The 56,251-nt window shown below is 72.3% G+C and carries 54 protein-coding genes and 1 pseudogene (1 of these 55 cut by a window edge); 19 read left to right on the plus strand and 36 right to left on the minus strand.

What is annotated here, in order from left to right:
* Positions 1-253: 253 nt before the first annotated feature.
* The 3 genes from ACIBF8_RS08900 to ACIBF8_RS08910 form a co-directional block, all read right to left on the minus strand.
* A complete protein-coding gene (locus ACIBF8_RS08900; RefSeq protein WP_396781783.1) occupies positions 254-883 on the minus strand; it encodes a hypothetical protein in 630 nt (209 codons plus the stop codon).
* A gap of 13 nt (positions 884-896) precedes the next feature.
* Positions 897-2,681: a DUF4012 domain-containing protein gene (locus ACIBF8_RS08905; protein WP_396781784.1), complete on the minus strand. Its 1,785-nt coding sequence runs from the start codon at positions 2,679-2,681 to the stop codon at positions 897-899.
* A gap of 97 nt (positions 2,682-2,778) precedes the next feature.
* Positions 2,779-4,026 (minus strand): glycosyltransferase family 4 protein, encoded by a 1,248-nt coding sequence (locus tag ACIBF8_RS08910; RefSeq protein ID WP_396781785.1) that lies wholly within the window; start codon positions 4,024-4,026, stop codon positions 2,779-2,781.
* A gap of 168 nt (positions 4,027-4,194) precedes the next feature.
* Between ACIBF8_RS08910 and ACIBF8_RS08915 the strand changes: the two genes are divergently transcribed.
* Entirely contained in the window at positions 4,195-4,749 is a 555-nt protein-coding gene (locus tag ACIBF8_RS08915; protein WP_396781786.1) for a low molecular weight phosphatase family protein, read from the plus strand.
* On the opposite strand, the gene ACIBF8_RS08920 is transcribed toward ACIBF8_RS08915, so the two are convergent.
* On the minus strand, positions 4,730-6,193 hold the full coding sequence (locus ACIBF8_RS08920) for a polysaccharide biosynthesis tyrosine autokinase (RefSeq protein WP_396781787.1): 1,464 nt from the start codon (positions 6,191-6,193) through the stop codon (positions 4,730-4,732). The two genes, ACIBF8_RS08915 and ACIBF8_RS08920, sit on opposite strands and share 20 nt — an antisense overlap.
* A 337-nt stretch (positions 6,194-6,530) precedes the next feature.
* On the opposite strand from ACIBF8_RS08920, the gene nhaA reads away from it, so the two are divergent.
* The gene (gene nhaA, locus ACIBF8_RS08925) at positions 6,531-7,925 is read left to right on the plus strand and encodes a Na+/H+ antiporter NhaA (RefSeq protein WP_396781788.1); all 1,395 of its coding nucleotides are present in this window, start codon (positions 6,531-6,533) and stop codon (positions 7,923-7,925) included.
* Between the two features lie 53 nt (positions 7,926-7,978).
* Here nhaA and ACIBF8_RS08930 read toward each other — a convergent pair whose 3' ends face one another.
* The 10 genes from ACIBF8_RS08930 to ACIBF8_RS08975 form a co-directional block, all read right to left on the minus strand.
* The gene (locus ACIBF8_RS08930; RefSeq protein ID WP_396781789.1) at positions 7,979-8,176 is read right to left on the minus strand and encodes a hypothetical protein; all 198 of its coding nucleotides are present in this window, start codon (positions 8,174-8,176) and stop codon (positions 7,979-7,981) included.
* 4 nt (positions 8,177-8,180) lie between these two features.
* Complete coding sequence (locus ACIBF8_RS08935) at positions 8,181-8,504, minus strand: hypothetical protein (RefSeq protein WP_396781790.1); 324 nt, start codon at positions 8,502-8,504, stop codon at positions 8,181-8,183.
* Complete coding sequence (locus ACIBF8_RS08940; RefSeq protein WP_396781791.1) at positions 8,501-8,863, minus strand: DUF1622 domain-containing protein; 363 nt, start codon at positions 8,861-8,863, stop codon at positions 8,501-8,503. The genes ACIBF8_RS08935 and ACIBF8_RS08940 overlap by 4 nt, the downstream gene beginning before the upstream one ends.
* Positions 8,864-8,902: 39 nt before the next feature.
* Positions 8,903-9,490 (minus strand): TMEM165/GDT1 family protein, encoded by a 588-nt coding sequence (locus ACIBF8_RS08945; RefSeq protein WP_396781792.1) that lies wholly within the window; start codon positions 9,488-9,490, stop codon positions 8,903-8,905.
* 218 nt (positions 9,491-9,708) lie between these two features.
* Positions 9,709-10,674, minus strand: a complete 966-nt coding sequence (gene egtD, locus ACIBF8_RS08950) for an L-histidine N(alpha)-methyltransferase (protein ID WP_396781793.1) — start codon at positions 10,672-10,674, stop codon at positions 9,709-9,711.
* Positions 10,675-10,694: 20 nt separating this feature from the next.
* Positions 10,695-11,465, minus strand: a complete 771-nt coding sequence (egtC, locus tag ACIBF8_RS08955) for an ergothioneine biosynthesis protein EgtC (RefSeq protein ID WP_396781794.1) — start codon at positions 11,463-11,465, stop codon at positions 10,695-10,697.
* 43 nt (positions 11,466-11,508) lie between these two features.
* On the minus strand, positions 11,509-12,846 hold the full coding sequence (gene egtB / locus ACIBF8_RS08960; RefSeq protein WP_396782456.1) for an ergothioneine biosynthesis protein EgtB: 1,338 nt from the start codon (positions 12,844-12,846) through the stop codon (positions 11,509-11,511).
* Between the two features lie 80 nt (positions 12,847-12,926).
* Positions 12,927-14,165 carry an ergothioneine biosynthesis glutamate--cysteine ligase EgtA gene (gene egtA, locus ACIBF8_RS08965; protein ID WP_396782457.1) on the minus strand — a complete coding sequence of 413 codons (1,239 nt, stop codon included), beginning with the start codon at positions 14,163-14,165 and terminating at the stop codon, positions 12,927-12,929.
* Between the two features lie 157 nt (positions 14,166-14,322).
* Positions 14,323-15,129 (minus strand): hypothetical protein, encoded by an 807-nt coding sequence (locus tag ACIBF8_RS08970; RefSeq protein WP_396781795.1) that lies wholly within the window; start codon positions 15,127-15,129, stop codon positions 14,323-14,325.
* 16 nt (positions 15,130-15,145) lie between these two features.
* Positions 15,146-15,778, minus strand: coding sequence for an RNA polymerase sigma factor (locus ACIBF8_RS08975; protein ID WP_396781796.1), 633 nt, complete (start codon positions 15,776-15,778; stop codon positions 15,146-15,148).
* Between the two features lie 528 nt (positions 15,779-16,306).
* Between ACIBF8_RS08975 and ACIBF8_RS08980 the strand changes: the two genes are divergently transcribed.
* Together ACIBF8_RS08980 and ACIBF8_RS08985 are read left to right on the plus strand one after the other, a co-directional pair.
* A complete protein-coding gene (locus ACIBF8_RS08980) occupies positions 16,307-17,668 on the plus strand; it encodes a serine/threonine-protein kinase (RefSeq protein ID WP_396781797.1) in 1,362 nt (453 codons plus the stop codon).
* A 126-nt stretch (positions 17,669-17,794) separates the two neighbouring features.
* Positions 17,795-19,057 (plus strand): nucleotide sugar dehydrogenase, encoded by a 1,263-nt coding sequence (locus ACIBF8_RS08985; protein WP_396781798.1) that lies wholly within the window; start codon positions 17,795-17,797, stop codon positions 19,055-19,057.
* Between the two features lie 91 nt (positions 19,058-19,148).
* On the opposite strand, the gene ACIBF8_RS08990 is transcribed toward ACIBF8_RS08985, so the two are convergent.
* From ACIBF8_RS08990 to ACIBF8_RS09005, 4 genes are all read right to left on the minus strand, one after another.
* Complete coding sequence (locus ACIBF8_RS08990; protein ID WP_396781800.1) at positions 19,149-21,623, minus strand: ABC transporter permease; 2,475 nt, start codon at positions 21,621-21,623, stop codon at positions 19,149-19,151.
* Positions 21,624-21,770: 147 nt separating this feature from the next.
* Entirely contained in the window at positions 21,771-22,436 is a 666-nt protein-coding gene (locus ACIBF8_RS08995) for a response regulator (protein ID WP_396781802.1), read from the minus strand.
* The gene (locus ACIBF8_RS09000) at positions 22,433-23,653 is read right to left on the minus strand and encodes a sensor histidine kinase (protein ID WP_396781803.1); all 1,221 of its coding nucleotides are present in this window, start codon (positions 23,651-23,653) and stop codon (positions 22,433-22,435) included. The genes ACIBF8_RS08995 and ACIBF8_RS09000 overlap by 4 nt, the downstream gene beginning before the upstream one ends.
* A 47-nt stretch (positions 23,654-23,700) precedes the next feature.
* Complete coding sequence (locus tag ACIBF8_RS09005; protein ID WP_396781806.1) at positions 23,701-24,408, minus strand: DUF305 domain-containing protein; 708 nt, start codon at positions 24,406-24,408, stop codon at positions 23,701-23,703.
* A 138-nt stretch (positions 24,409-24,546) separates the two neighbouring features.
* On the opposite strand from ACIBF8_RS09005, the gene ACIBF8_RS09010 reads away from it, so the two are divergent.
* Positions 24,547-25,992, plus strand: a complete 1,446-nt coding sequence (locus ACIBF8_RS09010; protein ID WP_396781807.1) for an LVIVD repeat-containing protein — start codon at positions 24,547-24,549, stop codon at positions 25,990-25,992.
* Between the two features lie 195 nt (positions 25,993-26,187).
* Here ACIBF8_RS09010 and ACIBF8_RS09015 read toward each other — a convergent pair whose 3' ends face one another.
* The 8 genes and pseudogenes from ACIBF8_RS09015 to ACIBF8_RS09050 form a co-directional block, all read right to left on the minus strand.
* Positions 26,188-26,661, minus strand: a complete 474-nt coding sequence (locus ACIBF8_RS09015; RefSeq protein WP_396781808.1) for a DUF1203 domain-containing protein — start codon at positions 26,659-26,661, stop codon at positions 26,188-26,190.
* A 62-nt stretch (positions 26,662-26,723) separates the two neighbouring features.
* Positions 26,724-28,312: pseudogene (locus tag ACIBF8_RS09020) on the minus strand (asparagine synthetase B family protein).
* Positions 28,313-28,314: 2 nt separating this feature from the next.
* Positions 28,315-29,283, minus strand: coding sequence for a DUF5715 family protein (locus ACIBF8_RS09025; RefSeq protein ID WP_396781809.1), 969 nt, complete (start codon positions 29,281-29,283; stop codon positions 28,315-28,317).
* A 229-nt stretch (positions 29,284-29,512) separates the two neighbouring features.
* Complete coding sequence (locus ACIBF8_RS09030) at positions 29,513-30,310, minus strand: isocitrate lyase/phosphoenolpyruvate mutase family protein (RefSeq protein ID WP_396781810.1); 798 nt, start codon at positions 30,308-30,310, stop codon at positions 29,513-29,515.
* Positions 30,307-31,341: a cytochrome P450 gene (locus ACIBF8_RS09035; RefSeq protein WP_396781812.1), complete on the minus strand. Its 1,035-nt coding sequence runs from the start codon at positions 31,339-31,341 to the stop codon at positions 30,307-30,309. The genes ACIBF8_RS09030 and ACIBF8_RS09035 overlap by 4 nt, the downstream gene beginning before the upstream one ends.
* Before the next feature lie 72 nt (positions 31,342-31,413).
* On the minus strand, positions 31,414-32,157 hold the full coding sequence (locus tag ACIBF8_RS09040; protein WP_396781814.1) for an ArsR/SmtB family transcription factor: 744 nt from the start codon (positions 32,155-32,157) through the stop codon (positions 31,414-31,416).
* A 51-nt stretch (positions 32,158-32,208) separates the two neighbouring features.
* Positions 32,209-32,511, minus strand: coding sequence for a hypothetical protein (locus ACIBF8_RS09045; RefSeq protein WP_396781816.1), 303 nt, complete (start codon positions 32,509-32,511; stop codon positions 32,209-32,211).
* Between the two features lie 21 nt (positions 32,512-32,532).
* Positions 32,533-33,267 (minus strand): SDR family oxidoreductase, encoded by a 735-nt coding sequence (locus tag ACIBF8_RS09050; RefSeq protein WP_396781817.1) that lies wholly within the window; start codon positions 33,265-33,267, stop codon positions 32,533-32,535.
* On the opposite strand from ACIBF8_RS09050, the gene ACIBF8_RS09055 reads away from it, so the two are divergent.
* On the plus strand, positions 33,253-33,915 hold the full coding sequence (locus tag ACIBF8_RS09055) for a transcriptional regulator (RefSeq protein WP_396781819.1): 663 nt from the start codon (positions 33,253-33,255) through the stop codon (positions 33,913-33,915). The two genes, ACIBF8_RS09050 and ACIBF8_RS09055, sit on opposite strands and share 15 nt — an antisense overlap.
* Before the next feature lie 17 nt (positions 33,916-33,932).
* Here the strand turns inward: ACIBF8_RS09055 and ACIBF8_RS09060 are convergent, their stop codons facing one another.
* Positions 33,933-34,079, minus strand: coding sequence for a hypothetical protein (locus tag ACIBF8_RS09060; protein WP_396781820.1), 147 nt, complete (start codon positions 34,077-34,079; stop codon positions 33,933-33,935).
* 168 nt (positions 34,080-34,247) lie between these two features.
* Between ACIBF8_RS09060 and ACIBF8_RS09065 the strand changes: the two genes are divergently transcribed.
* Positions 34,248-34,634: a hypothetical protein gene (locus tag ACIBF8_RS09065; protein ID WP_396781821.1), complete on the plus strand. Its 387-nt coding sequence runs from the start codon at positions 34,248-34,250 to the stop codon at positions 34,632-34,634.
* A 136-nt stretch (positions 34,635-34,770) separates the two neighbouring features.
* Positions 34,771-36,504, plus strand: a complete 1,734-nt coding sequence (locus ACIBF8_RS09070) for a DEAD/DEAH box helicase (protein ID WP_396781822.1) — start codon at positions 34,771-34,773, stop codon at positions 36,502-36,504.
* A 95-nt stretch (positions 36,505-36,599) separates the two neighbouring features.
* Here ACIBF8_RS09070 and ACIBF8_RS09075 read toward each other — a convergent pair whose 3' ends face one another.
* The 5 genes from ACIBF8_RS09075 to ACIBF8_RS09095 all read right to left on the minus strand — a co-directional run bounded on the left by ACIBF8_RS09075 (position 36,600) and on the right by ACIBF8_RS09095 (position 42,635).
* Positions 36,600-37,694, minus strand: a complete 1,095-nt coding sequence (locus ACIBF8_RS09075) for a right-handed parallel beta-helix repeat-containing protein (protein ID WP_396781823.1) — start codon at positions 37,692-37,694, stop codon at positions 36,600-36,602.
* Between the two features lie 258 nt (positions 37,695-37,952).
* The gene (locus ACIBF8_RS09080; RefSeq protein ID WP_396781824.1) at positions 37,953-38,357 is read right to left on the minus strand and encodes a DoxX family protein; all 405 of its coding nucleotides are present in this window, start codon (positions 38,355-38,357) and stop codon (positions 37,953-37,955) included.
* A gap of 132 nt (positions 38,358-38,489) precedes the next feature.
* On the minus strand, positions 38,490-40,820 hold the full coding sequence (gene lon, locus ACIBF8_RS09085) for an endopeptidase La (RefSeq protein WP_396781825.1): 2,331 nt from the start codon (positions 40,818-40,820) through the stop codon (positions 38,490-38,492).
* Between the two features lie 133 nt (positions 40,821-40,953).
* The gene (locus ACIBF8_RS09090) at positions 40,954-41,823 is read right to left on the minus strand and encodes a manganese catalase family protein (RefSeq protein ID WP_350864169.1); all 870 of its coding nucleotides are present in this window, start codon (positions 41,821-41,823) and stop codon (positions 40,954-40,956) included.
* Between the two features lie 83 nt (positions 41,824-41,906).
* Positions 41,907-42,635: a sensor histidine kinase gene (locus ACIBF8_RS09095; RefSeq protein WP_396781826.1), complete on the minus strand. Its 729-nt coding sequence runs from the start codon at positions 42,633-42,635 to the stop codon at positions 41,907-41,909.
* Between the two features lie 98 nt (positions 42,636-42,733).
* Between ACIBF8_RS09095 and ACIBF8_RS09100 the strand changes: the two genes are divergently transcribed.
* Together ACIBF8_RS09100 and ACIBF8_RS09105 are read left to right on the plus strand one after the other, a co-directional pair.
* Positions 42,734-43,342 carry a response regulator gene (locus tag ACIBF8_RS09100; RefSeq protein WP_396781828.1) on the plus strand — a complete coding sequence of 203 codons (609 nt, stop codon included), beginning with the start codon at positions 42,734-42,736 and terminating at the stop codon, positions 43,340-43,342.
* A gap of 145 nt (positions 43,343-43,487) precedes the next feature.
* Positions 43,488-43,835, plus strand: coding sequence for an Lsr2 family protein (locus ACIBF8_RS09105; RefSeq protein WP_396781830.1), 348 nt, complete (start codon positions 43,488-43,490; stop codon positions 43,833-43,835).
* Positions 43,836-43,965: 130 nt separating this feature from the next.
* On the opposite strand, the gene ACIBF8_RS09110 is transcribed toward ACIBF8_RS09105, so the two are convergent.
* Together ACIBF8_RS09110 and ACIBF8_RS09115 are read right to left on the minus strand one after the other, a co-directional pair.
* Positions 43,966-45,219, minus strand: coding sequence for a hypothetical protein (locus ACIBF8_RS09110; RefSeq protein WP_396781832.1), 1,254 nt, complete (start codon positions 45,217-45,219; stop codon positions 43,966-43,968).
* A 295-nt stretch (positions 45,220-45,514) separates the two neighbouring features.
* The gene (locus ACIBF8_RS09115) at positions 45,515-46,396 is read right to left on the minus strand and encodes a DUF2726 domain-containing protein (RefSeq protein WP_396781833.1); all 882 of its coding nucleotides are present in this window, start codon (positions 46,394-46,396) and stop codon (positions 45,515-45,517) included.
* 164 nt (positions 46,397-46,560) lie between these two features.
* Here ACIBF8_RS09115 and ACIBF8_RS09120 point away from each other — a divergent pair, with 164 nt between their 5' ends.
* The 6 genes from ACIBF8_RS09120 (at position 46,561) to ACIBF8_RS09145 (ending at position 49,756) form a co-directional block, all read left to right on the plus strand.
* Positions 46,561-46,752 carry a hypothetical protein gene (locus ACIBF8_RS09120; protein ID WP_146754562.1) on the plus strand — a complete coding sequence of 64 codons (192 nt, stop codon included), beginning with the start codon at positions 46,561-46,563 and terminating at the stop codon, positions 46,750-46,752.
* Complete coding sequence (locus ACIBF8_RS09125) at positions 46,749-47,129, plus strand: Asp23/Gls24 family envelope stress response protein (RefSeq protein ID WP_396781835.1); 381 nt, start codon at positions 46,749-46,751, stop codon at positions 47,127-47,129. Before ACIBF8_RS09120 ends, ACIBF8_RS09125 begins: the two co-directional genes overlap by 4 nt.
* A 1-nt stretch (position 47,130) precedes the next feature.
* Positions 47,131-47,652, plus strand: a complete 522-nt coding sequence (locus tag ACIBF8_RS09130) for a DUF6286 domain-containing protein (RefSeq protein WP_396781837.1) — start codon at positions 47,131-47,133, stop codon at positions 47,650-47,652.
* Positions 47,649-48,209 (plus strand): hypothetical protein, encoded by a 561-nt coding sequence (locus ACIBF8_RS09135; RefSeq protein ID WP_396781839.1) that lies wholly within the window; start codon positions 47,649-47,651, stop codon positions 48,207-48,209. The genes ACIBF8_RS09130 and ACIBF8_RS09135 overlap by 4 nt, the downstream gene beginning before the upstream one ends.
* A 379-nt stretch (positions 48,210-48,588) precedes the next feature.
* Positions 48,589-49,146 carry a hypothetical protein gene (locus ACIBF8_RS09140; protein ID WP_396781841.1) on the plus strand — a complete coding sequence of 186 codons (558 nt, stop codon included), beginning with the start codon at positions 48,589-48,591 and terminating at the stop codon, positions 49,144-49,146.
* 217 nt (positions 49,147-49,363) lie between these two features.
* Complete coding sequence (locus ACIBF8_RS09145; RefSeq protein WP_396781843.1) at positions 49,364-49,756, plus strand: FKBP-type peptidyl-prolyl cis-trans isomerase; 393 nt, start codon at positions 49,364-49,366, stop codon at positions 49,754-49,756.
* A gap of 84 nt (positions 49,757-49,840) precedes the next feature.
* On the opposite strand, the gene ACIBF8_RS09150 is transcribed toward ACIBF8_RS09145, so the two are convergent.
* Positions 49,841-50,227: an STAS domain-containing protein gene (locus ACIBF8_RS09150; RefSeq protein WP_396781844.1), complete on the minus strand. Its 387-nt coding sequence runs from the start codon at positions 50,225-50,227 to the stop codon at positions 49,841-49,843.
* A 262-nt stretch (positions 50,228-50,489) separates the two neighbouring features.
* On the opposite strand from ACIBF8_RS09150, the gene ACIBF8_RS09155 reads away from it, so the two are divergent.
* Complete coding sequence (locus tag ACIBF8_RS09155; protein ID WP_396781845.1) at positions 50,490-51,506, plus strand: SMP-30/gluconolactonase/LRE family protein; 1,017 nt, start codon at positions 50,490-50,492, stop codon at positions 51,504-51,506.
* Positions 51,507-51,603: 97 nt separating this feature from the next.
* Here the strand turns inward: ACIBF8_RS09155 and ACIBF8_RS09160 are convergent, their stop codons facing one another.
* On the minus strand, positions 51,604-52,872 hold the full coding sequence (locus ACIBF8_RS09160) for an Ig-like domain-containing protein (protein ID WP_396781847.1): 1,269 nt from the start codon (positions 52,870-52,872) through the stop codon (positions 51,604-51,606).
* A 683-nt stretch (positions 52,873-53,555) separates the two neighbouring features.
* On the opposite strand from ACIBF8_RS09160, the gene ACIBF8_RS09165 reads away from it, so the two are divergent.
* The gene (locus tag ACIBF8_RS09165) at positions 53,556-54,512 is read left to right on the plus strand and encodes a sugar phosphate isomerase/epimerase family protein (protein ID WP_396781849.1); all 957 of its coding nucleotides are present in this window, start codon (positions 53,556-53,558) and stop codon (positions 54,510-54,512) included.
* A gap of 23 nt (positions 54,513-54,535) precedes the next feature.
* Positions 54,536-56,251: the 5' portion of a PQQ-dependent sugar dehydrogenase gene (locus tag ACIBF8_RS09170; RefSeq protein WP_396781850.1), read on the plus strand. Its footprint extends 384 nt past the window's final position; 1,716 of the gene's 2,100 nt are visible here — the first part of the coding sequence; it begins with the start codon at positions 54,536-54,538; its stop codon lies off the right edge, out of view.

The raw sequence follows: 56,251 nt of genomic DNA on the forward strand, positions 1-56,251 counted from the left end.
TCTGCGCCCGCTCCGCGGACGACAACCTCTGCCCCGGCATGACCCCTCATCCTGACGAGAATCCACCCCGTTGCAACAACCACTTGAGCCCAAGGACCTTGGGATACCCCGACATCACCGAACCCGAGTCGATCACGAACGGGCCCGCCCGCGTTGGCCGGCACAAAACGGTCTTTCGACGCGGCTGGCGCCCGTCGGAACGTTCCGACGGGCGCCAGCTTCAGTGCGATCCGGGCGCGGCCCGGCTATCCGGTCAGTGCGCCGCACCGCCGAGGCGCTGGCGGCGACGCCAGGCCAGGGTCAGCAGCAGCATGACCGCTCCGGCGCCGACCAGGCCGCCGCCGAGCTTCATGGGTGTGCCGAGGCTGTCACCCGTGACGGGCAGCGGCTGCTTCTTGTGCAGCACCCGCAGTTCGGTGCTGGCGGTACGGCCAGACTCCCGGCCCGTGGCGGTGAAGGTCAGCAGACCCGTCACCGACGGCTTGTACTGCCGGGTGAAGCGGCCCTGACCGTCGGTGAACGCCGTGAAGCTCAGGGGCGCACTCGCCTGGTGCGCCACCGGGACCATGGCCACCGTGCTGCCGTCGCTGCGGCGAGCCGGAGCCTGACCGCCGGCCGGAGCGGCCAGCGGGGTGACCGTCACCGTGATGTCGACGGTCTCGTTCGGTCCGAAGTTGGTGCCGGTCAGCACAACCGTCTCGCCGAGGAAGATCGTCGGCCGGTTGACGGTCAGCGACGCGACGGTCGGCGGGTACGGCGGCGGTTGCGGCGGGTCGGTGGTTGCGCTGGGCGTCGGCTGCGGCTGTGCCGCCCCCGCTGCCGTCGGCACGGCCACCACGGCCAGGCCGACCGTGAGCGCCATGATGATGCGGGATAGCCGCATGATTGGTTCCCTCCTACTGATCACAGCTTGGTGCGGAATGAACTTGGGTGGTCCATGGGCTGGCGGTGGGGGTCAGCCACAACTCGGCCTGCCCGACGCCGGTCTTGGCCGTCAGCACGGTGACGTCCAGTGCCTTCTCGGCGCCGGGGCTGACGTCGACACTTGCCGTCGCCACTTGGCGGCGGCGTTCGGTGCCGCTGCCGAGCGCCGTCTCGGCCCCGTCCAGTCGAGCCTCAAGCACCGCTCCACCGGCCGGGCTGAAGATCGACACCAACGTCCGGGCGGTGTACGGGTCGCCAGCCAGACCGAGACCGAGCACGGATTCGCTAAGTCCGGACTTCGGTGCCGTTGAGCGCAGGGTCACCCGCAGCCGAAGCTCACGGCGGCCGTCCGGCCGGCATTCGCCGACCGTCAGGTTCGCCGTCGGCCGCAGGTAGTAGCCGAGCTTCGCGCCGCTGCCGTCGTTGAGGAACACGCCGACAGTTGGCACGGTGTCCTGTTCCGGAAGCGTCCCGGCCATCCGACTTCCGCCGAATGTCCGCTGTTCCTCAGGTCGGGCACTCCAGAACAATATCCGGCGTTCGGTGATAGCACGGTCAAATGCGGACAACAACACCCGTGGGTTGACATTCTTCTTGAAAAGGGTGTCGAACACCGAGGCGGCCGACGCCGCGAAGAAGTCGTCCTGCTGCTTGAGGTCGAGCCGCTGGTAGCTGTCGTTGAGCAGGGTCTGCACAACCTTCTCGCTGGCCAGCGGGACACCGCCGGGGACCAGCACCGGGCCGGTCGCCTTGAGCAGGTACGACAGCACCACCGGGTCGACGGCCAGCACGCCGTCGACCGTGGTGCCGGTCTTGCGCCGGAACATCTCGCGGTACAGCGCGGCGGCGGTCGGGAAGTGCGGGGACAGGTTGACGTCGGCGGGATAGATGCCGGGCAGGTCCGTCCAGAGCGCCCGGGTCTCGGCGGGCACCTTCACCGCCGGGGTGAACCGGCCGAGCGAGGCGCTCGCGCCCTGCTTGCCCATGTCCACCTTGCCGTTCTCCGCCTCGATCACCGCGTACGCGCCGAACATCCCGCCGGTGGCCCGCAGCTCGGCGAGGTTCTGCGAGACGAGCAGGTAGCGTCGCGGGCCGTTCGCGCCGAGCAGCGGCGGCAACAGGCGGGCGCCCAGGTCGGCCGCCGTGGTGAGGCTGGCCAGCCGATCGATCTCGGCGCGCAGGTCGGTCAGCGCCTGCCGGATCTGGCTGACCAGGCGGTCGGCCGGCACCGCCGCCAGGTTCTGACGGGTCCGCTGCACCGACTCGTGCACCCCGGTCAGCTGCGTGGAGACGGCGGTGAGTCGGGCGAGATCCACCCGACCGCCGGTCGGCACCAGGCTGGTCAGATCCGTCCGGAGCAGGGTCGGGAACGCCTGCCGGGCCAGCTCGTCGATGGCGACGGCGATCTGCGCGACGGCGTCCAGATCGTCGCCGGCGATCGGTGTGTGCCGACCGATCCCCCAACTCGGGTCGCTGGTCGCCGCCCGGGCCGCGCCAGCCTGCTCCTGAAGGGCCGCGAGCGTCCGCAGCGCCCGGTCGGTGTCGCCACCGACCACCTGGGCGCTCAGCTCCCGGGCCAGGCCAGCGGCGTTGAGCAGGTGAGTGCGCGCCTGCCAGCCGCGGAAGCCGATCCACCCGCCGGTCGCCAGCAGCAGCGAGCTGACCACCAGGGCGCCGAGGAGGGCCCGTCGCAGTCGGGCACGCCGACGACGCCGGGACCGGCTTCGCCGCCGGATTGGTCGTTCGCTCTCCGTCACACCACACTCCCGTTCGCGGAACCGGACAGAAGGTCGATTCCCTGACGTTCTTAGCACGCTGTAGGGAATTTCGTACCGTTATTGCGTTTGTCGTCCTTTAAGCGAGGTTCCTTCGCGGTTCCGCGAGGGGTTGCGGGACACGTCCCGCCGCCTCGTGCAACAGCCGCTCGATCTGGTCCACGCCGGCGGGCAACGACATCTCCCGCAGGTACGCGGTCCGGCCCCGACGACCCATCTCCGTGCGGCTCGGCGGCGGAATGGTGGCGGCCAACCAGAACCGGTCGGCCAGCGCCGCCCAGTCCTCCGGTGGGCAGGACAACCCGGCGCGGACCCGTTCGACCAGCTCCGCCGTGTCCCCGCCGGCCGACGCGATCACCGGTGCGGCACAGGAGAGCGCGGCTTGGAGCTTGCCGGGCACCGTGCCGCGCAGCTCCGGAAGGTCGCGCAACATGACCAGTTGGTAGTCGGCGGCGGCGTACAACTCGGGCATGTCGACCGGCGAGCGTCGCTCCACGAAGCGGACATTGTTTGCGCCCAGCTCGGCGGCGAGCCCGCGCACCCGCCGCTCAGCCTCGCCCGAACCGACCAGGACCAGATCCATCGTCCGGTCCAGCGCCGCAGCCGCCCGGACCGCGGTCTCCAGCCCCTGCCGCGCGCCGATGGTCCCGGCATGCATCACCACGCACCGACCGTCTCGACGGATCAACCGGCGGGCCGCCGCGCCGGGCGTCGCCGGGTGGAAGATCCGCTCGTCGGTCCAGTTCAGCACGAGCCGGACCCGGGCCGGGTCGGCGCCGGCGGCGACCACCAGGTCCCGCATCGACGGCGCGGCGACCGCGATTCGCGCCGCGGTCCGGTAGATCCGGGTCATCGTGGCGCGCATCCGCACCGCCCAACGCCCCTCGACCGCCTCGTCTGCGCCGTCGCGGGCCCAGACGTCCTGCACGTGCAGCACCGCCGGCACCCGCCCAAGGAGCTTGAGCACCCCGGCGGCCGCGAACGTCGTGGCCGGCAGTTGAAAGACGTAGAGCGCGTCCACGTCGCCGAGGAACCGGCGTGCGACCAGTCCCGCGCTGCCGGCGAAGGAGAGGTAACTGGCCATCCGGGCGCCGGTGGACCCGGCGCCCCCCGGGTACCGGGGCACCCGTCGGACGCTCAGCCGTTGGCTGTGCGTCTCGTGGTGCCACCGCTGCCGCCAGCCGGGATAGACGTGCCCGCCGGGATAGTCCGGAAAGCCGGTCAGCACCCGTACCTCGTGCCCCCGCGCCGCCAACTCCTCGGCGAGGCTCCCGGGGATGAACGCCGGCTCCGGTGGAAAGTGGTACGACAGGATGCCGATCTTCACCGGTGCTCCCCCGTCCGGCAGGGATCGCCGGCGGACGGCGCGGCACCACGACCGGCGCGTGCCCGGCCCGCGTACGATGCCGACAACCCCTCCCTGCGCGGCCACCGGCGTCGACGCACCGCCCTCGCGGTGTGCACGCCCGTGTCCGCACCGATGAGAGGGGCACCGATGGCTGATCGCGTGTTGTTCGTCTGCCACGCCAACCTGTGCCGGTCGCCGATGGCCGAGTACCTGGCCCGCCGACTGCTGGCCGACCGATCCGTCGAGGTGGCCAGCGCCGGCACCGACGCGATCGACGGGCTGACCATGCACCCGTACGCCATGGAGGTCGCGACCGAGGGCGGCGCGGACCCGGCGGCGTTCCGGACCCGGGGGTTGCGCCCCGAGTACCTGGTCGACGCGACGCTGGTACTGACCGCGACCCGACGCCAACGCTCGGTCTGCACCGCGTTGGCGCCGGGAGCGCTGCACCGAACGTTCACGCTGCGCCAGTTCGGCCGGCTGGCCGCGGCGGCCGAGCCGCCCGCCGAATCGGCCGACGACCCGTTGCGCGCGGCGATCGCCGCCGCCGCCCAGGCCCGGGGACGGCTGCAACCCGCCGGCCCGGACGAGGACGACCTTCGGGACCCGATTGGCGGCACCGCGGCCGACTTCCGACGCTGCGCCGAGGAGATCGAACGATCGCTGCGACCCCTCGCCGCGCTCATCGGGGCAGCCGGGTGAGTTCCTGGGTGTGGTCGGGGACGCCGTTGACCCCATCCGCGGTGGCGCTGTGCCGACCGGAGGCAGCCCGGTCGGCCGGCATCGACGCCGCAGCCGTCGAGGCGACGACCCGGTAGGCCTCGTACTGGTACGCCTCGGCCTTGGCCACCTTGGCCATGTTCAGCACACAGCCGAGCAGCCGGACCGAGACCGCGTGCAGTGACCGGGCGGCCGCAGCAACCTGGCTGCGCGAGGTACGGCCCTGCTGGGTCACCAGCAACGCGCCGTCGGCCTGCACGGCCACGACCACACCGTCGGTCACCGCGAGCAGCGGCGCGGTGTCGATGATCACGATGTCCGCCGACTCGCGCAGCGCCAGCAGCAGGTCCGACATGGCCTTGGAGCCGAGCAGCTCACTCGGGTTCGGCGGGGCCGAGCCGCTGGGCAGCACCAGCAGCGACTTGTCTCCCCAGCGCTGCACGACGTCGCCCACCTTCACGTCGCCGACCAACACGTCGGTGAGGCCGACGCCGGCGTCCAGGCCCAGGTAGTCGTCCACCTTCGGGCGGCGCAGGTCGGCGTCGACCAGCAGCACCCGCCAGCCCGCCTCGGCCAGCGCGATGGCCAGGTTGCAGGAGAGCGTGGTCTTGCCCTCGCCCTGCAGCGCGCTGGTCACCGCGATGACCCGGGCCGGCTCGTGGACGTCCACGAAGCGCAGGTTGGTACGCAGCTTGCGGACCGCCTCGGCGCGCGCCGAGGTCGCGGCGTCACCCACGATGAGCGGGGCGCTGCGGGCGTTGGCCTCGAACGGGATCTCGCCGAGCAGCGGGCTGCCGGTGGCGCGTTGCAGGCCGGCGGCGTCCCGCAGCCGGACATCCGCGATGCCCCGCAGGATCGCCAGACCGATGCCGAGGATCAGGCCCACCAGGCCGCCGAGGGTGAGGTTGCGGATCGGCTGCGGCGAGACGGGGTTGGCGCTGACCCGGGGGCCACTGACCACTTCGATCTTGATGGGCGCCTTGCCCTCCGGCGTCGTCTCGACCTTCTGCACGAGCTCGACGAACTTGTTGGCGAGGGCCTCCGTCACCCGCATCGCGCGGGCCTGGTCGGTGTCCGTGACCGAGGCTCGCAGCAGAACGGTGCCGGTCTCGGTGGAGGTGCTCACCCGGCGCTGCACCTCGTCCGCGGTGAGGCCGACCGAGGTCTCGGCCACCACGCTCTGCGCCAGCCGGTCGCTGCTGAGCAGGTCCGCGTACGACTTGACGCGCTGCTGGAGGAAGAGCCCGCCCTGGTAGGCGTCGCTGACGCCGGTGTTGGGGGTGGTGACGAAGAAGGTCACCGAGGCGACGTACCGAGGTTGGGCCCGGACGGTCAGAAACGCCGAGACGCCGAGGGCCACCATGACCGTGACCAGCGCGACCCACCAGTGCCGACGCACGTGGCGCAATTGGCGGAGCAGGTCCATCAGGAGCGCCCCCGTGCCGGTCCGGTTGCGGCAAAGAACTTCACGAAAACCCCCAAGGTCGTCTCTAAACTCGTGAAACCATTAAAGCGGCTTATACGGCTTATGTCCGGAGTTATGCATTTTCCGGTGCCGAGAAGTGCACCCGCATGACCAACCCGACAAACGTCCATTCGGCAGCGGCGATGACGGGGAAAAGTCGAAGGCTGATCGGATGGCGACCGATCGGCCCAGCGATCCTTCCTGTCCGCGACGCCGGATAGGTTCGACAACGGTGTGCCGGGAAGTCTGGTCGGCGAGTGGTTTCCTGCCGTCCCGATTCCCGAGGTGAACCCCGCAGATGACCTCCCGCACCCCACCATCCGGGCCGCGTCCGACGATCCGTCTGTTCTCCCGGTCGTCCTGGCCGGAGGCCCGACACCTGGCCGAGGTGCTGCGTACCGAGACCGTCGGCGGCGCGCTGCTGCTGGCCGGTGCCGTGATCGCGCTGCTCTGGGCCAACTCCCCGTGGTCCGACTCGTACACCCGGCTCGGCGAGGTCGTGCCGTGGCCCGGCGGCGCACGCTGGCACCTCGACCTGGACGTGGCCACCTGGGCGGCGGACGGCCTGCTGGCGATCTTCTTCTTCGTGGTGGGGCTGGAACTCAAGCGGGAGTTCGTCGCCGGCGATCTCCGCGACCCGCGCCGGGCCGCGCTGCCCGTGGCGGCCGCACTCGGCGGGATGCTGCTGCCGGCGCTGATCTACCTGGCGGTCGTCCTGAGCGCGGGCGGGGAGGGCCTGCGCGGTTGGGCCATTCCGACCGCCACCGACATCGCTTTCGCGCTCGCCGTGCTCGCGGTGGTCAGCTCGCATCTACCCCAGGGCCTGCGCGCATTCCTGCTCACCCTCGCCGTGGTCGACGACCTATTCGCGATCACCATCATCGCGATCTTCTACACCGCCGACTTCCAGCCCGTTCCACTGCTCGCCGCGTTGGCGCCGATCGGGCTCTTCGCGGTGCTGGTGCAGCGCGGGCGTACCTGGTGGTGGGCGCTGATCCCCCTCGCGATCGCGGCCTGGGCACTGATGCACGCCTCGGGTGTGCACGCCACGGTGGCCGGTGTCCTCCTCGGCTTCACCGTCCCGGTCCTGGCCCGCCGGACGGCCGGTGCCGACCGACCGGTCACGGACGACCCGGAGCCGGGCAGCACGGGAGCGAACGACGCTAGGGCGGGCGAAGGTGGGTTGGCGGCGCGCCTGGAGCACCGCTGGCGCCCGGTGTCGGCCGGCTTCGCGGTGCCGATCTTCGCCCTGTTCGCCGCCGGGGTCACCCTGCGCGGCAGCGATCTGGGGGCGCTGCTGAGCGATCCCATAGTGATCGCCATCGTCGCCAGCCTGGTGTTCGGCAAGAGCATCGGCATCTTCGGCTCGACCTACCTGCTGGCCCGGTTCACCCGCGCCGAACTCGACGAGGACATCACCTGGGCAGACCTGCTCGGCATCGCCCTGCTGGCGGGCGTCGGGTTCACCGTCTCGCTGCTCATCGGCGACCTGGCCTTCGGGGCCGGCAGCACGGCCGACGACCGGGTCAAGGCGGCCGTACTGCTCGGCTCGGTGATCTCCGCCGCGCTGGCCGCCACGGTGCTCGTCCGCCGCAACGCGGTGTACCGGAGGGTGGCCGAGCGGGAGCGGTTGGACGCCGACGGCGACGGCGTACCCGACGTCTACCAGCGCCCCGACGGCAGCGCCACCTGACGGCCCGCCGAACCCACCGAGATGCCGCCCCGCCGCCCCGGCCGCTGCGAACGTCAGTCGCGACGCTCGGCCGGCGGCAGGTCCTCGGTCTCCTCGACCAGCGCCTCGGCCGCCGGCCCGGTGAGGTCGTCGCCCGGCACCGCCACCTCCTCGACGCGATCCTGCTCGTCAATCTTCCCGCCGGGCGGCGGCTCCGGGGCGGTGCCATCGCCGGCGAAGCCGTACTCGTTCGGTTCGTCGTGCCGGGCCATGTGGTCATCCTCCCGCTTTTCCCGTTTCACCTGTTGAGGCCAACGGTAGGTGGTGATCGTCCTCGGCGCAGGGCGCCGGGGATTGTCGCCCGGACCATGGCGGTGGCTGACTCAACGCCGCCCCGAGCAACTGACGCAGGGCGATGATCGCCACCGCGCCGGCCAGGCCGTTCCACCCCGGATCGCCGGCGAGCCGGAGCAGGCCGACCGCGGTGAGCAGGTCCAGCAGCACCCGGACGCCAGGGCGCAGCGCCCCGGTGCCGAGCACCGTGACCACACCGGCGACCAGCGCGAGCGCGGTGACCGTCGTGACCAGGTTGCCGATCACGTCCGACGCTCACCCTCGGCCACCTGACGCTGCTCCTGCCGGATCTCGCGGCCCAGGAAGTAGTTCAACGCCGTCCTGATCGTGGCGATCGCGGCCAGCTGGCCGATCTGCTCGAACGACGGCGACACCGCGGTGCGCAGCACGTCGGCCGCCAGCTGGAATTCGAGGCCGAGGGTCAGAAACCGACCCAGCGAGAGCCGGATCGGGGTGAAATGAGCGGCGGTGCGGTGTCGCAGCCCTTCGACCACGAACCGCACCGCCGCCCAGACCGCGCCCACGAAAATCACCAGCGCGCCGGCCACTTCCACCACGGCAACCAACACCTGGTCGCCGTGTCGCAGCAACTCGGCCGGCTCCACCCCGGGCCGTTACCCGCCCTCGGGGCAGCTAGTCGGCGCTCAGGTCAGCTCGTTCACCGCCTCCAGGATCAGCCAGAGACCGGAGATGGCGAACAGGATCGCGGCGCCGTACTTGATGGTCTTCTCCGGCAGCCGGCGGCCGAGCGTCCGGCCGACCAGAATGGCCAGCGCGTCCGCCGCCACCATACCGATCGTGGAACCGAGCCAGGTGCCGAACCAGCCGTACTTGGTGGCGAGCGTGATCGTGGCGAGCATCGTCTTGTCGCCCAACTCGGCGAGGAAGAACGCCACCGACACCGCCACGATCGCGGTCTTGCTGGTCTTCTCCGCCTTGCGCTTCTCCTCCTCGGTGAGGCTGTCGCCGCGCAGCGTCCACGCCGCGAAACCGAGGAACGCCACGCCGGCCACCAGCGAGATCCATTCGGTCGGCAACACCGCACCGAGACCCACACCGATCGCGACCGACGCCAGGTGCACCACCGCCGTGGCGACCGTGATGCCGATCAACACCGGGATCGGCTTGAACCGTGTGGCGAAGGTCAACGCCATCAACTGGGACTTGTCCCCCAGCTCGGCGACGAAGATGACGCCGAAGCTGACGACCAGCGCGGCGAAAAATCCCTCCATGACGTCCTTCCCGTTCAACGCCGGGAGGAGGTACAGGGGCGCCCTCGACCCGGCTGCAACAGCCTGAGTCGAAGGTCTCGCCCGCCCCGAGAGAACCGGGGCCGCGTGGCCGGATGCGGAACGCACCAGTATGTCGACCACGACATTGGGGGCTACTCCCCTTCGCGTGATCAGCCTATCGGATCACCGTCCGGCCCGGCCGCACCGGGTGAACAGGCTCACCGCGCCCGCGCCAGCGTCACACCGAAGAGCCCGTCCGGGTCGGTCCAGAACTCCGTGGTGCCGAAGCCCGCGCTGGCCAACTCCGCGGCGATCCCCTCCGGGTGGAACTTCGCCGAAACCTCGGTACGCAGCTCCTCGCCCGCCGCGAAGTCGACGGTCAGGCCCAACACCCGAACCCGCATCGGCCGGGTCGCCCGCAACCGCATCTCGATCCACTCGTGCTCGGGATCCCAGACGGCGACGTGCTCGAACGCGGCCGGATCGAAGTCGGCGCCCAACTCCCGATTGATCACGCGCAGCACATTGCGGTTGAACTCGGCGGTCACCCCGGCGGCGTCGTCGTACGCGGGCACGATCACCGACGGGTCCTTCACCAGATCCGTGCCGAGCAACAACCAGTCGCCGACCTCCAGCGCGGCGCGCATCGCCGTCAGGAACTCGGCCCGCTCGGCGGGCAGCAGGTTGCCGATCGTGCCACCGAGAAACACCACCAGCCGCCGGCCGCCAGTGGGGAGCCGGTCCAGTTGCCGGGTGAAATCCCCGACGATCCCCCGGACCCGCAGACCCGGATAGTCGGCGGCGATCTCGGCGGTCGACCCGCGCAGCGCGCTGACCGACACATCGAGCGGGACGAACGAGCCCAGCCCACCGCGGCGGGTGAAGGCGTCCAACAGCAGCCGGGTCTTCTCCGACGAACCGGAACCCAACTCGATGAGCGTCTTGGCCCCGGTCAGCGCCGCGATGTCCGACGCGTGGGCAGCCAACACGGCCCGCTCGGCCCGGGTCGGGTAATACTCCGGCAGACGGGTGATCTCCTCGAACAACTCGCTGCCCCGGGCGTCGTAGAACCACTTCGGCGGCAGCCATTTCTGCCCCGCGCTCAGCCCGACCCGAACGTCGTCGCGCAGGCCGCGCTCCAGGTCACCCTCTTCGAGGTAGATCTCCAGGGGTTCCGCGGTCATCGGTTCGCCTCTCTGTTCGATCAAACGTTGGCTGCCGGCGTGGCGCACCGGGCCGGCAGTGGACGTACCCGCACCTCGCCCGCGGTGGCGACGACGAGGTGCCCCTCCGGCACCGAACGCCACCCGGGATCGTCGTCATGCGGCTCGGAGGCGAGCAACACCGAACCCGGCGCCTCGCGGACCGACAGGGCGTGCCCCGCCACGCTGGCCACCACCTGCTGCCCGTCGGTGAGCAGCAGGTTGAGCCGCGACCCGGGCGCGGCGGCGGCGACGTCGGTCACCGTCCGCCCGACCGCATCGGCCGGATCGGCACCGGCGCGCAACCGATGCCGCACCAGCGCCCAGAGCAGCGCCGAGTCGGTGGCGGCGTCCAGGGTGAGCAGGTCACGCACCGGCAGGCCGGCGGCCAGCGGCACCACGGCGTCCGGCCAGCCGCGGATCACACCGTTGTGGCTGAACAGCCACCGTCCCTCCGCGAAGGGCGCCGCGGCGCCGTCGAGCACCGCCATCCCGACCGTCGCCGAACGCACCGCCGCCACCACCGCCGCGCTGCGGGTCACCGCCGCGAGCTGGGCGATGGTCGGATCGCTCCAGATCGGCTGTGCCCGCCGGTAACGCACCGGCTCACCCTCGCCCGGGTACCAGCCGACACCGAAGCCGTCGGCGTTGATCGTGCCGCCACCCCGCATGTCGCGGGGCGCCCAGGACTGCCGCAGCAGCGAATGCGGAGGGTCGAACAACAACTCGGCCAGCGTGACCGGCGGCCCCAGGTAGGCCAGATGGCGACACATCAGCGCCCCCGGCCCGCCGCCGGGCCGCCGGTCGTGCCGCGATTCACCGGTACGACTCGTCCGGTCGCACGTCCCGGGCGCAGCGGAAACCGCTGAAGATCTGTCGGCGAATCGGATAGTCCCAGTTGCGGAAGGTGCCCCGACAAGCCGACCGGTCGGTGCCGAACGAGCCACCGCGCAACACCCGGTAGTCGTCGCCGAAGAAGACCTCGGAGTATTCGCGGTAGGGGAACGCGGTGAAGCCGGGATGCCCGTCGAACGCCGTCGAGGTCCACTCCCAGACGTCACCGACGAGCTGGTGCACCCCCAACGGCGAGGCACCCGCCGGGTACGCGCCCACCGGCGCCGGCCGCAGATGGCGCTGGTCGAGATTGGCGTGCGCCTCGGTCGGGTCGTCGTCGCCCCACGGGTAACGGCGGGACCGCCCGGTCGCCGGATCCCAGCGGGCCGCCTTCTCCCACTCCGCCTCGGTCGGCAACCGCTTGCCGGCCCACGCCGCGTACGCCTGCGCCTCGTACCAGCACACGTGCACCACCGGCTCGTCGGCGCGGACCCGATCCCACTGACCGAAGCGCCGATACGACCACTCGTCGCCGTCCCGACGCCAGTGCATCGGCGCGCTGAGCTGCTCCGCGACACGGTGCGCCCAGCCGGCCGGGCTCCACCACCGCTGCTCGGTGTAGCCGCCGTCGGCGATGAAGGCCGCGTACTGGCCGTTGGTCACCGGAGCAGCGTCGATGTAGTACGCCGGAAGGTCGACCCGGTGCGCGGGACGCTCGTTGTCCAGCGCCCACGGGTCGGTGTCGGTGCCCATGGTGAACTCGCCGGCCGGCACCAGCACCTCCGCACCGACCCGCACCGACGGCTCCGGCGGCGCGGGGGCGCGCAGCACCACCGGCCCCGAACGCAACTGGTGGGTGGCGAGCATGGTCTCGTCGTGCTGCTGCTCGTGCTGGACGATCATGCCGAAGGCGAACCCGTCGGCGACCAGCGGCCGCTCGGTGAAGGCCACCGCGTCGAGCAGGTCGTACACCTTGTCCCGGACAGTGCCCAGGTAGGCGCGCGCCTCCGCGGGAGGTAACAGGGGCAGCGCGGGGCGATCTCGGCGCGGCTGCTTGAACGCGTCGTACAGCTCGTCGATGTCACATCGGACCGGCTCCCGACCCCCGACGTCACGGACCAACCAGAGCTCCTCCTGGTTGCCCACGTGGGCGAGATCCCAGACCAACGGCGACATCAGCGGCGAGTGCTGGCGCATCAGGTCGGCGTCGTCGACCACCTCGGTCAGCAACGTCGTGCGCGCGCGGGCCCGCGCCAACTCCACCGCGATGCGATCACGCAACCGCTCCCCATCGACCCGGCCCGACTGCGGGGCTCGCAACCCCGGCTCACTCCTCGCGCTCACCGGACCACCTGTCGTTCCCGACTGCGGGGCTCGCAACCCCGGCTCACTCCTCGCGCTCACCGGTCTCTCCTCTCCTTGGCGGCGGCCAACCGCCGCCGGACGCCCCGCTGGATCTCGTCGTGCGTGCCGGCCGGCAGACCCAGGCGGGGCAGGATGGTCAGGGCCAGGTCGAACAGGGCCGCCGCGGCGGCGGCCAGCGCCGGGTCAGCCAGGCCGTGTCGGGCAGCGGCCGACCAGCGCTCCGCCTCTGGCGCGGCGACCGTGTACGCCTCGCGCACCGTGCCCGGGTCGCTGAACAGGGCGGTCAACACCGCCAGTGGCAGCCGCCAGTCCCGATCCGGCTGGGCGTCGAGGTAGCGCAGCTCCAGGTACCCCCGTGGCCGCACCGGAGGAAAGAGAGTGCTGACGTGGTAATCGAGGTCATCGGTGGTGGGCGGTTGGGGCAGCGCGCCGTCCAGCCAGTCGGCGAAGGTCACGCCGGGCGGCGCGGCCCAGTCGGCGTTGTCCCGACGCACGCAGAGCAGCGGCGCGGCGAGCACATAGCGGATCCAGGTGTCGGTCGGGTTGTCCCCGGCGCAGCCGGGCGACCAGACCGGGCGGGTGCGGGCCGGGTCGATGGCCAGCCAGGCGGCCATCCGGGCGGACGCCCAACCGGTGCGCCGCCCGGCGTGTCGGGCAGCGGACGCGAACGCCGCGAGCAGCGGAGGCCCGACCGCGTGGGCCGTCGCCCAGCGGTCGGCGACCTGATCAGGCTCGCCGGCGTCAAGGCAGACCTGCAGGCCGGCGGTGCTGTACATCATGGTCCGGCCGGCCGTGCCGCGCCGGTCGAAGGCTGCGCGCATCGCGCGGTAGCGAGGGGTCTCCAGCACCGGGCAGGGCCGCCGGTGGGGGTCGATGCCGCTGCGGCCCAGGATCAGCCCGGCGGCGGCCAGCAGGTCGGTGACCTGGGCGATGTCGGCCTCGGTGGTACGGATCAACGCGGCGACCGAGGGGCGGGGTGGGGTGGAGATCTCCAACTGGCCGCCCGGCTCCAGGGTGACCATGCCGCCGTGTCGCAGCGGCTCGGCCGGGCTGCCGGCATCCAGCGTGGCGGGGCTGTGCCGCCCCAGCGCCGCCCGCAGCCGTGTCGCGTCGACCGGACGGGCGGGAGCGGCGGCGTCGTGCACGGTCCATTCCAGTTCGACGCCGGTGTGCGTCGGTGGGCCGGTCTTGAAGCAGATCCGGGCGAGGTGTCGGACTGCGGCTGCGGACTCGCGCAGGATGGCGCTGCGGTCCAGGTCGGGTGACGTCACCAAGGGTCGGGCCCCCTCTCCATGCGCCGGCACCGGCACACCGTGCCACCGTAAACCCACCCCCCGACACCGTCAGGGGGCGTGCACGGCGTCACCAACCTCTGTCTAACAGACGAATTTCCGACGCAGGGCGGAACGGACCGCTCCAGCAGCCGACCGTTCAGTCGGCGCCGGGGTGGTGGCCCGGTGGCGGCGGGGACGGCGGGGTCTTCGCCGATGGGGACGACCTGGCCCTCGCCGGCTCGGAGGGCTTCGCCTTCGCCGACTCGGACGGCTTCGCCTCGGGCACCAGCCGCTGGCAGTACGCCTCCACCTCGGCCGGGCCGCCGGCCGCGGTCACCAACCCCTGGAAGGCCGGCGTGCGCAGCGCCCTCTCCCGCTGATCGGGCTTCTTGGCCCGCCAGGCGCGGCACAGTCCGTGCACCGAGTCGGCGGGCGCGGGGCTGGCCGGCGGCATGGCGGTGACGGGCGACGGCACGCCAGGTGGCAGAGTGTCAGGGGACATCGATGGACCGGGTTCCTGCGACCGAGATACGCCCTGGTGGGGCGAGGGTGCCGGGCGCGACGGCGCCGGTGCGACCGGGTCCGGCGCCCGGTCCCGGGTGACCGCGGCGAAGGCGGCCCCCGCGGTGGCGGTGGCCGCCACCGCACCAACCCAGGCCACCGCGCCGGTGGTCACCCGGCGACGGCGTGGCCGGTGCGGCACTGCCGGCGCCGGGTTGGCCCGGGCGGCCCGGAACGCGGCCAGCGCGGCCTCCTCTCCGGCCAACTCTCCCGGGCGGACGGGGCCGGCGGCTGCGGCGAGCACCGCGGCCACCGGGTTGGTCGCGGGCACGTTCGAGGCGGGCACGTCCGCCTGAGGTGGCGTCGCGTCCGCTTCGGCGGGGCGACCCTGGTGTGCCGCGGCGTGGGCCGAGTCGAGCAGGCGTTCGATGTCGGCGTGGTCGGGCCGCCGGAACGGGTTCATTGGGAGTCCCCTCACGTCAGCCATCCGCCGGTTCAGCGTGCGGCGCCCGCAGGGTGGGGCCGCTCTCCGTGCGCGGCTGCGGCACCCCCTCGGCCCCGACCGGAGACCCGGCCGGGGTCTGTCGCTCCAGCAGGACCGCGAGCCGCCGTAGACCTCGGTGAGCGGCGGTGCGCACGGCACCGGCCCGGCGGCCCAGCACCCGGCCGGCGGATGGCGCGTCCAGCCCGATCACGGCCCGCAGCAGGACCGCCTCGGCCTCACGCGGCGGCAGGGTGGCGATCAGCGCGAGGGCGGTCTCGGTGCCGATCGTCTCGTCGACTCGCTCGGCGGTGTCCGCGTCGCTGGCCAACTCGACGAGGGCCTGCACCGGAACCGGGAGCGAGGGTCGGCGGCGCATCCGGCGCAGGTGGTCCATCGCGCGGTTACGGGCGATGGTGACCGTCCAGGCCCGGAACTCGCCCCCGGTGAAGCCGGGCAGGTCGCGGGAGATCTGCAGCCAGGTCTCCGAGGCGACGTCCTCGGCGTCGGCCCCGACGAGGGCGGTCAGATAACGCAGCAGTCCGGGCTGGAGGGCGCGGTAGAGAAGGCGGAACGCGTCCTCGTCCCCGGCCTGCGCGGCGCTGACCAACTCCGACAGGTCGGCGGTCATTCGCGGCCCACGCATCGTCCGGGGCGTTGCGGTCCGATCCGCGGCGCCAAGGCAGGCCACGCGAGACGAGCCGTCCGCCCGATCAGCACCCGCACCGCCCTTCGCCAACGTGATTCTGCCGCGACAACGATTGTCGGGGTGACGGGTCCGGGGGGCAACGCCAGGGTTGGCTCGGGCACTATGCGCCGACGTGGCCGGGCGGGCCCGAGCCGGGCCAACGCTAGGAGGGGGCTCACGACACGACAAGTCGGCGTCGCGTCACGGATGAGTGACAATTATCAAGCCCACGCGACGGCGCGTCGCTGTAACGGCCCGTGGCCAGGAGACGCTAACTGTGCCTGAAGGCGGTTTCTTGCCGCCACGAGGATCCGTACGACGGAAATTGTCGCTTTTCGTGACACCGCGCTTTCGCAGCGTCACGGAGTCGAAGTGTCCACACAGGTCAGGCCGGATCAGCCAGTCCGAACCAGCCGCCCGGCGGCCCTGCCACGGCGCGCCGCCCCGCGCCACTCTAGGTACGGTAATGCGGTGTTGTCATCGGAGGTCGTGCTCAGCGGTCGCTACCGCTTGGACGAACGTGTCGCCACTGGCGGCATGGGCGACGTTTGGCGTGCCTCCGACCTGATCCTCGGCCGGCAGGTCGCGGTCAAGGTGCTGCTGCCGGCGCTGGTCTCCGATCCCGACTTCATCGCCCGGTTCCGCGCCGAGGCCCGGATCATGGCGGCGCTGCGGCACCCCGGCATCGTGCAGGTTTTCGACTGCGGCGCGGACGACCTCCCCGACGGCCGGGCGGATTACCTCGTCATGGAGTTCGTCGCCGGCGAGCCGTTGTCCAAGCGGATCGAGGCGGCCGGGCGGCTCGACGTGGCCGAGACGATGTCGATCGTGGCCCAGGCGGCCGCGGCGCTCAACGCGGCGCATCGCGGCGGCATCGTGCACCGTGACGTCAAGCCCAGCAACCTGCTGGTGCAGGAGGACGGCACGGTCGTCCTGGTGGACTTCGGCGTGGCCCGCTCGACCGACATCACCAGCATCACGAGCACCAACGCGGTGCCCGGCACCGCGCTCTACATGGCTCCGGAGCAGGCCGCCGGCCGGCCGGTCAGCGGCGCCACCGACATCTACGCCCTGGGCGCGGTCACCTACTGCTGCCTCACCGGCAGTCCGCCGTTCACCGGCGACAATCCGCTCCAGGTCGCCGTTCGACACCTGGACGACGAGCCGCCGGAGCTGCCGCACGACATTCCGGAGGCGGTCCGCGCCCTGGTGTCGCGGGCCCTGGCGAAGGACCCGCTGGAGCGGTTCACCACGGGCGCGGCGATGGCCGAGGCCGCCCGCACGGCGGTCACCGGCGGCGAGCCGCCGACGGCGATGGCGACGCCGGTCGCGCTGCGCGACGCCGGGCCAGGCACCCGCACGGACGTACCGGCCGGCGCGGCGGTGGCGGACGGGCGTTCGCGACGGCGGGGGCCGCTGGTCGGCGCGGCGGCGGCCGTACTGGTGGCGCTGGTCGGCCTCGGGGCGGCTCTGGGCGCGGCACGCAATGCCGGCGATGACCCGGCGGTCCAACTGCCGACCAACTCACCGACGGTGGCGCCGACCGGCGCGCAGGAGCTGCCGGCGGCGAACGAGCAGGTCACCAGCGTCGACCCGGGCCGGCCCAACCGACCGCACGCCCCCGGCAACTCGCCGTCGGCCACCGCCTCCGTCACGCCGAGCATGCAGCCGAGCCAGTCAGCCAATTCGCCGACGCCGACGACGGCCGTGACCACGGCACCGCCGACCAGCACGCCGCCGACCGGCGCGCCGACGAGTGAGCCTCCGCCGACGAGCGCTGCGCCCCCCACCACGGGCGCTCCGGTCAATCCGGACGTGCCGCTGGGCGGCTGAGCCGACCGCTCCACGCCGGGCCCCGGCAGTCCCACCAGCACCGATATCCCCAAAACGGACTTACGTCGCCGAAGACGCCTCTAGGCTCTCAGCAGGCCATTTACACCATCTGCTGCGGGAGCCTGGGTGAGCGCTGAAAAGCTGGTCGTCATCGGTCAGGGGTACGTCGGGCTGCCGCTGGCCATGCGAGCTGTCGAGGCGGGGCTCGACGTGGTCGGTCTCGACGTCGACGCCGAGCGGGTGAAGCGTCTCGCCTCCGGCGAGTCGTTCGTCGAGGACATCCCGGCCGACCGGCTGGGCCGAGCGCTGGGCAGCGGCCGCTATCACCCCAGCACGGAGTACACCGATGCCGACGGGTTCGACATCTGCGTCATCACCGTGCCGACCCCGCTGCGCGACGGCACGCCGGACCTGAGCTTCGTCGAGCAGGCGGGCATCGGTATCGGCCCGTACGTCCGCGCGGGTTGCACGGTGATCCTGGAGTCGACCACGTACCCCGGCACCACCGAGGAGCTGCTGCGCCCGCTGTTGGAGTCGGCCAGCGGGCTGACCAGCCCCGGTGACTTCCACCTCGGCTACAGCCCGGAGCGGATCGACCCGGGCAACCCGACCTGGCGACTGGAGAACACCCCGAAGGTGGTCTCCGGTGTGGACCCGGCGTCGCTGGCCCGGGTGGACGAGTTCTACCAACGTCTGGTGGAGCGCACCGTACCGGTGGACTCCACCCGCGTCGCCGAGCTGACCAAGCTGATCGAGAACACCTTCCGCCAGGTCAACATCGCGCTGATCAACGAACTGACGATGCTCTCGCACCACCTCGACATCGACGTCTGGCAGGCGATCGACGCGGCCTCGACCAAACCGTTCGGCTTCCTGCCGTTCCGGCCCGGCCCCGGCGTTGGCGGGCACTGCCTGCCGATCGACCCGTGCTACCTGTCGTGGCAGGTCAAGCGCCGCCTCGGTCGGCAGTTCCGGTTCATCGAGCTGGCCAACGACGTCAACCACGAGATGCCCGAACACGTCGCGCAGCGGATCATGGCCGGTCTGAACCGGGACGGTCGGGCCGTCAGCGGCGCCCGACTGTTGCTGCTCGGTCTGGCGTACAAGAAGAACACCGGCGACATGCGGGACTCCCCCGCGGTGGACGTGGCGCGCCGGCTGCAGGCCCTCGGCGCCGAGGTGCACGCCGTCGAGCCGTACGCGGAGGCGCACCAGATCCCTGCCGGGGTCACCGTGGTCGGGCTGACCGAGCGGGAGGTGCGCGCGGCCGACGCGGTGGTGGTGGTCACCGACCACGACACCTTCGACTACGACCTCGTGGTCCGGCACGCCCGCTACGTCTTCGACACCCGTAACCGGTGCGCCGGCCCGATGGTCGAGCGCCTGTAGACCGGCACCGTTGGCCGGTCCCGCCGCCGGGGAAGATGGCGGGGCCGGCCAGCGGATGTCCCTGCGGAGGCAGGGTCGAGACCCGGCCGGGTCACTGATCGGCGAGCGCCTCGACGACCGGGCGGGACAGCGCCCGGCGGGCCGGCAGCACCGAGGCGAGCAGGGCGGCCAGCACCGCGACGCCGAGGATCAGCCCAAGCTGACCGAGCGGCAGCACCACGTGGAAGTCGCCGCCGAGGCGGTCCAGCAGGGCCATCGCGGACGCGCTGACGCCGGTGCCCAGCCCGACCCCGAGAACCGCGCCGACCAGCGCCATCAGCACCGCCTCGACGCCGAGCACCGCCCGCATCCGGGCCCGGGTGAGCCCGACCGCCCGCAGCACGGCGTTCTCCCTGGTCCGCTCGACCACCGACAGGCTCAACGTGTTCGCCACGCCGACCAGGGCAATCACCACGGCCAGGCCGAGGAGCGCCGTGACGAAGGCGAGGAGCATGTCCACCGTGCCGGTGAGCATCTTCTTGTAGGCGCCCTGGTCCATCAGGTTCACCGTCGGGTAGCGGCCCAGCACCGTCACGATCGCGTCGCGGGCCCGCTCGGGGCTCACCCCGGCGGCCGGGTCGATCTCGGCCAGGTAACCCCGCTGGGCGGGAAAGAGCGTGGCGAAGTCCTGGTCGGACAGGTCGATGACGTGATCCGCCGCCGCCGCACCGCCGGGGATGTCGTCGGTGACCACCGCGGCCACCCGGAACGGCCGCCCCTCGACGGTCACCGGGGAGCCGACCTGCCAACCGCGTGCGCTCGCCAGCTCGCGGTTGACCAGCACCTGGCCCGGCCCCAGCCGATCGACGTCGCCGGCCAGCACCCCGCTCAGGGTACGGCCGACCAGCGCCGGGTGGGCCGCCCGGAACTCGACGTCGCCGACGACCCTGCTGCGCTGCTCGTGCACCACCCCCAGTTCGGGGCGGGCGGCAAGCTCACCGACGAGCGTGGCCGGCAGGTCCTGACCGATTCCGCTGACCACGAAGTCGGTCCCGATCTGGGCGTCCACGCTGCGTTCGATGCCGTCCTTGGTGCTGCGTGCGCCGACCATGAATGCCGACACCAGTCCGATCCCGATCACCAGGGCGGTGGCGGTCGCGGCGACCCGGCGCGGGTTGCGCACCGTGTTGGCGACCGCCAGGTCGCCGATCGTGCCGAGCACCCGACGCACCGGCCAGCCGAACACCCGGGCCAGCGCCGGGACGAGCACCGGCCCGAACAGCACGATCCCGAAGAAGGCGAGCACACCGCCGATCGCCACCAGCAGCAACTGGCCGGCGCTGGCGGCGCCGGCCAGCGCGGCCACACCGACGGCCAGCACCACCGCGCCGCCGGTCAGCCGCGCCCGACCGGCACCCCGGCTGGGTTGCACCGCGGCGTCGGTCAGCGCAGCCACCGGGGCGACCCGCGTCCCCCGCCAGGCCGGCAGCAGAGCGGCGCACACGGTGAGCCCGGTGCCCAGCAGCAGGCCGGTCAGCACGGTCGAGCCGGTCACGGTCAGCGCACCGGTGACCGGCACGTCCAGTCGAGGCATCAGCAGCCGCAACCCGCCGGCGAGGGCCACCCCGAGGAGCACCCCCAATGCGGAGGCGACCAGCCCCAACACCGCCGACTCCAGCAGGGCGGACCGGAAGACCTGCCCCCGGGTGGCGCCGATCAGGCGCAGCAGCGCGGTCCGTCGGGTGCGCTGTGCCAGCACGATCGCGAAGGTGTTGGCGATCACGAAGCCGGCCACCACGATCGCGACTCCCACGAAGATCAACAGGAGCATCCGGAACTGGTCCACGTTGCGGACCGCCTCCTCGACGGCCTCGTCGAGGATCTGCTGGCGACTCTTCACCGTGGCTTCGGCGCCGGCCACGGCACGTACCTGTTCGGTCAGCGCCGTGACGTCGGTGCCCGGTCGGGCCGCCACCATGATCCGGCCGTAGCCCCGCTCGCCGGTGAGGGCCAACGCGTCCGGCCCGACCAGGCCGACGAACGGACCACCGACGTCGCGGGCGGTGCCGGCCACGTCGACGGTGCCGACCAGGGTGTACGGGCGGGCCGCCCCGCCGGTGGCGCCGATGCGGACCGCCGCGCCGAGCGCGAAGCCCTCCTCGGCCGCCGTCGGCGCGTCGAGCACCACCTCCCCGGCCCGGTCGGGCAACCGGCCGGCCACCACGTCGTACGAGCGCAGGGCGTCCTCGGTGGGGATGGCGACGAGCACGGTGTAGCCGAGCACCGGTCGACCGTCGGCGCCGACGATCCCGGCGGTGTTGGTCAACTCACCCGCTGCGGCGGCCACCCCGTCGACCGCCCGCACCCGGTCGATCAGGGCCGGGGGCAGCACCTCGCGGCCGGCCGGGTAGACACCCAGGTCGGTGTGGCGGTCGAAGGTGCCGGCCCGCTCGTACGCGCCGGCCCGCATCCCGTCGACGAAGATCATGGTGCCGGCGACGAACGCGACGCCGAGCACGACGGCGAGCGCGGAGAGCAGCATGCGCAGCGCCTCGGCGCGCAACGAGCGCAGGGTCAGGCGGATCAAGCGGGGCTCCCGGTGCTGGTGGCGAATCGGACCCCTCCGACGCTATGACCGGCACCGGCCTGTCGATCTCCACCTGGGCGCTCGACCTGTGTGCGTCCCGGGTCGCGGTGCGTCCGCCGCCCGCTACGACCCAGGTCGTACCCGCTGTCATCCGCCGGGCTTGACCAGCCCGCTCTCGTACGCCAGGACCACCGCCTGGACCCGGTCGCGCAGCTGGAGCTTCGCCAGGATCCGCCCGACGTGGGTCTTCACCGTCGCCTCGGCCACGTGCACCCGGGCGGCGATCTCCGCGTTGGACAGCCCCTGGGCGACCAACAGCAGCACCTCCCGTTCCCGGTCGGTGAGCTGCGCGAGCCGCGGGTCGGCGGTCGGGGCCGCGCCGAGCTGCCCGGCGAACCGCTCCAGCAGGCGCCGGGTGATCGACGGGGCGACCACCGAGTCGCCCTGGGCCACCACCCGGATCGCGGCCAGCAACTCCTCCGGGGGAACGTTCTTGAGCAGGAACCCACTCGCCCCGGCCTGGAGGGCCGCGAACGCGTCCGCCTCGGTGTCGAAGGTGGTCAGCACGAGCACCCGGGGGCGGCCCGCGGGCCGGTCGGCACAGAGCCGCCGGGTCGCCTCCACCCCGTCCATGGTGGGCATCCGGATGTCCATCACGACGACGTCGGCCTCGGTGCGGGCGAGCACCCGCAGGGCGTCCGCGCCGTCGATCGCCTCCCCGACGACCTCCAGGTCGGGCTGGGAGTCCAGCACCATCCGGAACCCGGCGCGGACCAGCGCCTGGTCGTCCACGATCACCACCCGGACCGTCATGCCGCGATCACCTCCGTTGCCGGCTCTGACGGTAGCGGCAGCCGGACCTCGACCTGCCAGCCCCCGGTCGGTCGGGGACCGGCGGTGAGGCTGCCGTCGTACACCGTCACCCGCTCCCGCATGCCGAGTAGGCCGTGGCCTCCGGACGGCGCCGGGCTGACCAGCGGGCGGCCCCGACCGTCGTCGACCACCCGGACCGCGACGGCCTCGGCGGTGTACGCCAGGACGACCTCGACGCCGGCGCCGACACCGGCGTGCTTGAGCGCGTTGGTCAACGCCTCCTGCACCACCCGGTAGACGGTCAGCTCCAAGCCCGGCGGTAGGGCCGGTGGCGCACCGGTGACGGTGCTGCGGACGTGCAGCCCGGCGTCGTCGAACCGGGCCAGCAGCTCGGGCAAGTCGGCCAGCGCCAGACGCCGGTGCTCCGGGTCGGCGGCCACCGTCAGCCCGCCGGCCCCGTCCGCGCCGGCCGGGCCGGCGTCGCGCAGGACACCGACCAGCCGGCGCATCTCCTCCAGCGCCTGCCGGCCGGTGTCGGCGACCACCTTCACGGCGGCACGCGCCTGAGCGGGGTCACGGTCGAGCATGAACCGGGCGCCGTCCGCCTGGACGATCATCACGGCCATGCTGTGGGCGACCACGTCGTGCAACTCCCGGGCGATCCGGGTGCGCTCCTCGGCGACCGCCGCCCGGGACTCGGCCTCCCGCTCGCGTTCCAGGGTGGTGGCCCGCTCCTCCAGGCTGAGCACGTAGAGCCGGCGGGTCCGCACGTTCAGCGCGACCAGCCAGACCGCGCCGGTGACCAGCGCGTACCACAGCGCGGTCGCCCACCACTGGATGACGTTGGGGGTCTGCGCGGCGGCCAGCAGCACGCCGACGGCCGCGACCGCGCCGGCCAGCACGCCGTCGCGCAGCCGCCGGCCGTACTTCACCACGCTGTAGAGCGCGATCAGGACGGCGACGTCGTAGACGAGCGGACCCCACCGGGCGACCACCTGGATCAGGGCGAGCGCCGCGACCGCCACGGTCACCGTGCCCGGGTGGGTCCGGCGGAACAGCAGCGCCACCGCCATCCCCACACCGACCAGCGTGGCCGCCCAACCGCCCGGCTGGTTCACCGCCGCGGCCAGCGAGACGAGCACCACGAGGGCGGCGACGGCCACGTCGAAGGCGACGCCGCGCAGCGGGCGACCGAACAGGGTGCGTCTCACGGTCACCCAGCGTACGTGCCGGGACGCTCCGCCCTCGCGCCCCGCGCCCGGGCTCAGCGGTCGAGGACCTCGTGCATGCGGTCGATCTCGACGGTCTGCTCGGTGGCGACGGAGGTGGCGAACTCGTTGAGCGTCAGGTCGGAGCCGACCGTGAGCAGGTTGGTCGCCATCTCGATGGCGCCCTGGTGGTGCTCGGTCATCATCCGGACGAAGAGCCGGTCGAAGTCCGCGCCACGGGTCGCGGCGAGCTGGCGCATCGCCTCGGGCGACTGCATGCCGCGCATGGTGCCGTGGTCGTGCCCCGGCGCCTCCGCCGGGAGACCACGGGTCTGCAGCCAGCCGCGCATCATGCCCATCTCCGGCCCCTGGCTGGCCCGGATCCGCTCGGCGATGGCCCGGACGTCGGGGTCGGCGGCCCGGTCGGGGGCGAGCTCCGCCATCGCCAGGGCCTGCGCGTGGTGCGGAATCATCATCCGGACGAACCAGACGTCCAGCGAGTTGTGTGGGGCGGGCCCAGCGTCGCGGACCTCGTGCGCCGCGCGGGTGGTCGCCGTCTCGCCGGGTCGGCCGGGCGCGATGACGGTCAGGTCGGTGGGGACGGGACTGGCCGTCGGAGACACGGCGGAGGTGGCGGGTGCGGAGACCGGCTGCGCGGCGCCGGTTTCGGCGTCGTCGCCGAGGCGGATCATGAGGAACGCCACCAGCGGCACCACGAGGGCCGCTGTGACGATCGCCAGGGTTCGTGCGCGCCGGTCGGTCATGGGCCACTCCCTGGAGTCGAGGTCATCGCGATGTTATCTATTGAAGAACCCACTTTGATGTGAACCAGGTCACATCGACGTTCTTCGCCGGACGGTAACGTGTCATCCATCGTCTCCCCCTTGCGAAGGGCCCCGCCGATGATCAGACTCCACAAGCCACGGTTACGACAGCTGCGTGTCGTGGCGCTCGCCACGACCGGCCTCCTCGTCGCCAGCGCCCTCGTCGCCCCGGCGAGCAACGCTCAGGCGCTGCCGCAGGCGGCGCCGGCCCCGGCGCTCACCAACGAGATCCCCGGCGTCGACGAGATCGTGAGCAGCCCCAACCTGCGTCAGATCGCCAACGTGCCGAAGGTCGCTCCACTGGACGCGACCAACAGCGACATCGCCTTCCAGGGCAAGTACGCGTTCGCCGGCAACTACAACGGCTTCGTCATCTACGACATCTCGCGGCCCAGCGCGCCGACGGTCAAGGCCCGGGTGCTCTGCCCGGGGTCGCAGAACGACATCTCCGTCCATGGTGACCTGCTCTTCCTCTCGACCGACTCGTCGCGCAGCGACGACTCCTGCAGCAGCACGCCGCAGGGCGCGGACGTGAAGGGCTCGTGGGAGGGCATCAAGGTCTTCGACATCAAGGACAAGGCCAACCCGCGCTACATCAAGTCCGTGGAGACGGCCTGCGGGTCGCACACCCACACCCTGGTGCCGGGCAAGGACCGCAAGGCCGTCTACCTGTACGTCTCGTCGTACAGCCCGCGGGCCGAATTCCCGGACTGCCAGCCGCCGCACGACTCCATCTCCATCATCAAGGTGCCGGTGAAGAAGCCGACCGACGCGGCCGTGGTCGCGACGCCGAACCTCTTCCCGGACGGCGGCTTCCCCGGCAGCGGCACCGGCTCGGCGACGACCGGTTGCCACGACATCACCGCCTACCCGTCGAAGGACCTGGCCGCCGGCGCCTGCATGGGTGACGGCATCCTGCTCGACATCAAGAACCGCGAGGCACCCCGGGTCATCAACCGGGTCCGGGACGAGGTCAACTTCGCGTTCTGGCACTCGGCCACCTTCAACAACTCCGGCACCAAGGTGATCTTCACCGACGAGCTGGGTGGTGGCGGGGCGGCGACCTGCAACGAGGCCATCGGCCCGAACCGGGGTGCGGATGCCATCTACGACGTCACCGGCCGCGGTGACGCCCGGACGATGACCTTCCGCAGCTACTACAAGATCCCCCGGGCCAACGCCGACACCGAGAACTGCGTGGCGCACAACGGCTCGCTGATCCCGGTGCTCGGCAAGGACATCATGGTCCAGGCGTGGTACCAGGGTGGCATCTCGGTGTTCGACTTCACCGACTCGGCCAACCCGAAGGAGATCGCCTTCTGGGAGCGCGGCCCGCTCTCGGCCGACACGTTCGTCGGCGGTGGCACCTGGTCCGCGTACTACTACAACGGCCACATCTACTCCAACGACATGGTGAAGGGCCTGGACGTCCTGGAGCTGAACGACTGGCGTACCTGGACGGCCAAGCTGACCCGTTACCAGGAGCTCAACGTGCAGACCCAGCCCAGCTACCTGGGCTGGTAGGCAACACGCACGACGCCGGGCCCGACCCCCGATCTGCGGGGGCCGGGCCCGGCTCAGCTGCGGCGGCAGGGGTCGAGCCGGCTGAAACCGTGGGGTCCATCACCGGTGCGGGGGTTGCGAACCTGCACCCTGCTCGCGGTCACCGCGACGCTCGCCGCGGTCGGCGCGCTGCTGCTGGTGACCTGAGCGCCCGCGTTACTCGGCGACCCGCTGCACGGCGAACATGAAGCACCCGTACACCACGTTGCGGCTGTGCAGCTGGCACACCGACGCGTCGGCGAACAACTCGGCGATCACCGTCTCCGGATCGGTGCCGTCGTGCAGGCGCCCCCCGCAGATCCGGCCCTTTCGGTCGTACGCCCGCAGCACCTGGGGCCGCCCCCGCCACGCCGGGGGGTGGCCGCCGGTCCCGTCCGGCCCGGAGCAGGCGGCCGCATGCGCGAAAACCGGGCCGATCTCCCGGTACGGGCCGGCGGCGACCGGCGGCGCGTAACCGAACAGCACCAGTTCCTCCCCCTGCTCAGCGTCGCGCAAGCAGCAGCGCAGGGGTTCTCCGCCACCGGCCACGACCGACTCGACGGCTTGGTCGGCGGCGTCGCGGCCGGTACGTCGGATTCGCTCGAGCGTCGCGGTCGGCACGCCGTGCACACGGAACCTGGTGTTCGTCATCGGACCAGCCTGGCCCGCCGGCGGCGCGGGTGCTGGCGGCGATCGGACCTGACGCTGGACGGTCAGGGCCGGGCCGGGCGCGGGCCGACCAACCGGCGGACCATCGGAGCCGCGTTCCACTTGGCCGCGCCGACCAGGTCGCGGGCGTGCTCCAGGACCGTGTAGTCGGGTCGGGTCAGCCCGTCGGCGATGGCCCGGTCCAGGTCGTTGCCGCAGCGGCTCAGCACGCTGTCGAAGTCCCGGCGGACCGGCTCCTGCAGGTCGTAGCCGAACGAGCGGTGCAGCCGGGCGAAGAGTGGCTTGTACAGCCGGACCCGCTCGTGCAACCCGGACGAGTACGACATCGGGTTCTTCGGCCGGCGCAGGATGTAGTCGGGCAGCACATCGGCGAAGGCCCGCCGGACGATCCACTTCTCCTGCCCGTGGCGCAGCTTCAGATCCACCGGCAGTCGCATCGCCAGCTCCACCACGCTGAGGTCGAGGAACGGCACCCGGGCCTCCACGCCGTGCCCCATGGCGGCCCGGTCGACCCGCTGCAACTCGGTGCGGCACAGGTTGCGGATCCGGTGCAGGAACAGTCGACGGGACGCCGACGGGCCGACCTGGTGGTACATCGGGTACCCGCCGAACAGTTCGTCGGAGCCGTCGCCGGTCAACACCACCTTGATGCCCAGGTCACGCAGCCGCCGGAAGGTCGGCACCGAGACGACCGCGTTGATGATGTCGCCGTACTCGGTCAGCTCGGAGATCCGATGGCCTCGCGGACGTCGGCGAGCCGGATGTCGCGCGGACGCAGCTCGACCACCACGTGCGGCACGTCGAGATCGTTGGCGAGCCGCCGGGCGTACGCCACGTCGGGGCTGTCCGCCACGCCGACCGTCACCGCGACGCAGTCGGGGTGGATGTCGCGCACCTGCCGCAGGGTCAGCGAGCTGTCCAGGCCACCGGAGAGCACCACCCCGACGGTCAGGTCGGTCTCCACCCGCATCCGGATCGCGTCGCTGAGCGCGGCGCGCACCAGCAGGGCGGCCTCGTCCGGGTCGTCGATCACCGGCAGGCCGTCGCCGATGGTGAACAGGTCGACGTGCGGGCGCAGTCGCACGTGCCCGTCCGCCTCGGCCCAGCCATGATGCCCGGGCGGCACCTCGGCGATCGGGGCGCCGTGCCCGACCAGCGCCTTGACCTCGGAGGCGAGATACAGGCAGCCGGGCCGGCGGGACCAGTACAGCGGCTTGACCCCGAGCGGGTCGCGGGCCAGGTACGCCCGGCCGGTAGCCCGTTCGACGACCGCGAAGGCGTACTCACCGCGCAGCCGGGTCACCGCCGCCTCGCCCCACTGCTGGAACGCGGCGAGCAGCACCTCGGTGTCGCTCTCGGTGCGGAAGGCCTGCCCGAGGCGGGTCAACTGCGCCCGCAGCTCCCGGTAGTTGAAGATCTCGCCGTTGAAGCAGAGCAGCCACCGCTCGTCGGTCGACGTCCACGGCTGCACCGCCCGGTCCCGGTCGACCACCCGCAGTCGACGGGTGCCGGCGAGCAGCCCGCTCTCGGACCGGGTCTCGGTGACCTCGCCACGGGGGGCCAGGGCGGCGAGCATCCGCCGGAAGGTCGCCGGGTCGGCCTCGGGGCCGATGCTCAACGCGATGCCGCACACGCTCAGATCCCCATCTCGGCCTCGTACGCCCGGCGCAGGCGGCGCCGGGCGGTGGGAGCGAGGCACAGGTGCCAGGCCTGCCCCTCGTCGATCACGTTCAGCTCGCCGGCCTCCTGCCGGCTCAGCAGCAGCTCGGCCAGGGCGTCGCGCGCGCCGAAACGCTCGAACCAGGCCAGCTCGACGTCGACCGAGTAGCCGAGGCAGTGCCCGCTGGGCAGCATCGCGGCGTAGCCCAGGCGACGCAGCCGGTACTGGTGCTCGGCGCTGCGGACCAGGCTGGTCACCCACAGCGGCGGGGTGGCCGGCGGCGCGACGGCGGCGAACTCCCGCCCGATGTCGTTGAGCAACGCCACCACCTCGCGCCGGGCGCGGCGAAAGAGCAGTCCGGCGGTACGCGGGGTGGCGTCGGGTCGCAGCCGGCGACGCAGCCCGCGCGCGGCCCGGCCCAGCACGGTGGCGGGCTGCTCCTGATAACAGAAGCGCAGCAGGTCGCGGCGGCGCAGCCATTCCAGGTCGACCAACTCCGGGCTGCCGTTGACCTGGTCGTCGGTGACGAAGGTCGGGGCGTCCTGCCACCACAGCACGTCGATGCGGGAGAGCAGGAAGATCCGGACCAGCGCGCTGAGGTCGCGCGCCGAGGTGCGCTCGTTCGGCTGGTAGCGGGCCATCTCCAGCAGCAGCGTCTCGCGCGCGCCGAGCAGCCCCTGCGGGGTGGCGTCGAGGACCGCGGCGAGCGCCGGCTCCCGCAACCGCTCGTCGATGAGCACCTGCCGGGCCCGGGTGCTCGCCGCGTCGGCCAGGGCGCCGACCTCGACCAGCAGTTCGGCGACGGCGGCCCGGTAGCCGGCCAGGTCGGGCGCGGGGGCGGGAGGGCGGCGGGAGGTGACGCCGGAGGGGCGACGGCGGGCCGGGGCGGTGGGCGGCGGAGGCGAACCGGGCTGCTGTCCCGGGCTACGGCTGGGCACTCGCATGACGGGGTCCCTTCTCCGGTCACGACATTGGGTGATTCGCCCTGTAACACACCGTAATCGTCGGCACCGGAGTGGACCGAACAATCCTCCTATCTACCCCCGAATGGAGCGTCGACGACGCACCCACTCGACTCGTGACACCTGTGCAGCTGATGTCGTCACCGAATCAAGGCCGCCGGGCACGAGCCGCCCGGCCCGGCACCCACCGCCGGAGCGCCGGCCGCCACCGTCAGTCGCCGCCCGTCGGCACCAGGGCCTGCACCTCGGCGTACGACGGGAGTCCCGCCGGTGCGGTGGGCCCGCCGAGGCGGATGGCGTCGACGGCGGCGAGTGCGGCTCCCAGCGCGGCCCGGAACAGCAGGGAGCCGGTGCTGACCCGGGCCACCCCGGCGGCGGTCAGCTCGGTCAGCCCCGGCCCACCGGTCTGGTACAGCGCGTTGACCGGAGCGTCGATCCGCTCGGTGAGGACGCGCAGGATGGCCAGATCGACGGTGCCGGGCACGAAGATCCCGTCGGCGCCGGCCGCCCGGTAGGCATGCGCACGCGCGAGGGTCTGCGGCAGCGGGTCGACCACCGAAAGCCACCAGGTGTCGGTGCGGGCGTTGACGAACAGGTCCGGCACCGCCGCCTTCACCGCCGCGACCTTGTCGGCGACGCACTCGGGTTCGGCCAGGGTGCCGTCCGGGCGCCCGTCCTCCAGGTTGATCCCGACCACGCCGAGCCCCGCCAACTCCGTCACGTACTCGGCGACCTCCGCCGGGTCGTCACTGAACCCGGCCTCCACGTCCACGCTGAGCAGCACCGGTAGCCCGGCCAGCCGGCGGGCCAGGGCGACGGTCTCGCCCGCGGTGACCGCCGCGCCGTCGGTAAGGCCGGCGGCCGCGGCGACCCCCAGGCTGGTGGTGCCGATGGCCGGATGCCCACCCGCGGCGAGCGCCGCCGCCGAGGCGTGGTCCCAGGCGTTGGGCAACAGCAGCGGGCGGCCGGCGCGGTGCAGGGCATGGAACGCGCCACGACGGTCGATCATCGGACGTTCACCTCCAGGTTCGCCGGGACGCGCAGGGTCGGGTGCGGTTCGTGGCACACCGGGTTGGGGCTGCGCCAGCATCGTTCCCGCAGCACGTCGAGCACCCCGGTGGCCAGCGCCAGGGCGTGCCGGTCGCCGGGGCAGCCCCGCTCCCCCGCCCCGAAGGTCAACAGTCCGGCGCCGGGCCGACCGGGCTGGAACGTCGCGGGCTCGGTGAACGCCTGCGGGTCACGGTTGGCCGCGTCGAAGCGCAGCAGCACGGGGCTGCCCGCGGGCAGATCCCGCCCGCCCAGCCGTACCCCGTCGACGGTGACCCGTCGGGTGGCCCGGACCGGCGGGTCGAGGCGCAGCACCTCGGCCAGCAGGTCGGCGGTCCCGGCCGCGACCGGCGCCCGCGGGGCGGCCGGGGACAGCAGGTGGTGGGCGGCGGCACCGATCAGGCCGGCGGTCGCGTCGCACGCCTGGACCAGCAGCCCGATCAGGTTCGCCCGTACCATCGGCGGTCCCTGCGGCGCGAGCGCCAGCAGCGCCGCCACCGCCCGGTCGGCCCGCGCGGTCAACGCCGGGTCCACCCCCGGGTGGTACGCCGCCGCGACGACCGCGACCGCCGTCCCGGCGGCTGCCGGATCGGCGAAACCGAGGCGCTCGGCCAACGCCCGCAGCGGCACCGGCCGGGCCAGTTCCCGCATCACGTCGACACGGTCGCCGGCGCGGTCGAGTCCGGCCACGGTCAGCCGTGCGGCGTCGTGTCGCAGGTCGTCCGGGTTCAGCGGGGCCAGCGCGGCCACCACGACCGCCCGACGGTCCGCGTGCCGTCGCGGTGGACTGAACCGGCTGACCGTGGCGCGCAGCCAGGCGAGGGTGCCGGGTGGGCCCGTGTCGACGGCCGGCACCTGAAACGCCGGGTCGGTCAGCGCCGCCCGCACGTCGGCGTGCCGGGTCAGCCACCAACCGCGGTCCGGATCGAATGAGGGCGGGCCGGACGGTGGCGTTCCGGCAGCGGGCGCGATGCGCGGCCAGGTGTCAGTCACGACCCGACCGTAGAACCCGAATCCTTCGCTCCCCACCGAACGATCCCGCCGGAGTCGCCTGCCGATCGCCCGTCAGGCGCGACCGCTCGTGTGCGGCGGGGCTCCCGGCGGGGCGAGGGCGTGCTCGGGGATGGACAGGGCCACGGCCAGCCCAGGGCGACCGGTGGGCGTGAGACGGACGGCGCGTCCGCTGCCCTGGCTGATCCAGCCCAGGTCGGTGAAACGCTGGCGAAGCGCCGCGCCGAGCGCCCCGGCCAGGTGCGGACGGCGTTCGGTCCAGTCCAGGCAGTCGCGGACCACCGGGCGGCGGGCAGCGCGCAGCACGTCCACCGGTACGCCCAGCCCGGCCGCCCAGGCCCAGCCGTCGGGCGTCAACGCCAACCCGCTGGACCGGTCGAGTCGACGCTCGGCCAGCAGCGCGTCGTACATCAGCACGCCCAGCCGTCCGGCCAGGTGGTCGTAGCAGGTCCGGGCGTACGCCAGGGCGGCGCTGGCGGTCACCGCGCGCAGCGACCCGGTCGGTGTGGGCGTGGCCGGGGCGTGCCCGGCCAGGCCCTCGATCAGCTGGGCCACCGACGGCCCGGCCAGCCGCAGGTAGCGGTGCCGGCCCTGCCGTTCCTCGACGAGCAGCCCACCGCGGACGAGTCGGGTGAGGTGGTCGCTGGCCGTCGACGGGGCGACCCCGGCGCGCCGGGCCAGCTCACCGGCGGTCCACGCCCGCCCGTCGAGCAGCGCCAGGCACATCCCGGCGCGGGTGCCGTCGGCCAGCAGGGCCGCCAGCTCGGCCATCCCCCGACCGTCGGTGCCAACGCTCATCGCCCCATCATCCCCCGCGATGGCGGCGCGGCTGCGCAGCGGGTGCCGGGGTCAGCTGACCCGGTGCAGCACCGGGACGATCCGGAAGTCGACGGTGGCGTGGTCGATGGTCGCGTGCACCGGGGAGTCGACCATCTCCGTCATGATCCCGGAGGCGCTGCGCCGGCCGTCCCCGGCCGAATCCCAGGCGACGATGTCGGTGATCGTGCCATCCTCTGCCTCGGTGATGCGGCGCCAGCGGAAGCCGGGCTGGCGTCGTAGGTAATCGTCGATGTCCCTGTTGGACCTCACGAAGTCGGCGCCGCTGAGGCCGGGGACGAGCCGAAACGTCGTCATCTCAAGTGCTTCGCTCATGGTTGTTCTCCTCCTGCGTGTTCAGCCCTGCGCGGTGGACCTCATGATGATCTCGTTGACGTCGACGGTGTCGGGCTGCGCGATCGCGGCGGCGATGGCAGCGGCCACCGCGGAGGCCGGCATGCCGAGTTCGTCGACCGCCGCCTGAGCGGCGGCCTGGATCTGCGGGTCACCGCCGTGCCGGGTGAGTTCGGAGTGGGTGTAGCCCGGGCTGACCAGGGTCACCCGGACCTCCCGGCTCTCCTGACGCAGGCCTTCGGTGAGTGCTCGGACGGCATACTTGGTGGCGCAGTACACGGCCGCGGTCGGGTCGACCCGATAGGCGGCGGAGGATCCGATGTTGATGATGTGGCCCTTGCCGCGAGCCCGCATCAACGGCAGGGCAGCGGCGACGCCGTGCAGAGTGCCGCGCAGGTTCACGTCGATCATCTGGTCCCACTCGTCGGTCCGCAGGGAGTCGAGCGCGGACAGGGCCATCACCCCGGCGTTGTTGATCAGAACGTCGACGCGCCCGTACCGGTCGTGTGCGCCTTCGACGAACGCGAGCACGCTGCTCCGGCTGGTGACGTCGAGTTCCTGGTAGTCGGCGGTGCCGCCGTCCCGGCGCAGTTCGTCGACGAGCGCGGCGAGCCGGTCGACCCGTCGGGCGCCGAGTACGACGTGGTGGCCGTCGGCGACCAACCGGCGGGCGGTCGCCGCACCGATGCCACTGCTCGCGCCAGTGATGAGAATGATCTTTGAGTGTGGGCCGGTCACTGCTGCTCCTGGTCTCGGTTGCAGGTGCTGGACGCGATCGGACGGGCGCTGCGCCTCGATCTGGACGCCCGTGGCCACCTTTTCCGGCTTGCCGGGCTCAACCCCAGCCCGGGTCCGACGAGCTTCCGGGACTCGGTCCATCCCGAGTTGCTGCGGCTGCTGGACGCGTTCCCGCACTCCGCGGCCTACGTGCTCAATCCCGCGTTCGACGTACTGGCCACCAACGGCGTCGCGGCCGCGCTACTGTCGCCGTTCGTGGGAACCGTGAACATGGTCCGGGTGCTGTTCCGGCACCCGCAGGCACGCAGCGTCTTTCCGGACTGGCCCACTCTGACCGAGAACGTCGTGCACGCCCTGCGGCTCAATGCCGGCCTCTATCCCGATGACCCGGAGATTCAGTCGCTGGTGACCGACCTGCGGCAGGACTCGCCGGAGTTCCGCTCACTCTGGGAGGACCAGACGGTAGGCGGCCTGACCCGCATGTTCAAGGTCGTGCACCACCCGGACGCCGGACGGATCGAGCTGACCTACCAGGCCTTCGACGTCCGGGACGCATCAGGCCAGCAACTGCTGGTCGGTACGCCGGCGCCGGGCAGTCGCAGCGCCGAGGCCCTCGCCCAGCTGGCCGCCGTGCACGCCTCGACGTGAACCGCCGGGGGTTGGCGTCAGCCGAGCCGGGTCACCGATCGATCCCCGCCGTCGTAGCTTCGAGCTTCCACGAACGTGCCCGTTGGGCGCTGCCCGCCGGCGACGGCGCGGGCCAGCCGCAGGTCCGCGTTGCGGAACCGCAGTGCCAGGCTCAGGTGCGGCACCCACGCGTCGGGTGCGTGCCACGGGCGGTGTCCCTCAGACCGCCCGGACCGCGACCTCCACGCCGGGCGAGCAGACCAGTTCCACCGTACGCACGCGTCCACGCTAGCCGGACGCTCCGCGCCACCCGAACAGGTCGGGACCGAGCCGCGACGTCAGGCCGGGTGGCGGTGGCGAGGGCCGCTGACCGGCAGGAGCGACTCGACTCTCCCCACCGCGGTCAGAGCCAGTCGTTGTCCCGGGCGGTACGCACCGCCTCGGCCCGGTCGGCCGCGCCGAGCTTCTGCACGGGTCAACGCCTGGCGCGGGTGCCCGGGGCGGGCGTATCCGGTCAACACGATCACCGCGCACTCGGGACGGACGCGGTCAGCTCGGCGGCCACCGCGATGCCGTCCAGGCCGGGCATCTCCAGGTCCACCACCACCACGTCCGGACGGTACGCGAGCGTCGCGGTGACCGCCGAGGCCGGCGGCGGCCTGGGCCACCACGTCGATATCCGGCTCCAGGCCGAGCCGGGCGGCGACCACGCCTGCTCGACGCGGCCCTCGCCGCGGTGATGGTGCTGGCCATCCTGACCACCGACGCCTGATCAAGGCCGCCACGGAGATCAGGAACGGACACGGCACGGGCTCGGGGACGGCTCTTGTGGCGGTCGGCGCAACGGCCCGGACGGCGTGATGAAAGGCTTGGCACATGAGTTCCGCACCTGCACAGCACGACGCACCGATTGACGCCATCCCCACCGGCCCCGACGAGGTGAGCGCCTTCACCGAGCTCGGGCTGCGCGCCGAGCTGCTGGGCGCGCTCGCCGCCCTGGGGTACGAGGAGCCGACCCCCATCCAGCGGGAGGCGATCCCACCGCTGCTGGAGGGGCGGGACCTGCTGGGTCAGGCGGCCACCGGCACCGGCAAGACGGCGGCGTTCGCGCTCCCCCTGCTGAACCTGATGGCGGCACACCGGCAGGGCGGCGACCCGGTGGCGCTGGTGCTGGTGCCGACCCGGGAACTGGCGGTGCAGGTCTCCGAGGCGTTCCACCGCTATGGCAAGGACCTGGGCGCCCGGGTGCTGCCGATCTACGGCGGGCAGCCGATCGGGCGGCAGCTGCGGGCACTGGACAGCGGCGTCGACGTGGTGGTGGCCACGCCGGGACGGGCCCTCGATCACATCGCTCGGGGCACCCTGCGACTCGGTGGGCTGGCCACGGTGGTGCTCGACGAGGCCGACGAGATGCTCGACATGGGCTTCGCCGAGGACATCGAGGCGATCCTGGAGCACGCTCCGGCGCAGCGTCAGACGGTGCTCTTCTCGGCCACCATGCCGTCGCGCATCGACGGGATGGCCCGCCAGCACCTGCGGGAACCGGTTCGCATCGAGATCGGCCGGGAGCAGACGGTCGCCGGTGAGGCCCCCCGGGTGCGGCAGAGCGCGTACATCGTGACCCGGGCACACAAGCCTGCCGCGCTGGGCCGGGTGCTCGACGTGGAGTCCCCGACCGCGGCGATCGTGTTCTGCCGCAGCCGGGAAGAGGTCGACCGGCTGACCGAGACGATGAACGGTCGGGGCTACCGCTCCGAGGCGCTGCACGGTGGCATGAGCCAGGAGCAGCGCGACCGGGTCATGGGCCGGCTGCGGGCCGGCACCGCCGACCTGCTGGTGGCCACCGACGTGGCGGCCCGCGGGCTGGACGTCGAGCAGCTGACCCACGTGGTCAACTACGACGTGCCGTCCGCACCGGAGTCGTACGTGCACCGGATCGGTCGGGTGGGTCGGGCCGGTCGCGAGGGTGTGGCGATCACCCTCGCCGAGCCGCGTGAGCACCGGATGCTCAAGACCATCGAGCGGGTGACCGGCCAGCGGATCACCATCGACAAGATCCCCACCGTGGCCGACATGCGGACCCGACGGCTGGAGATGACCCAGGCGGCCCTGCGCGAGAGCCTGCTGGAGGACGACCTCGACCCGTACCGGGTGATCGTGGAGACGCTGACCGACGAGTTCGACCTGATGGAGGTCGCTCTGGCCGCCGTCAAACTGGCCCACGAGGTGACGTCGCCGGGCTCCGACGACGAGGAGGAGATCCCGCAGGTCCCGGTCCGCGGGCCGCGCGAGGGGCGGCCGGAGGGCGGCGGGCGGGGCGGCGACCGGCGCGGCGGAGGCCGACCCCGCTCCGGCGGTGGCAACACCGTGCAGGTCTTCGTCGGCCTGGGCCGGCGCGCCGGGGTACGCCCGCAGGATCTGGTCGGCGCGATCACCGGGGAGACCGGCATCCGCGGCCGGGACATCGGCTCGATCGAGATCGCCGACCGGTTCTCGCTGGTGGAGGTGCCGCAGGGGGTGGCCGACCAGGTCATCTCCGGGTTGCGCTCCAGCACGATCAAGGGCCGCAAGGCCACCGTGCGCCGCGACCGCGGGGGCGACGAGCGCTGAGCACGACGCCGGCGACCGCCGGGGTACGACGGTCGCCGGCGCCCCTGCCCCGCCAGGCGGCGACGGAGCCGTGACGTCGCGTTGCCCCGCCGGTGCTAGCCGATGTTTCCGCTGACCACGTTGTGGGCGCCGACCAGCGACGTGCCGCCGGAGCGGTGGTCGAACGCGCGCATCACGTTGTTGCTGACGATCCAGTTGTCGCTGCTACCGACCGTCACGATCGGTCGATCCTGGCGGCGGGGCGTCTGATCGTCGTAGAACTGGTTGCCGATCACCTGGCACATGGCGGAGTCCCGGCCGACGATCCCGTTTCCGCCGTTGTCGTGAATGTCGAGCCCCATGATCCTGGTCCGTCCGGACGACGAGACCTCGATGCCGTTGGAGGCGTTACGCCACAGCCGGCCGCCGATGAACTGCGTCCCCCAGACCTGCCGCAGGTCCGCTCCGCTGCCGATGCCACTCGTGCCGTTCGACTCCAGGTAGACGTTCTGGAAGATGGTGCGGTGGGCGACTTCGCGCAGCTCGACACCGTTGCCACGACACCCCCAGACGTGCAGGTTGTCGAAGAAGCAGGCGCTGTCCAGCAGTCGAATCCCGGTCTGGCACTCACCGACCCAGACGTTGAGGAACTCGTTGTCGTACGCCACCTTGTTCACGAAGATGCCGACGCCGAGGCAGTCCTCGACGTTGATGTCAGTGATCTTGTTGGCGTGGGCGCTGGTGTCCGCGTCGGTGCCGAGGAACTCGATGGCGTGGGTCCCCGAGTTGCCGAAGTGCAGGTGGTGGAAGGTCGACCGGGGGCCCCGGACGGTCAACAGCACGTTGGAGGTCCGCATGCCGTAGAAGTGCACGTTGGAGATCTGGTTGTACTTACCGCTGGAGACCAGACGGCCGGTGTAGCCCGGGGCCGGCTGGATGATCGCCCCGCCGATGTTCTCACCGGTCCAGGTCACACTCGTCGGAAACCGAACCTCCGAGCCGAGACCGAGGGTGCCCACCGGTTGGAAGATCTCGCCGCCGCCCGCCGGCAGCATGCTCAACGCGGTGGTGACCTTGGCCGACTCGTCCCCGCCGTCGAGCAGGCAGCCGACCCGGGGGTCCCGCAGGTTGAGCGGAGCCTCTCGCACGGTCGCGACGGGCGGCGCCCCCGCCTTTTCCGCACCGGCCAGGGTGGCCACGGTCGTCGCCACCGCGGCGCCCGCGCCCCCAGCGAAGAGGACTCGCCGGCCCAACCGACGCCCTGCTGGATCTGACCGTTGTGGCACTGCCGGCGGTACCGCGCCCGGCGAGCTCACGATCGGTTCCATACCTCTCCCCCGTTGGTGCCAGGTCGAGCAGCGGCCAGACTCTACAGTGCATCGTTGTCCGCTGACGACGCGCGTGGGCCGGCCCGATCCAGGCGCCGTGGCAGGTGGAAGCACCCGCCGAGGACCGCCGGTCGACGCCGGTCAGAGCGCGTACGGGCCGAAGCGGCCCCACGCCACCACGGCGGCGAGGACGAGCAGCACCGCGCAGAGGATCGCGCCCTGAAGCTCGGTGCGACGCCCGTCCGGGCTGGCCTGCTGCTTCCGGTCGCGCAGGTGCACCAGGATGCCGCCGACCATGACGATGACCACGCCGACGGCGGCGAGCGGGGTGAGGACGGTGGCGATGCCGGTGAGGCCGGGCAGCACGAGCCCGGCGGCGGCCAGCGCTTCGACCGTGCCGAGCGCCTTGACCTGCGACGGCGGGACCGGGTCCACCCACCGCATCACATCGCGCAATTTTTCCTTGGGCTGGGTCAGCTTGGCCAGGCCAACGCCGGCGAAGACGGCGGCGAGCAGGATCTGGATGATCCAGAGCACCACGTTCACGGGGGTTCCTCCAGGGAGCCGTCTGTCGGCGGAGAGGGTGGTTGACGGTGCAAGCGAGACAGTAGACCCTTGCCCGCGTACCGAAAGGCCCCCGCCGTCGGAAAGACGGCGGGGGCCCGGATGGGCGGAGCGTCAGACTGTGAAGAGCGCCGGACCGTCCAGCGTCTTCACGTCGGCCGGGCGCAGCGCCAGGGCGAGCACGTCGGCCACGTCGGCCAGGGTGTGCACGGTCAGCGCCTCGCGCACCTCGGTCGGTAGGTCGTCCAGGTCGGGCTCGTTGCGGGCCGGGATGATCACCTCGGTGAGGCCGGCCCGGTGCGCGGCGAGCAGCTTCTGCTTCACCCCGCCGATCGGCAGCACCCGACCGGAGAGCGTCACCTCACCGGTCATCCCGAACTCCGGGCGGACCGGGCGACCAGTGACCAGCGACGCCAGGGCCGTGACCATGGTGATGCCGGCGCTCGGGCCGTCCTTGGGCACCGCCCCCGCCGGGAAGTGGACGTGGATCCGGCGACCCGCCAGGGCGTTCGGGTCGATGCCGAACCGCCGCCCGTTGGAGCGCAGGTAGGAGAGGGCGATGTGCGCCGACTCCTTCATCACGTCGCCGAGCTGGCCGGTCAGGGTCAGCCCCGGCTCGCCCTCCATGCTGGTCGCCTCGATGAAGAGCACGTCGCCTCCGGCACCCGTGACGGCCAGGCCGGTGGCCACGCCGGGCACGGCGGTGCGCTCGGCCGATTCCGGAGTGAACTTCGGTCGACCCAGGTAGCCGGTGAGGTTGTCGGTGCCGACGCGTACCGGCGTCGGGTCGGTCGCCAGCGTCACCGCCACCTTGCGCAGGATCTTGGCCAGGGCCCGCTCGAGCTGCCGGACTCCGGCCTCCCGGGTGTACTCCCCCGCGATCAGCGCGAGTGCCTCGTCGGCGACGCTGACCTCGTCGGCGGTCAGCCCGGCCCGCTCCCGCTGCCGGGGCAGCAGGTGGTCGCGGGCGATGGCGACCTTCTCGTCCTCGGTGTACCCGTCCAGGGTGACCAGCTCCATCCGGTCCAGCAGCGGGCCGGGGATGGACTCCACCACGTTGGCGGTGGCCAGGAAGAGCACGTCGGACAGGTCGAGGTCGACCTCCAGGTAGTGATCCCGGAAAGTGTGGTTCTGCGCCGGGTCGAGCACCTCCAACAGGGCGGCGGCCGGGTCACCGGCGTAGCCGGCGGCCAGCTTGTCCACCTCGTCGAGGAGCACGACCGGGTTCATCGAGCCGGCCTCGCGCAGCGCGCGGACGATCCGACCGGGCAGCGCACCGACGTAGGTGCGCCGGTGCCCGCGGATCTCCGCCTCGTCGCGGACGCCACCGAGCGAGACCCGGACGAAGTTGCGCCCGAGCGCCCGCGCCACGGACTCGCCGAGGCTGGTCTTGCCCACTCCGGGAGGACCGGCGAGGGCGAGCACGGCGCCGGAGCCACGACCGCCGACCACACCGAGGTTGCGCTCGGCGCGCCGGTTGCGCACGGCCAGGTACTCCAGGATGCGGTCCTTCACGTCGGCCAGGCCGGCGTGGTCGGCGTCGAGCACCGCCCGGGCCGCGGCCAGGTCGGTGTTGTCCTCGGTACGCGTGCCCCACGGCATTTCGAGCACGGTGTCCAGCCAGGTACGGATCCAGCCCGCCTCCGGGGAGGCGTCACTGGCCCGCTCCAGCTTGCCGACCTCGCGCATGGCCGCCTCGCGGACCTTCTCCGGCAGCTCGGCGGACTCGACCCGGGACCGGTAGTCGGCGGAGCCGTCCGGCTCGTCCTCGCCCAGCTCCTTGCGGATCGCGGCGAGCTGCTGACGCAGCAGGAACTCGCGCTGGGACTTCTCCAGCCCCTCGCGGACGTCACTGTTGATCTGCTCGGTGACCTCCTGCTCGGCCAGGTAGTCCTTCACCCAGCCGACCAGCAGCTCCAGCCGGGCGGTGACGTCCGGCGCGGCGAGCAGCTCGTTCTTCTGCTCCAGGGTCAGCCAGGGCGCGTAACCCGCCGAGTCGGCCAACTCGGAGAGGTCGGTCATCCGCTCCACCGCGTCGATGACCTGCCACGCGCCCCGTTGCTGGAGCACGGAGGTCACCAGGGCGCGGTACTCGCGGGCGAGTTCCCGGGCCCGCCCGGCGTAGGCGGGTTCGTCGAGTTCGGTCGCCTCGACCCAGAGCGCGGCACCGGGGCCGGGCACGCCGGAGCCGATCCGGGCCCGGGACAGGCCACGGATGACGGCGGCGGGCTCGCCCTCGGGCAGCCGGCCGACCTTCTCGATGGTGGCGACCACGCCCACCGGGCCGTACTCGCCGTCGATGCGCGGCACGGCCAGCAGTTTGCGGTCGCCGGTCGCGCGCGCCGCGTCGATCGCGGCCTGGGTGGTGGGGTCGAGGGTCACCGGGATGACCATGCCGGGCAGCAGCACGGTGTCGGTCAGGGGAAGTACCGGAAGAGTTGCCATCGAACACCTCGCGTTGAGTTGAGCGTGTCTCACTCAAGTAACAAAGCGTTCCCCTTGTTCCGATCTGTGACCCAGGCCACTCATCCGGCCGTTCCGTCGGGTCGCCCGACCCGCGGGCGACCCGACGGGCACCTCAGGTGAGCTTGCTCTTCACCGTGTTCACCACCGAGCCGGCCACCCCCGGGTTGGTGCCGTACAGGCGGGGATCACCCGGGGGCAGCACCGGCTCCGGCGCGTTCGCCCGCGGGTTGTCGTCGTACCGGAACTCGCCCTTGCCGTCCGGCGAGGGCCCGGACGCCCAGCGCCCCTGGGCGGCGTCGGTGCCCGAGGAGAAGCCCAGGTAGGTGTAGCCGTACTCCTCGGTGAACTCGCCCGAGTCCGGGAACGCCTCGGGCACCGGCATGTCCTCCAGCCCGTCCTCTTTGAGCTGCTCGATCGCCGCCAGCCACATGTTCTGGTGCATGGTGTCGCGGGCCAGCAGGAAGCGCAGCATCTGCTTGACGCCCGGGTCGTCGGTCATGTGGAACAACCGGGCGACCTGGAGCCGACCCTGCGCCTCGGCGGTGACGTTGAGCTGGAAATCGGCCAGCAGGTTGCCGCTGGCGGTGATGAACGCGCCGTTCCACGGGACACCGTTGGAGTCGGCGGGCAGGGCACCTCCACCGCCGTGGATGAAGTGCGCCGGGTTCTCGCCGGCGTAGGTCGCGGCGCCTCCGGGGTCCTCCGCGATCCCCTCGGTCAGCGACAGCGGCGCATTGTCCAACAGCCGGGTGATCATCGTGACGATCATCTCGACGTGGCCCATCTCCTCGGTGCCGACGTCGAGCAACAGATCCTTGTACTTGCCGGGCAGCCGGCAGTTCCAACCCTGGAAGAGATACTGGTTGGCGACGGTCATCTCGCCCCACTTGCCGCCCAGCACCTCCTGCAACCGGCGGGCGAACGCCGCGTCCGGGCCGTCCGGCTTGGCCTCGAACTGCAGATCCTTGACGTGGCTGAACATCTAACCTCCTCGGTACCAGAAACAGGTAGCGAGGCCGTTCCCGCGCCGGTGACCCGAGCGGGCCAACCGGTGTCCCGCCCGGGTCAACGCACCGGGCGAGCCATCGGCAGCAGCACCTCCAGCGCCACTCCGCGCGGGCGCAGCCGGTGCGCCCGCAACGCTCCCCCGTCCGTCGCGACGAGCTGCCGCGCGATCCACAGGCCCAGGCCGGACATCCCGACGGCCGGCACCGGACGCCGCAGCGCGACCAGCAACGCGTCGTCGACCCGGCCCTCGTCCGTGACCAGGATGCTCAGGCCGGGGCCGCGCACTGTGGCGTAGAGCCCGACCTGCCCGTCCGGTGGCCCGTGCCGCAACGCGTTCTCCACCAGGTTGACCAGCACCTGTCGAGTTCGTCCGGCCGGCACCGGGCAGGAGGCCGCCCGCCGGGTGGCCCGCGCCCGCCGACGGCCGACCGGCACCAGCGCGGCGGCCTCCCGCAGGATGCCCGCCAGCGCGACCGCCGGCTCCGGCTGCGGAGCCGGCGTCAGCACGCCGGTGCCGGCTGTCGCGTCGCGCAGCAGGCTCTGCAGGTGGGCGGCCTGGTCACGGGCCAGCTCAGTGATTGCCCGCCGGTCCTCGCTGGTCAACTCACGACGCTCGTCGGCCAGCGCCCGGGTCAGCGAGGTCAGCGTGCTGATCGGCGTCCGGAACTCGTGGCACAACACCCGCAGCAGCAACTCCGAATCAGCCACCGGTCGCCGGTCGCCGGATATCGGCTCGATGGGGCGCAACCCTCGCAGCAGGTCCCGCAGACCGTGCCGTACGCGCATCCACCCGACTCCTCTCGTTCGGTGCGAACCCGCATGATCGGTACCCGCTGGGGAACGGCCCAGACATGCCGGGAGCCGCCACCTTGCGACTTGTCGTCGTGGACGATCACCCCCTCTTCGTCCGCGGCCTGGAGTTGCTGCTCCCGATCACCACCAACGGCCGCGCCGAGGTGGTCGCCTCGACCGGTGACGCCGCCGCCGCGGCGGCGCTGGTCAGCAACTGCTGCCCCGACCTGGCACTGGTCGACCTGCACATGCCGCCGCCCGGCGGCATCCGGGCCGTGGCCGCGATCCGGCGGACCACCCCTCGGGTACGGGTGGTCGCGATGTCCGGTTCCGCCGACCCCGCGCCGGCGGTGGAGGCGCTGCGCGCCGGCGCCGAGGGGTTCCTGCCCAAGACCAGCGAACCGGAGGAGCTGCTGCCCCCGCTGCTGGCCATCCTCGACGGCTGGGCGGTGCTGCCAGCCGAACTGCTGCGCGTCATGCTGCGGCCCGCACGCGCCACGCCCGTCGACCTGGACGCCGAGGAACGGCGGCTGCTGCGGGCGATCGCCGCCGGCCGCAACACCATCGACATCGCCGAAGAACTGCACGTCTCCGAGCGAACGGTGAAACGGATGACCGCCGCGTTGCTGCGCAAGTTGCGAGTCTCCAGCAGAGCCGAGGCGGCCGCCATCGCCGGCCACAGCGGCATCCTCGGGCAATGAGGCCCCGACATCGTGCCGATTCCCCGGTTTTGCTCGGTAACGGAATCGCGACGCGCCGAATGAATGGAAGGCATATTGTTGCGGATTACCGGGGTGATAGGTCAGACTTTGGACACATCCCGCCGCACACAGGGAGTAATCGGCAATGGCGAGAAAAGTAATCACGGTCCTGACCGACGACCTCGACGGTGGGAAGGCCGACCGGACGGTCGAGTTCAGTCTCGACGGCGTGGCCTACACGATCGATGTCTCCGACGAGAATGCGGGCGTCCTGCGCAAGGCACTCGATCCGTACATCAATGCGGGCCGGCGGATCGGGCGCGGTCCGGTGGAGAGTTCCCGCGCAGTCCGGCGTCCGGGGCGACCCACCGGCGCGGGAATGGATCGGGAGCAGAACCGAGCCATCCGGGAATGGGCCGTCAAGAACGGCTACAAGATTTCCGAGCGGGGCCGGATCCCGGTTGAGGTCGTCGAGGCGTACAAGAACCGCTGAACCACGACTCGACGACGGGGCCCCGCCGTTCCCGGCGGGGCCCCGTCGTGTGTCCGGGCACCCGGACAGCGCGGCGGCCGGGCATCCCGGGTTGTCGCCCCAGGGTGCCCGGCCGCCGTTGCTCCGTCGGTCAGTTGACGTCGATGCGCACCGAGTCGAAGGCGGGGGTCTGGTTGGCCCGTTCCATCATCGGCAGGCGATGTGAGCCGTCACCGGCCCAGACGGAGCACTGCGCGGTACCCGACTCCGGCAGGCCCGGAATCTGGATGGTCACCTCGTCGGGCTGGGCGCCACCGCGGCCGTCCTCGGTCGCCACGAAGAACGCGGGCACCTCCTGCGGCTCCGGCGGAGCAGTCAGACTGTCCAGCATCCGGCAGGCGGTGTGGAAGTGACCGCGGACCAGGCCCTGGTCGTTGAGCAGGGAACTCTCCACGTAGTAGCCACCCTGGCCGGCGGCCAGGAAGCGGTCCCGCACCAGGTTGCGGGTGCTGACCCGCAGGGTGAAGGGCTGGTTCTGGCCGACCTGCTCGGGGAACTGGGTGATCAGCAGCGACGGGTTGTTGGCCGCCGCGCCGACCTCGCCGAACTCGGTGCTCACGCAGCGGTTGCCGTTCTGGAAACCGTCGTGCGGCTGGAGCCGGCTCTCCTCGCAGTCGTTGGCGAGCACGCCGAGGCCGGCGCCGGGCCCAGTGCCGCCACCGTTGTTCCCGCCGGGGTTGCTGGTGGGAGTGCTGGTGGGAGTGCTGCCGCCACCGTTGTTGCCGCCCGTGTTACCAGTCGGCTGCACCTGGCACTCGGCGAGCTGCGCGAGACCCTGCGGCCGGGGTCCGGCCCGGTCAATGGCGGTGGTGATCCGATCCAGCACGGCGCGCCTCTTGGCGGCCAGCGGCTGAAGGATCGCGCTGCGGATGAACGCCTCACCCTTGTTGCCCTCGGCGGCCAGCCGGCGGTCGGCCTCGGCGATCTGGGTCTGCAACTGGGCGAGGTTGCGGTCCACCTCGGCCCGCGCCCGGTCCGGCACCTGGGGCAGTTTGCTCGCCACATCCGGACAGGCAACGGCCGTGCCGGTGCCCACCGTGCCGTCCTTGCCGTCCTCGCACTCGGGGACCGACTGCTGTCCGTCACCCCAGTGATTACGCACCCACCGACCGTCCTGCCAGGTCCGAGTGGTCGAGCCGCCACCGGTCGGCGCGGTCGCGCCAGGGCTCGGCTCCACGCACTGCCCCGCAGCCGGACGTGGCTTATTTGTCCGCCGGTCCTGGGCCGACGAAATCTGAGTCACGGCGACAACTCCGCCGAAGACCGCGAGCGTGCCGACAACCGCCAGCAGACGCTTGCTCCGCGCGTTGCCGGAAGGCCGGCGCGCCCGAGTGGACCTGCGCATCGAATTGCTCTCCTTCTCGATCCGGTAGTGGATTTCTGCCCTCGGCGGACCGACGGATGTGAGTTGGCGTGCCACGGCGGCAACGCACCGTGACCGACCCGGTAATGCGTCGATGGCCGACGATGCCCTTTCCGCACCGTCTCCCGCGCCCGGTGGACGCGGATGGGGAGATCCTGTTCATTCGCGCAGGAGTACGGGCCGGTGCCCGGGAAGGTTCAACCGGCGCACAGGAAATTGCCGCGACCCGACACCGGGCCGGTGCGCGGCAGGGATCAGCAGGAGAAACGGGCGCCGATCAGTCGGCGCAGAGGTGGTCGAAGGCGAACCCGCCGACAAGTTCGTTGCGGCGCTGACTCAGCGCGACGATCTGGGCGGTCAACTCGGTGCGCGGCAGCAGATCCGCCGGCGCCTTCTCCCGCAGCCGCTCGCCCACCGCGACGGTGGCCAGATCCTCGGCCAGCCGAGCCGCGTCGATGCCGCACGAGAAGCGGTGTTCGGTCACCGAGACCCGCTCGATGAGGCACGCGTCGGGGCGTACCTGCACCCAGCTCCACCCCTGTGCCGGCCCGTCCGCCCAGCGGACGTGCAGCCCTCGCACGATCGGGTCGGCCACCTGCCCGGCCACGTACGCCTCGACGGCCGCCGTACGGGTCAGCGCGCCGAGGTCGTTGACCGGCCCGGTACGGCCGTCCGGCAGCCGACCCAGGATGTCCCGGAAGCCCACCGGCATCGGCTCGTCGGCGGCGGCGCTCACCCCGGTGCCGCCGGCGGCGTAGGCGCGCGCGTCGATCACGTACTCCACGAGACGGCGACCGTGCTCGGCGGCCCGCAGCGTCGGCGAACCGATGCGCAGCACGGGCAGGCCGACGGCCGCACTCACCGCGTCCTTGAGGCGCTCCACGCGCTGCTCGGCCGAGCCGGCGGCCGGCACCGGGCCGATCTCCACGGCGACGACCGGCCGGCCGGTGTCGGCGGCACAGACCACGAAGTCGAAGCTGGCGCGGCTCGCCGAGGTCCACTGGCTGCCGGTGACACCGGGCGGGCGACCTTGGACCAGGTCACTGAGCCGGCGGGCCGGAAAGACCCGGTGGCCGGCGCGACTGAGCAGCGCGTCCCGCCCCGCCTCGGCGGGCACCGTCCGCAGCCAGCCGCGGTCGTCGCTCCCGATGCTCGTCATCTGCCTGATCCATCCGCCGGTTGGTCGAGCCGGGCCGAGTCTAGGTGGTCGATCATGGCCGACCGACTTCTGATGTGATCCAGATCACAGCAGCGCCGACGTTCCAGGGTTGGCCGCCGGGTGTATCCAGCGACCGCTGGTACCGAACCGGCCCGGAGGTGACCATGTCGCGACAGCAGTTCGGCTTCCTCGCCGGGTTCCTCGCCGTGGCGGTCTGGGCACTCGCCGGCGTCGGCGTGGCCGCCCTCGCCGTGCTCGCCGGCCTGCTCGGCTGGCTGGTCGTTCGGGTGCTCGACGGTGACCTCGCGGTGACCGGCCTCGGCGACCGCCGTGCCGACGCTCGGCGACGCCGATGACCACCCGCCCGTCCACGGGGACGAACTCCGACGCCGGCCTGGCCGCCGGGGCGGCCGGTGCGCAGCCCCACCCGGCCGAAGCGGCGGACGTCGCACGGGTCGCGGTCCAGGCGGCCAGCCTCGTGCCGGGCGTGTCCGTCGTCCGCCCGGCGGCGGTCCGCCTGGACGACCGGTCCGTCGGACTCGACCTGCACCTGATCACCTGGTACGGGCACAGCGTGCCGACGATCGCCGAGACGGTCCGGGCCGTGGTCGCCGAGCGGGTGGCCGCTCAGACCGGGCTCAAGGTGGCGGTGGTGACCGTCACCGTGGACGACCTGCTCGTCCCCGGCGTGGACGTGTCCGGAGTCCTCACCGTCGCACCCGAGGACGGCTGACATGCGCAGCGCCAACCGCGTCGCCTCGTTGCTGCTGGCCACCGCCCTGCTCATCGGCGGCGCGGTGGCGGCCGTCCAGGCACTGCTGCTCACCCTGCACCGCCGGACGCCGCTCGACACCGCCGGCTGGTTCGACGCGCTGGGCGGCACCCGGTGGCGCGACCCGACGGTCCGGGCGGTGGCCGGCGGGGCGCTGCTGCTGGGCCTGGCCATCCTCGTCGCCCAACTGCGCCGCTGGGCACCGGTCCGGCTGCGCACCGACGAGCACGACGGCTGGTACCTGCACCGGCGCTGCGTGGAGCGGCGGCTCGCGGACGCCGCCAGCGCGGTTCCGGGCGTGCGCCACGCGCGGGTCCGGGTCCGACGGCGCGGCGGCCAGTGGCGGCCCCGGGTTCGCGCGACCGGCGACCCGGCGACGCGAGCGGAGATCGAGTTCGCGGTGCACCAGGAGCTGCACCGCCTCACCGCGCCCCGCCCCGGCCGGATCGACGTCCGGCTGCTGCCCCGGCGGAGACCGGCGTGAGCAACGCCGGGCACCGCCTGCTGTGGACCATCATCGCGCTGCTGCTGGTGGCCGGCAGCGCGGCGACGCTGGCGGCCGGCCTCGGCAGGCTGCCCGGCGTCGACCCGGCGGCGGTGCTGCTCAGCGCCGACCTCGTGGACCGGTGGCGGCTGGCCGCGCCGTGGAGCACCCTGGCCACAGCGGTCGCCGGGGCGCTGGTCGCCCTGGCCGGGCAGCGCCTGCTGGCCCGGGAGCTGCGGGGGCCCGGCGGCATGCTGCGCGGCACCCTGAGCCACCCCGGCCACCGGCCAGGCCGGACCCGGCTGGCCGCTGACGTGCTCGCCGACGCGCTGGTGCGCGACCTGACCGGCAACCCTGGCGTCCGCCGAGCCCGCGTGGTGCTCACCGGCGCGCCACCCCACCCCGACCTGTGGATCCGGGTGGACCTCACCGCCGACGCGCCAACCGCCGGCGTACGCGAGCACGTGCGCGGCGCGGTCCGCCGGTTCGCGGCGACAACCGACTGCCAGCCCGCCCACCTCGACGTGACCGCCCGCATCGAGCCCGGCCACCCCTGAGCGCCACCAGCGGCAGCGTGGCCACCCGCCGGTCGACCACCCGGGCGGTGACCGGTCGCCGTGGTAGCGGGCGTCGGCGGCCGCAGGCTCCGCGGCGCAACAGCACGTCGACCACGTCCCGGTACGGGGTCTCGGCCACCACGGTCTCGACCTCCCGGGTCATCACGTCACCCACCTGCCAGGTCCTCATCACGACCTCCCTCTCGCGGTCCATCTCGGACGCTCCGAGCGGGCGTCGACCGTCGTCAGGGCCGCCGGACCGGACCCGAGGGGGTCCAACGTCCCGGGACGTTGCGGTCTGTCGGCCCTGCCGGCGAGAAGGCCGTGGGCGTCCACTGGAGTTGCCACCGGGAAGCGCGGTGCGAAGCTGAGAAGGGACGTGGAGACCATGACCGCGACGATCGAGCGGGTCACCGCCGACACCACCGCTGCGACGACCGGGACCGCTCACCAGCGGGCCGTCCGGTACATCCTGGCCGGCACCCGGCTGGCGCTCGGCTGGATCTTCCTCTGGGCCTTCGTCGACAAGATGTTCGGCCTCGGAATGGCCACCGAGTCGAAGAACGCCTGGATCAACGGGGGCAGCCCCACCAAGGGATTCCTGACCTTCGGCGTGACCGGCCCGTTCAAGGACCTCTACACCGGGATCGCCGGCGCCGCCTGGGCGGACTGGCTCTTCATGGCGGGCCTGGCCGGGATCGGTGTCGCCCTGCTGCTCGGCATCGGCATGCGGGTCGCCGTCGTGGCCGGTGGGCTGCTGCTGGTCCTGATGTGGACCGCCGTCCTGCCTCCGGAGAACAACCCCTTCATGGACGACCACCTCATCTACGCCGCGGTGCTGGCGGTCCTGGCGCTGGTCAACGCCGGCGACACCTGGGGCCTCGGTCGGGCATGGGCGACGCTGCCGATCGTCCGGCGGCTGCCCTGGCTCCGTTGAGCCACAGCGCACCCCCTGGGCGGGCGTCACCGGCAACCGGTGACGCCCGCCCCGGCGTCGTCCCACGGCTGGGGCCCGGAGCGCCAGGCCCGGCGGGTTCAGGCGCAACGTGGGGGGCAACCGCGCAGGTGGCGGGTCCGCCGGACATCGGCGAGGGGTGATCCGGCAGGATCGAGGGTGACCGGACACATCACCCAACACGGCAGGAGATCCCCGCATGAACCAGGCAGCAGGCGCCCAATCGGGTAAGCCCGAGGTTGGTCCGATCGAGGGTGCACCGCCGGCCGACCTCGTGATCGAGGACATCACCGTGGGCGACGGCCCGCAGGCCGAGCCGGGCCAGCTGGTCAGCGTGCACTACGTCGGCGTGTCGCACTCGACCGGCGCCGAATTCGACTCGTCCTGGAACCGGGGCCAGGCGTTCGACTTCCCGCTCGGCGGCGGTCAGGTCATCGCCGGCTGGGACCAGGGCGTCGCCGGCATGCGGGTCGGCGGCCGTCGCCGTCTGACCATCCCGCCGCACCTGGGGTACGGCGACCGCGGCGCCGGCGGCGTCATCAAGCCGGGCGAGACGCTGGTCTTCGTCGTCGACCTGCTCGGCGTGCGCTGACCGATCGTCGGGGGGTCGCCGGTCCACGCCGGCGGCCCCGCCCCGCGCCCGACTGGCGCGGTCGGCCCGCACCCCGCGACGAGGTCAGGCGGCCAGTTGCAGATGCGCGGTCGCGGCCACCGGGCGACGTGCGGCCTCGATCGCCGCGGTCGGCTCCAGGATCGTCATCACGCGATGCAGCCCGCTGACCCGCAGCACCCGCGCCACCACCGGGCTCGGGTCGACCAGGACCAGCTCGCCACCGCAGGCCCGCACCCGCAGGTGCGCGGCGAGCAGCGCCCGGACGCCGGCGGCGGAGAGCAGCCGCAACTCGGACAGCTCCAGGTGGAGCAGCGGGCGAGCCGGCGCGGACCACAGCGCGGACCGGAACTCGGCCACCGTGGCGATGTCGACCTCGCCGGCCACCCGCATGAGGACCATCCGGTCACCCACGCTGACCTGCACGTCGAGCCGGTCGCTGCGCTCTTCCATGCCCCAAAATCTAGCCGCCACCACCGACACTTTCGCCGCTCCCGGGAGTGATTCCGGGTACGTCCAGGGGCATACCCCGAGGTGTCCCGCCTCCCTCTCGGGGTGGAGTCGGGGTCCCGGGCGGCCAGCGAGCCCGTCCGGCGTTCCTCCCGCGGGTCGGCGGGTGGGCGGACGCCGCCGATCCGGTGCCGCGCACGGACGCCGGCACGCCGCGCGGGCGAGGATTCGGAGTCGGCCGACACCGCCGGTGGAGAATAGGCCGATGCTGATCCCCCGGCCCCGGCCGCCCCGGCTGATCCGTCCCGTCCGCGAGCCGGCGACCAGCCCGCCGGCGCTGGCCGGGCCGTGGGCCCCCACCGACCGACGGCTCGACGAGGCCGATTTGCTGCCCCTCCCCCAGGGCGCCGTCGGCCCGGAGGACGTGCTGGTCGACGGCACCGGGCGGGTGATCAGCGGCGACGAGGACGGTCGGCTCTGGTGGTGGCCGGTCGACGCGCCGGCCGGCACCAGACCGCAACTGCTGGCCGAGACCGGTGGCCGTCCGCTCGGCATCGAACTGGACCCGTCCGGCGAGGCCCTGGTGGTCTGCGACGCGTACCGCGGGTTGCTGCGGGTCACACCCGACGGCGCGGTACGCGAACTGACCGGGACGGCACCGCCGGTGCACCTGGCCAACAACGCGACGGTGGGGCGCGACGGCACCATCTACTTCACCGACAGCTCCGACCGTTTCCCGGTCTCGCACTGGAAGCGGGACCTGCTGGAGCACCGCCCGAACGGGCGGGTGCTGGCCCACCATCCGGGCAGCGGCCGGACCGAGATCGTGGCCGACGGGCTGTACTTCCCCAACGGGATCGCGCTGACCCCGGACGAGTCGGCGCTGCTGCTCGTGGAGACCAGCACCCACCGCCTGCTACGCGTCGAACTGGCCGGCGGAGTGCGGGTTCTCGCCGACCTGCCGGCGTACCCGGACAATCTCGCCTCGGTGGGTGACGGGACGTACTGGATCGCGTTGCCCAGCCCGCGGGTGCCGATCGCCGAGCGGCTGCTGCCCCATCCACGGCTGCGCCAGATCGCGGCCCTGCTGCCCGACGCGATGCAGCCGCAACCACGCCGCTACGGGCTGGTCGCGCTGGTCGACGGCACGGGCGGGGTCCGCCGGACGCTGCACGGCCCGAACGGGCACTACTCGATGATCACCGGGGCACGCCAGCACGACGACCAGCTCTGGCTGGGCAGTCTGACCGGGCCCGGGGTGGCCCGCGTACCCCTGGCGTGATGGCCGGGATGGGGTGTCGCGCCGGTCACTGACCGGGCGACGACCGGGCCGGTCCGCCGTCGTGGCGGGCCGGCCCGGTCGTGCCGCAGGCGGTCTCTCAGCGGCCGCTGACCGAGGGAGCCGGGGCGGGCGACCCGCCGGCCACCGCTCCCGGATGCGCCGGGGCGACCGGTGCCGGCTTGAGCCCGGGCGGCACCGGCAGGGCGCTGCCCCTAACGAACTCGTCCCAGCTCACGTTCCAGGCGGTCCACCCGTTGCCCGGTTGCAGCTCCACCTCGGTGCCCTTGACGGTCACCAGGTCACCGACCTGCGTCACCCCCATCAGCCAGTCGGCCGCGGTGGCGGAGACGTTCGCGCAGCCGTGCGAGACGTTGGTGTTGCCCTGGTCCCCCTCCGACCAGGGGGCGGAGTGGATGAACTCCCCACCCCAGGTGTATCGCTGGGCGTCGTCGACGTCGACCACATAGCCGCCGTTCGGCTCACCCCGGGTGTCGAAGGTGGTCCGCTCGTGCTTCTCCATGATCACCATCTTGCCGCTGGAGCTGGGCGTGCTCGGCTTGCCGAGGCTGACCGGGATCCGGCGGATCTGCTTGCCGTCGCGCAGCACCGTCATCTGCTTGGTGGCGTTGTCGATCTCCAGCGAGACCTGCCGCCCGATCGTGGAGGTCGCGCTCCGCTCGGCATCGCCGACCTTGTCCTTTCCGATCGGCAGACCCTCCAGGCCGGCCCGAACGCTGATGGTGGTCCCCGGCTTCCAAAAATCGGGCGCCCGGTAATAGACCTGGCTGCCATCCTCAAGCCACGACCAGGTGCCCGGCTGCGGTGGATTCGTCTTTACGAACAACCGCCGTTGCACATCCGCTCTGGCCTCTTTCGGAATTCCCGGGTCGAACGCCACCGTTACCGGCATTGCCGTGCCGTACGTCCGATTACCGTTGAAATACAAGGTGCTGGTGATCTGCGGCTTGGTCGATTTGGCCATGGTGGTGAACGTGGTGGTGCGGGTGGTGGTGGCACCGGAGTCACCGGTCGCGGTCACCTCGGCGGTGTAGGTCCGCCGTGGTTGCAGCGGCGCGCTCGGCACCCACCCGGAGCCATCCTCGCGCGGCTCGGCCTTGACCTGCTTGCCCTTGTCGTCGGTGAGGCGTACGTCAGTGACCCGTCCACCCTTGACCACGGTGCCCACCTCGGCGCTGACCGGGACGTCGCGGGCCTTGTCCCCCGGCGTCACGGCGAGTTCCGGCGCGGCGGCATGCTTCTTGGCCGAGCCGGTCGCCGACTCCCGGTCGGCGGTGCACCCACCCAGGACGAGTGGTGCGGCTGCGATGGTTACCGCCAACAGCGTCAGTCGCCGCCTAGACGTCATGTTCAGTCCCCCCGTTTTCGGCTTCCCTCCGCTCACATTCTTGCCTGCCCCCGAGAGCCATTCGCGCCTTTTAGAAATAATCGGCGGCGCATTTATCGACGCGTTTTCCGACAATGTTCTTCTTGGCCGGAACAGGAGCCCGACGGGCCACTGTCTGCGCTTTGCCCCGCTTCAGCGGACGCGACATCGTCTGTCCGAATGGTGAGCTCTGGCACGGCACGGCCTGAGGCGAAGCGGACCGGCAGGACCGTTCGTGATCGACTCGGTGTCACTGAAACCGGGGTATCGAGAGGCGCCGGATACCCCGGTTTCCAGGAAGCCGAGTGGATCAGCCGACACGCGGGCGCGGGGCAGAAGTAGGAGGTCTCGGCGGGTGACGCACGTCGTGGGCGAACTTTTGTCAGGTGAAGCGAAACTTCTGGCGAACGCGACGAAGCTTTGCCTTCGCCAGGGGGCAAGGGTAGGGTCACGATCTAGATAGAGGGTTGCCCATTCGTCGATCAACTTGCCGCCACCTCTGCCGGGTCGCCGCATTCCGCTCCCGATGGGTCCGGGCCGCACCCGAGCGCCGTCCCTCACCGTCCAGCCGGAGCCCGCCTCCGGCCGGTTCGGCGCGCCCGGCAGACGGCAGTCAGGTCGACCGCCGCCGACGGCGTACCAGCCGTCAGGAAGGGACCACCACCATGGATCAACAACTCAACCGACCGGGGCGGACACCGGCGTCCGAGCCGGTCAGCCGGCGTGGCGTGCTGCGCGCCGCGACCGTCTCCGCCGCCGCCGTCGGTGCCGCCGGTCTGCTCGCCGGCCCGGCCACCGCCGCACCCTCGGCGCAGTCCCAGCGCCGCCGGCGGGTGCCGGTGGATCGGATCAGCATCCAGCTCTACACGCTGCGCGACCAACTCGCCGCCGACCTGCCCGGCACCCTGGACGCGCTGCGCCGGATCGGCTATCGGCGGGTGGAGCACGCCGGTTTCGTCGGCCGCACCGCCGCGCAGTTCCGGGCCGCGCTGGACGAGGCCGGGCTGCGTTCCACCTCCGGGCACGTCGGGATCCCGCAGCCGTTCGACGCCGCCACCTGGGAGCAGGCCCTCGCCGACGCCCACGTGGTGGGCTGCAAGAAGATCGTCCACCCGTACTTCGGTCGGGACGCGAGCGGTCAGCCGATCCGGGACCCTGCCGTCTACCGGGCCCTCGCTCGGGACCTGAATCGCGCCGGTCGGCTCGCCGAACGCGCGGGGCTGGAGTTCGGCTACCACAACCACCAGCTCGAGTTCGTGCCGCTGACCGGCGGCTCGACCGGGTTCGACATCCTCAGCGCCCAGACCGATCCCCGGCTGGTCCACTTCGAACTCGACCTCTACTGGACCTGGCGGGGCGCCCACGACCCGGTTGACGTTATCCGGGCCAACCGCGGCCGGATCCGCCAGGTGCACGTCAAGGACCTCGACGTCGAGGGCGGTTTCGCCGACCTCGGCGACGGCGTCATCGACTTCGGCCGGATCTTCGCCCACGAGCGGGAGGCCGGCATCGAGGAGTACATCGTGGAGCGTGACGACGCGGGCACCCCGCCACGCTCCCCCGCCGACGCCCTGGACACCGCTCGCGTCGGCTTCGACTATCTCGCTTCACTTCGGTACTGAAACCACCTCGGGGGACACACCTGATGAACAGGACCGCATTCGCGTCCGCCCTGCTGCTGGTGACGGCCAGCCTGGTCGTACCACCGTCGGCAGCGGCCGCAGCGCCGGCCGCGCCGCCGGACAGCAGCTTCCAGAAAGTGACACTGAACGACTTCCCGGGCGAGCCGATGAGCCTCGCCGTCCTGCCCGACCTGCGGGTGCTGCACACCTCCCGCACCGGTGAGGTCCGCATCCACGACCCCCGCACCGGGCTGAACACCCTCGCCGCCGACATCCCGGTGTACGAGCACGACGAGGAGGGGTTGCAGGGCGTCGCCATCGACCCGAATTTCGCCCAGAACAAGTGGGTCTACCTCTACTACTCGCCGCCGATGAACACGCCGGTGGACGACCCCGCCACCCCCGACGTCAACGAGGGGGACGCGCCGGAGACCGGCACCGAGGCGGACTGGCAGCGGTTCAAGGGCGCGCTGCGGCTGTCCCGGTTCAAGCTGGACGGGATGAAACTGAACCTCGCCAGCGAGCAGCAGATCATCGACGTACCCACCGATCGGGGCATCTGCTGCCACGTCGGCGGGCAGATCGACTTCGACAGCAAGGGCAACCTGTACCTGTCGACCGGTGACGACACCAACCCGTTCGCCTCCGACGGCTACATCCCGATCGACGAGCGGGCGAACCGCAACCCGGCGTACGACGCCCAGCGCACCTCGGCCAACACCAACGACCTGCGCGGCAAGCTGCTGCGGATCAAGGTGAAGGCCGGTGGCGGCTACACGGTGCCGGCCGGCAACCTGTTCAAGCCGGGCACCGCCCAAACCCGTCCGGAGATCTACGCGATGGGGCTGCGCAACGCGTTCCGGTTCGCCGTCGACCGGCGTACCGACGACGTGTACCTGGGCGACTACTCCCCGGACGCCGCCAACCCGAACCCGGAGCGCGGTCCGGCCGGGCACGGTCGGTGGATGCGCATCGACAAGCCGGCGAACTACGGCTGGCCGTACTGCGTGACGCCGACGATCGCCTACCGCGACTACGACTTCGCCACCGGCGAGTCCGGAGCCAAGTTCAACTGCAAGCGCCCGGTCAACGAGTCGCCGCACAACACCGGCAAGCGGCAGCTGCCGCCGGTCGAGCAGCCGGAGGTCTGGTACCCGTCCGCCGCCTCGGGTGAGTTCCCGCAGCTGGGCACCGGCGGTATCGGCCCGATGGGTGGCCCGGCGTACCAGTACGACGGAACCAGCACGTCGCGGACCCGGTGGCCGGCGTACTACGACGGGGTGCCGCTGTTCTACGAGTGGACCCGGGACTACATCAAGGAGTTCCGCCTCGACGAGGACGGGGACGTGCAGGACATCCGGTCGGTGGTGCCGTCCCTGGTGGTGGACAACCCGATGGACATGGAGTTCGGCCCGGACGGCGCGCTCTACGTGCTGGAGTACGGCGACGGTTACTTCGCCGAGAACCCGGACGCGCAGCTGTCCCGGATCGACTTCGTCCGGGGCAACCGGACGCCGATCCCGAAGATCAGCGGCACCCCGACCGTCGGGCAGGCCCCGCTGACCGTCGCGTTCTCCAGCGCCGGCACGACCGACCCGGACGGTGACAAGCTGAGCTACGCGTGGGACTTCAACGCGGACGGCTCGGTGGACAGCACCGCCGCGAACGCGAGTTGGACGTTCCCGGAGAACGGCTCGTACACGCCGACGCTGAAGGTGACCGACCGCACCGGACGGTCC

The organism is Micromonospora sp. NPDC050276 (genome assembly GCF_044459545.1).
In the GTDB taxonomy this organism is placed as follows: domain Bacteria; phylum Actinomycetota; class Actinomycetes; order Mycobacteriales; family Micromonosporaceae; genus Micromonospora.

Bases quoted from the DNA above. Each gene is read 5' to 3' on its own strand.
- ACIBF8_RS09130 (WP_396781837.1), top strand. From the start codon at position 47,131: ATGCGCAGCGCCAACCGCGTCGCCTCGTTGCTGCTGGCCACCGCCCTG.
- nhaA (WP_396781788.1), top strand. From the start codon at position 6,531: ATGACCTCCCGCACCCCACCATCCGGGCCGCGTCCGACGATCCGTCTG.
- ACIBF8_RS09025 (WP_396781809.1), bottom strand. From the start codon at position 29,283: ATGCGAGTGCCCAGCCGTAGCCCGGGACAGCAGCCCGGTTCGCCTCCG.
- ACIBF8_RS09105 (WP_396781830.1), top strand. From the start codon at position 43,488: ATGGCGAGAAAAGTAATCACGGTCCTGACCGACGACCTCGACGGTGGG.
- ACIBF8_RS09005 (WP_396781806.1), bottom strand. From the start codon at position 24,408: ATGACCGACCGGCGCGCACGAACCCTGGCGATCGTCACAGCGGCCCTC.
- ACIBF8_RS09095 (WP_396781826.1), bottom strand. From the start codon at position 42,635: ATGCGCGTACGGCACGGTCTGCGGGACCTGCTGCGAGGGTTGCGCCCC.
- ACIBF8_RS09150 (WP_396781844.1), bottom strand. From the start codon at position 50,227: ATGGAAGAGCGCAGCGACCGGCTCGACGTGCAGGTCAGCGTGGGTGAC.
- egtC (WP_396781794.1), bottom strand. From the start codon at position 11,465: ATGTGTCGCCATCTGGCCTACCTGGGGCCGCCGGTCACGCTGGCCGAG.
- ACIBF8_RS09115 (WP_396781833.1), bottom strand. From the start codon at position 46,396: ATGACGAGCATCGGGAGCGACGACCGCGGCTGGCTGCGGACGGTGCCC.
- ACIBF8_RS08900 (WP_396781783.1), bottom strand. From the start codon at position 883: ATGCGGCTATCCCGCATCATCATGGCGCTCACGGTCGGCCTGGCCGTG.
- ACIBF8_RS09110 (WP_396781832.1), bottom strand. From the start codon at position 45,219: ATGCGCAGGTCCACTCGGGCGCGCCGGCCTTCCGGCAACGCGCGGAGC.
- ACIBF8_RS09120 (WP_146754562.1), top strand. From the start codon at position 46,561: ATGTCGCGACAGCAGTTCGGCTTCCTCGCCGGGTTCCTCGCCGTGGCG.
- ACIBF8_RS09160 (WP_396781847.1), bottom strand. From the start codon at position 52,872: ATGACGTCTAGGCGGCGACTGACGCTGTTGGCGGTAACCATCGCAGCC.
- ACIBF8_RS09165 (WP_396781849.1), top strand. From the start codon at position 53,556: ATGGATCAACAACTCAACCGACCGGGGCGGACACCGGCGTCCGAGCCG.
- lon (WP_396781825.1), bottom strand. From the start codon at position 40,820: ATGGCAACTCTTCCGGTACTTCCCCTGACCGACACCGTGCTGCTGCCC.
- ACIBF8_RS08915 (WP_396781786.1), top strand. From the start codon at position 4,195: ATGGCTGATCGCGTGTTGTTCGTCTGCCACGCCAACCTGTGCCGGTCG.
- ACIBF8_RS09070 (WP_396781822.1), top strand. From the start codon at position 34,771: ATGAGTTCCGCACCTGCACAGCACGACGCACCGATTGACGCCATCCCC.
- ACIBF8_RS08975 (WP_396781796.1), bottom strand. From the start codon at position 15,778: ATGACCGCCGACCTGTCGGAGTTGGTCAGCGCCGCGCAGGCCGGGGAC.
- egtD (WP_396781793.1), bottom strand. From the start codon at position 10,674: ATGACCGCGGAACCCCTGGAGATCTACCTCGAAGAGGGTGACCTGGAG.
- ACIBF8_RS09015 (WP_396781808.1), bottom strand. From the start codon at position 26,661: ATGACGAACACCAGGTTCCGTGTGCACGGCGTGCCGACCGCGACGCTC.
- ACIBF8_RS08995 (WP_396781802.1), bottom strand. From the start codon at position 22,436: ATGACGGTCCGGGTGGTGATCGTGGACGACCAGGCGCTGGTCCGCGCC.
- ACIBF8_RS08920 (WP_396781787.1), bottom strand. From the start codon at position 6,193: ATGGACCTGCTCCGCCAATTGCGCCACGTGCGTCGGCACTGGTGGGTC.
- ACIBF8_RS09045 (WP_396781816.1), bottom strand. From the start codon at position 32,511: ATGAGCGAAGCACTTGAGATGACGACGTTTCGGCTCGTCCCCGGCCTC.
- ACIBF8_RS09125 (WP_396781835.1), top strand. From the start codon at position 46,749: ATGACCACCCGCCCGTCCACGGGGACGAACTCCGACGCCGGCCTGGCC.
- ACIBF8_RS08970 (WP_396781795.1), bottom strand. From the start codon at position 15,129: ATGAACCCGTTCCGGCGGCCCGACCACGCCGACATCGAACGCCTGCTC.
- ACIBF8_RS09145 (WP_396781843.1), top strand. From the start codon at position 49,364: ATGAACCAGGCAGCAGGCGCCCAATCGGGTAAGCCCGAGGTTGGTCCG.
- ACIBF8_RS08930 (WP_396781789.1), bottom strand. From the start codon at position 8,176: ATGGCCCGGCACGACGAACCGAACGAGTACGGCTTCGCCGGCGATGGC.
- ACIBF8_RS09010 (WP_396781807.1), top strand. From the start codon at position 24,547: ATGATCAGACTCCACAAGCCACGGTTACGACAGCTGCGTGTCGTGGCG.
- ACIBF8_RS09040 (WP_396781814.1), bottom strand. From the start codon at position 32,157: ATGAGCGTTGGCACCGACGGTCGGGGGATGGCCGAGCTGGCGGCCCTG.
- ACIBF8_RS09155 (WP_396781845.1), top strand. From the start codon at position 50,490: ATGCTGATCCCCCGGCCCCGGCCGCCCCGGCTGATCCGTCCCGTCCGC.
- ACIBF8_RS09030 (WP_396781810.1), bottom strand. From the start codon at position 30,310: ATGATCGACCGTCGTGGCGCGTTCCATGCCCTGCACCGCGCCGGCCGC.
- ACIBF8_RS08945 (WP_396781792.1), bottom strand. From the start codon at position 9,490: ATGGAGGGATTTTTCGCCGCGCTGGTCGTCAGCTTCGGCGTCATCTTC.
- ACIBF8_RS09090 (WP_350864169.1), bottom strand. From the start codon at position 41,823: ATGTTCAGCCACGTCAAGGATCTGCAGTTCGAGGCCAAGCCGGACGGC.